This window comes from Streptomyces sp. NPDC098789, assembly GCF_044759975.1.
Classification (GTDB): Bacteria; Actinomycetota; Actinomycetes; order Streptomycetales; family Streptomycetaceae; genus Streptomyces.
This window is the reverse complement of the sequence record NZ_JBIWAJ010000015.1, coordinates 3,224-59,271: the sequence shown is the minus strand read 5'-3', so window position 1 is coordinate 59,271 and position 56,048 is coordinate 3,224. Positions and strand designations below refer to the sequence as shown.

The window sequence follows — 56,048 nt, the reverse complement described above, 5'->3', positions numbered from 1 at the left end:
ACGGCGGCTTCAAGAGCAGCAGTCGACTGCTGACTTCCAGCTTCAGGAGACATGCCCGGCCCCCTTCTGAACTCGCCGGATACCGGTAACGAGCTGGTCGATCTCCACAGCCTGACGTGCGTCAGCGTCGGTGCTGATGATGTGCGCGGAGGCGTTCCGGCGACGGGCCATCTCAGCGCCGAAGAGCGCCGCATACACATCTGTGTTGTCCTCCCCCTGTCGGAGCAGAGAGCTGAACGGAACATGGAGTGCGGCGGCGATCCGTACGAACTTGTCGACGGAAGGGACTGCTTCACCGGCCTCGTAGCGGAACGTGGAGCGTTCTGATACGCCAGCCCGCTTGGCAAGTTCAGCGACGGTCATTCCTAGCTTGATCCGTCGCGCTCGCGACTTCTCAGGGTCATACATGAGGGGCACCTCCTTGGTGCGTGGAGTGACCTGCCAGATGTGGCAGGTATGGGGCAAAAAAAGGACCCGCATGACCCCGAGGAGAGAGGTCGGGGGTACCCGCGCGGGTCGGCAGAAACCTGAATCGAGTTGGGTGCGCGTGAGCCCCATCTGTTGCCTGGTCGCGGGCCTCGGCCGGCGTAGGCTCTGGTTCAACAGATCCGCAGGTCAGCGCACCTATGCCTGACGGGGCATCGACGTGCGGATCTTTGCCGCCCTAGCGCACGAGTCCCCCAACTCGGCTCAGCGGAAGCCGTTGAGGGGAGAGGCGGCCCACTGAGAGTGGCTCCAGACGGAGCGGGTACCACCGGCATGCCCTCAGCCACTTGTGGCAGGCACTGCACTTTCCCTCACATATGTAAGTTGCAGGTTCGTGACAAGGGGCCGACAGCGGCCGGAGTGCCGCACAGTGCCGTAAGTGCCGTTTAGACCCCTCTTTCTGGTATCCCTAGGGAATCTCTAAGGAATACCAAAAACACCCCTCTAAACGGCACTTACGGCACTGTCTGGCACTGCGTCACAGGTCAGAGCGTTGCCCGTTTCGCTGTTTCACGGCCGTCGGGGCGTGTTCGCCGTCGGCCGGTCGGCGTCGGCGCGCGAAAACCCCCGCCGGGCGTCTTGTGACGTCTGACGGGGGTGGCGGAGATAACAGTCAATTGGGCCTCACGCGGCCAGCGAGGCCCGCTTACCTGCCTTGCGGCTCTTCACGTTCGACAGCTTGGCCAGGAGAGACGCGGGCACGGTGTCGCCGTGCCAATACATGGTCGCCCGCTGGTCCACGTCGACAGGCTCCCACCGGTTCGGAGGCTTGCCCTCCCACCGACGGATAACGACGAACCGCACGCCAAGTTGGAGGAGTTCGCGTCGCTCATCCGGCGTCGAGCTGTCCCACTTAGCGCGGAGGAGGTGTTCATTGCCTATCCACGGGACGACAGGGCGGCTGCCTCCGAATTTGGCGACCCTCAGCCGGTTCTCTGCCACGTTCGCCGTCGCCGTCTGCATGGATGAGGCGAACATGGCCACCGCATCGCCGTCGTACGCCCCGGCGTCGAATGCCGCTTGCAGGCGGTCACGGGCCGCCTCGGCTGCTTTCAGCGAGGCGCGGGCCTTCTTCTCCGCCTCGGTCTCTTCCGGCCGCTGGTGGGCGCTCCAGAGCTTCGTAATGGTCATCATCAGCTCTATGTCGGGCTCATCAGGATCGGACGCGTCGATGTTCTCGACCCGGGCTATAAACCGGTCGCGCGCCCACTCGTCCAAGAGCCGCGCATCGAGCCGTGCGGGCCTCGGACAGCTGCCGGGGTCGTTCTTGTGGAGGGAACATGTGTAACCGCTACCTGAGAGCGTCACGGCCCCCATGCAGCCCTCGCAGCGGGTCGCGCCGGACATCTGGTGCTTGGCGCGGCCCGCCGCCGTCTGCGCGGGCATGGCAGCGCCACTTGTCGGCGACGTGTTGCCAGTGATGCGGGCCCGTGCGCGAGCCAGCTTCTCGGGGTCGGTGACAATCGGCTCGTCGGTGACGCTGACACGTTCCCCGGCCCGGTTGAAGTATTCAAGCGGCTTGTTGCCTGTAGCGCTGGTCACCACCTGCCATCCCTCGTAGACGGGGTGGAAGATGATCCGGTGGACGGCGGCGGCGCTCCAGCGTCCTCCGCGTGCGGCTGGGATTCCGTCGCCGTTCAGCCTGGAGACGATGGCGCGGGTCGATGCGTGTTCGTGGTCGGCGGCCTCCTCGATGATGCGGTCAATGACCTCCCACCGGGGAGCCTCAGATCCCGGGAACGGGGCCGTGTTCCTGAGCAGCTTTCGACCGGGGCCCACGACGTACCCGTCAGGGGCCCGTGAAAGCCACATGCCCGCGTCGCGCTGCGTGCGCTTGGTTGCGCCGACCGAGTCAGCCAGGAAAACGGAGTATTCGCGGGCCTGCTCGGCGTAGTCGATGATCCGGCGGCGGTCGCGCTCCTCCATGGAGTCCAACCGGTCAAGCCAGAAGATCACTCGTACCTTGCCGATGACCCGCAGCAGGTCGTCTGCGCCCTTGCGGCTGAACCGGTCGAGCCGGTAGCACCACAGGACGTTGATCCGGCCGTCGGCAAGAGCGGCCAGGGCGGTTTCGAAGTCGTCGCGCTCGCGGTCCTTGAACGCTGAGCCGAGTTCCGACCACACGTATTCCTGGGGGACGACTGCGCCGTCTTGCTCGGCCTCGCGTCGGCCGGTGGTTATCTGCGCTTCCGTACTCAGTTCCCGGCGGTGGTTGCCCTCACCGTAGACCTTTGATTTACGCGCCAGAATCCCCCATATCTGACGCTTGCCCGCTATGCCCACGGGGTCCATTTTGCCCTACTCGGCGATCGTCAGGCCGTGCTTGCCAGCGTCTCGGCCGAGCACGGTGTGACTGATCTCGTCGCGTACGTCGGCCAGGACCCCGTCAGCCTTACGCAGGTCCACCACGCGCCCGGCGTCGGTGTCGAAGTACAGCGGGACGAATTCAGCCTTCGTGACCCTCCAGCGTTGCCCCTGTGCGGTCGGGGGCTCGAACCTGAAGCGGCCTAGGCTGCTCATGTTGCCCCGCAGGTCACGGGCCCCGGTGTGGTTGAACATCTCGCCCGCGACCTGGTCGCCCATCCCGTAGATGACCCATGTTCCGTTGTCGTCCACAGCGGCCCCTTTCGATACGCCGCCCCGTGTAGGAGCGACCCACGTGCCGTTGACCTTCTCGTACGGCTGCGGCACGTGGTTGTGGGTGCCGAGGATCAGGTCGAGGTCCGGCCCGCCCTCGGTCCGCGAGGCGGTCAACGCCCGCGCCAGCTCCAGCTGCTGTTCGTTGGGGGCCGTCTGCCATTCGGTGCCCCAGTGCACGCTGAGCACCACCACGTTCGCACCCGCGGCCCGCGCCGCGCGGGCGTCGGCGATGATCCGCCGCTGGTCGATGAGGTTCACGGACCAGGGCTTGCCCTCGGGGACCGGGATGCCGTTCGTGCCGTAGGTGTACGACAGCTGGGCGACCTTCGCGCCGCCCGCCTCGAACAGGACGGGCGTCGTGGCCTCCGCCGCGCCGCGGGCCGAGCCCGAGTGCTTGATGCCGACCCGGTCGAGGTGGTCCAGGGTCCGGGCGAGGCCGGGGTAACCGGCGTCCAGCGTGTGGTTCGAGGCCGTCGAGCAGCTGTCGTACCCGGTGTCCTTGAGGGCGTCGGCCAGCTCGTGCGGGGCCTTGAAGGTCGGGTAGCCGGTGTAGGGGCCGCCGGGCTCGCCGTACGGTATCTCGTGGTGGCACACCGCCATGTCCGCGGCGCTCACGACGGCCTTGACGCCCCCGAGTATCTTGCGGAAGTCGTGCCCGTCGCCGCCCGCGTCGAGGGCCGAGCGCTCGATGATCGACGGGTACGGGATGATGTCGCCCGTGGCGACCAGGGTGAAGGGCCGTCCGCCGGGCGGCGTGATCGCGCCGCTCCTGCCGGGCTCGGGCGCGCCACCGCCCAGCCGCTGCGCGGCCGCCGGGCGGCCCCCGTCGTCGAGCAGCCTCGGCACGGCGTAGACGCCCCCGGCGACGAGCGCGAGTCCGGCCACCCCCGTCGTGATCTTCGCGGACGTCCTCATCCTGGTCTTCCCCCGAACCTGCGGGCCGGCCGGTCCCGGCCACCGTGCGTGTCGGCACACTCTCGCACGGTCGTTCGTGCCGGGCGAGGGGAGACGGGAGGAGGAGGGCGCCCGGAACCGGTCAGGGCGACGTCAGCGTCAGCGCGTGGTCCAGCGCCTGGAGCAGCCGGCCCGTCGTCGCCCGGTCGCGCACCGCCAGCCGCAGCCAGGACCGGTCCAGCCCGGGGAAGGTGTCCCCGCGCCGGACGGCGAAGCCGAGGGCCCGCAGCCGGGCCCGCACCTCCGGTGCCCGGTCCACCCGGATCAGTACGAAGGGCCCGGCCGCCACCCCGGCCACCGTGACCTCGTCGAACTCGGCCAGCCCCGCCAACAGGTGGGCCCGGTCCACCTCGATCTGCCGCGCGGCGGCCTCCGCCTCGGCCAGCGCCGCCGGGGCCACGCACGCCTCGGCCGCCGCGAGCGCCGGGCTCGACACCGGCCACAGCGGCTGCGCCGCCGACAGCGCGGCGATCACGGCGGGCTCGGCCAGCACGTAGCCGATCCGCAGCCCCGCCAGTCCCCACGTCTTGGTCAGGCTCCGCAGCACCACCAGCCCGGGCACGTCCGTCCGCCCGGCCAGCGCCTCGCGTTCGCCCGGCACCGCGTCCATGAACGCCTCGTCGACCACCAGCGTCCGCCCCGGCCGGGCCAGCGCGGCCAACCCCGCCGCCGGGTGCAGCACCGAGGTCGGGTTGGTCGGATTGCCGATGACCACGAGGTCCGCGTCCTCGGGTATCGCCGCCGGGTCCAGCCGGAAACCGTCCTCCGGCCGCAGCAGCACCCGCTCCACCCGGTGCCCGGCGTCCCGCAGGGCCGCCTCCGGCTCGGTGAACTGCGGGTGCACCACCACCGGCCGTACGGCGCCCAGCGCCCGCGCGATCAGCACGAAGGCCTCCGCCGCCCCGGCCGTCAGCAGCACCCGCTCCACCGGCAGCCCGTGGCGCGCGGCCACCGCGGCCCGCGCCACCCGCCCGTCCGGATAGGCCGAAAGGGTGTCCAGCGAGGCGGCGATCCGCTCCTTGAGCCAGGCCGGGGGAGTGTCCGACCGGACGTTGACGGCCAGGTCCACCAGCCGCCCCGGCGCGTCCACCAGCTCCGCGTCCCCGTGGTGGCGCAGGTCGTGCGCCTCCGCCCGGGCCACCGCGCAGGTGGCCGCCGCCGACTTCCGCTTGGGCACGAGCAGCTCACCGCCGCCCGCCAGCGCCGCCGCCTCGGCCACCGAGGGGGTCGCCGCCGCCGCCCGGACCGCCTCGCTCGGATGCGGGACCGCGATCCGCTCCAGCTCCTGGGGCCCGTACGTCAGCAGCGGTACGCCGAAGCGTTCCGCGGCGCCGGAGATGCCCGCCTCGGCGGCCTTCGACTCGACCGTGGCCAGCGCGGTGACCGCGGCCACCGCCAGCCCGGCGCCGCGCAGGGTCTCCTCGACCAGGGAGCAGACCTCCTCCGCCGTGACCCCCGAGCGCCCGCCGACTCCGACGACCACCCGTTCGTACCCGCTGTAACCGCCCTGCTCGCCCACCCGGGGTCCTCGCTCCCTCGACATCGTCAGCCGTCAGCCGTCAACATTGCGTCGTCCGCCACCCCGCGCGTGAAGGTGCGCGCGGGCCCGGCAGTCGGTATTCAGGGGCCTATGGCCGTGATCGTGGCGTTGGGCGCGTTCCTGATGACGCTGGCGGGCGGGTGGACGGCGCAACGCGTCACCGACCGCCGCCACCTCGTGCTGGGCCTCGCCGGTGGACTGATGCTCGGCGTGGTGGGCCTGGACCTGCTGCCCGAGGCGATGAGGGCGGCCGGGCACGAGGTGTTCGGCGTCCCGCTGGCCCTGCTGCTCTTCGTGGCCGGGTTCCTCGTCGCGCACGTGGTGGAGCGGGTCCTGGCGGTCCGCCAGGCCGCGCACGGCGGCGAGAACGGCTCCGGACACGGCTCCGGCCGCGGGGAGCAGAGCGCCAGGGTCCCCCAGGTCGGCCTGACGGCCGCGGGCGCCATGGTCGGCCACAGCCTCGCCGACGGGGTGGCGCTGGGGGCGGCCTTCCAGGTCGGCGGCGGGATGGGGGTGGCCGTCGCGCTGGCCGTGATCACCCATGACTTCGCCGACGGGTTCAACACCTACACCCTGACGAGCCTGTACGGGAACGCCCGCCGCAAGGCCCTGATGATGCTCTTCGCCGACGCCGTGGCCCCGGTCGTCGGAGCCGCCTCCACCCTGCTGTTCACCCTTCCGGAGGAACCGCTCGGGGGATACCTCGGCTTCTTCGCCGGGATCCTGCTCTACCTCGCGTCGGCCGAGATCCTGCCCGAGGCGCACCACCGCCACCCCGCCCTGTCCACGCTGATGTGCACGGTGGGCGGCGTGGCGGGCATCTGGCTGGTCGTCGGCCTCGCGGACTGAGTTCACCTGACGTCGGAACCGGAACCGGAAGCGGAACCCGCCGCCCGCGCGGCGGCCACGAAGCGCCACGCCACCGACGGCTGGGCGGCCCAGTGGGTGTGCAGGTAGCTCGCGTGGACGCCGCCCCGGACGAAGCCCTCGACCCGGCGCTCGGGATGGGTGAACCCCCAGGCCGGGGCGTCGCCCGCGCTGGGGTCGATCACCGTGCGGTGGAACTCGTGCCCGCGCAGCCGGGTCCCGGCCAGCGCCAGCGGGCTGTCCGAGATCGCGACCGCCTCGCGGTAGCCGAGGGTGAGCCGGTCCGACATCCGGGCGTCGGCGTCCAGCACCCCGCACATCGGCTTCCCGTCCAGCGAACCGGCCAGGTAGAGCAGCCCGGCGCACTCGGCGGCCAGCGGGGCCCCCGACGCGGCGAACGCGGCCACCGCTGCGCGCAGCGGCGCGTTGGCCGACAGCTCCGGCGCGTACATCTCGGGGAAGCCGCCGCCGATGACCAGCCCGGCCGTGCCCGCGGGCAGGGCCTCGTCCCGCAGCGGGTCGAAGGTGACGACCCGCGCACCGGCCGCGGTCAGCAGCTCCGCGTGCTCGGCGTAGGAGAACGTGAACGCGGGGCCGCCCGCGACGGCGACGACCGGGCGCGGCCCGGCGTCCGCGGCGGGGACGTGCCACGCCTCGCCCCCGGGCACCCGCGCGGGATCCCACGCCTCGCAGTCCAGCGGAGGCGCGGTCCGCGCGAGCGCCATCAGGGCCTCCAGGTCGCACCCCGCCCGCACCTGCTCGGCCAGCGCGGCCACCGAGGCCAGCGCGTCCGCCCGGCGCTCGGCGACCGGGACCAGACCCAGGTGCCGCGAGGGCGCCGCGACCTGCGGCACCCGGCGCAGCACGCCGAGCACCGGCATCCCGGCCTCCTCCAGCGCCTCCTGCAGCATCACCTCGTGCCGGTCGGAGCCGACCTTGTTGAGGATCACGCCCCCGATCCGCACCTGCGGGTCGAAGGACGCGAAGCCGTGCGCGAGGGCCGCCACCGAGCGGGACTGCGAGGAGGCGTCCACCACGAGCACCACCGGCGCCCGCAGCAGCTTGGCGACCTGCGCGGTCGAGGCCAGCTCACCGCGCCCGGCGGCCCCGTCGTAGAGGCCCATCACCCCTTCGACCACGGCGAGGTCGCACCCCGCCGAGCCGTGCGCGAACAGCGGACCGATCAGCTCCGGCCCGGACATGAAGGAGTCCAGGTTGCGGCCCGGACGGCCGGTGGCCAGCGCGTGGTAGCCCGGGTCGATGTAATCGGGCCCGGCCTTGTGCGGGGACACGGCGAGGCCGCGCTCCGTGAAGGCCGCCATCAGGCCCGTCGCGACGGTGGTCTTGCCGCTGCCGGACGACGGAGCGGCGATCACCAGGCGCGGGACGGTCACGGACGTCACCACTCGATGCCTCTCTGGCCCTTCTGGCCGGTGTCCATGGGGTGCTTGACCTTGGTCATCTCGGTGACCAGGTCGGCGAACTCCACGAGCTTCTCGGGTGCGTTGCGGCCGGTGATGACCACGTGCTGGGTTCCGGGACGGTCCCGCAGCACCTCGATCACCTCGTCCACGTCGATCCATCCCCAGTGCAGCGCGTACGTGAACTCGTCCAGGACGTACAGGGTGTGCGTCTCGGCGGCCAGGTCGCGCTTGACCTGCTCCCAACCCTCCTTGGCCGCCTGCTCGTTGTCGAGCTGCGCGTCGCGCTGGACCCAGGACCAGCCCTCGCCCATCTTGTGCCAGACGACCGGGCCGCCCTTGCCCGTCTCGCCGAGGGCCTTGAGCGCGTTCTCCTCGCCGACCTTCCACTTCGCCGACTTGACGAACTGGAACACCCCGACCGGCCAGCCCTGGTTCCAGGCGCGCAGCGCCAGACCGAAGGCGGCCGTCGACTTGCCCTTGCCGGGGCCGGTGTGGACGAAGACCAGCGGGCGGTTGCGGCGCTGACGCGTGGTGAGTCCGTCGTCGGGGACGACGGTGGGCTGTCCCTGGGGCATTAGGCGGCCTTCCTCTGGGTGCGGGTCCGGGTCTGGGTCGGGCTCTGGTGCGCGTGCTGGTTCTGCTTCTGGTTCTGGTGCTGCGCCGACACGGCGGTACGCACGTCCTTCACGAGCCCGGCCAGCGAATCGGCCCGCAGCCCGTCGAGGGTCACGGCGGGACCGCCCAGATCGGTGGCCAGTACCCCGGCCAGACCGAGCCGGACCGGGCCCGACTCGCAGTCCACGACGACCGAGGCGACGTGCTGGCCCTGGAGCAGCAGCGCCGCCCGCCGCGCGAGCGCCCGGGCGTCGCCGCCCGCCGCTCCCGCCGAGGTGGCGCGGCCGTCGGTGACGACGACCAGCAGCGGGCGGCGCGAGGGGTCGCGGAGCCGCTCGACGCGCAGCACCTCGTGGGCCTTGAGGAGACCCGCCGCCAGCGGGGTGCGCCCGCCGGTCGGCAGCTGCTCCAGCCGGGCCGCCGCCGCGTCCACCGACGAGGTGGGCGGTAGCGCCAGCTCGGCGCCGGTCCCGCGGAAGGTGATCAGGCCGACCTTGTCGCGCCGCTGGTAGGCGTCCAGCAGCAGGGACAGGACCGCGCCCTTGACCGCGCCCATCCGCTTGCGGGCCGCCATCGATCCCGAGGCGTCGACGACGAAGAGGACGAGGTTGCCCTCGCGTCCCTCCCGGGTCGCCTGGCGCAGGTCGTCCTTGCGCACGACCAGGCCGCGGCCGCTGCGCCCGCGGGCGAGTTGGTGCGGGGCGGCCGCCTGGACGGTCGCCGCGAGGTGCAGCTTGGTCAGCTGGCCCCGGGGGCGCTGGGCGCCGGTCGTGCGCCCGTGCGCGGTACGGGCCCGCGAGCGCCGTCCGGACGCGCCCTCGCCGAGCCCCGGGACGCTGAGCATCTTGGTCCGGAAGGGGTCCGCGGCCCCCACGGCGGCCTGGGTGGGACCGTCGGCCGCGTCGGCACGGGCCGGCGCGGGCTCCGCTGCGGGCTCGGGGTCCCCCTCCGGGGCCGACTCCGGGGCCGACTCCGGCGCCGGATCGCTGCCGTGGTCCTGGGGCGGCGCCCCGCCGTCGTCGGGCCCGCCGTCGGGGCCGCCTTCGGGTCCGTCACCCGGTCCGCCGTCCGTGCCGCCTTCCGGTCCGCCGTCGTCCGGGCCCTCCGGCTCGGGCTCCGGGTCGGGTTCCGGCTCCGGCTCCTCGTCCGGGAAGGAGTCGAGGATCTCGTCGAGCTTGTCCTCGTCCAGCCCCGGCGCGTCGAAGGGGTTGCGCCGCCGCCGGTGCGGCAGCGCCAGCAGCGCGGCCTGCCGGACGTCCTCCTTGCGCACGTCCGTCCGCCCGTCCCAGGCGGCCAGCGCGGTGGCGGTGCGCGCCATCACGATGTCGGCCCGCATCCCGTCCACCTCGAAGGCGGCGCAGGTCGCGGCGATCTGCATCAGCGCGCCGTCGCCGAGCACCACGCGGCCCAGCAGGGCCCGCGCCGCGACGACCCGGGTCCGTACGTCCGCCTCGTCACCGGCCCAGCGCGCGGTGAAGGCCGCGGAGTCGTCCTCGTACGCGAGCCGGCGGCGCACCACCTCGACGCGCTGCGCGGGCTCGCGGGAGGCGGCGACCTCGACGGTCAGCCCGAAGCGGTCCAGCAGCTGCGGCCGCAGCTCGCCCTCCTCCGGGTTCATCGTGCCGACCAGCAGGAAGCGGGCGGCGTGCCGGACGGAGACGCCCTCGCGCTCCACGTAGGAGGCGCCCATCGCCGCCGCGTCGAGGAGCAGGTCGATGAGGTGGTCGTGCAGCAGGTTGACCTCGTCGACGTAGAGGATCCCGCGGTGCGCGTCGGCCAGCAGACCCGGCTCGAAGGCCTTCACGCCTTCGGACAGGGCGCGCTCGATGTCGAGGGCGCCCACCAGCCGGTCCTCGGAGGCGCCGACCGGCAGCTCCACCATCCGCGCGGGCCGTGCCGTGCCCGGACCGCCCTCGTGCGGGCCGTCGGGGCAGGCCGGGTCCGGCGCGGCGGGCGCGCAACTGAACCGGCAGCCCGCGACGACGTCGACCTGCGGCAGCAGCGCGGACAGCGCGCGGACGGCCGTGGACTTGGCCGTCCCCTTCTCGCCGCGCACGAGCACGCCGCCGACCGCGGGGCTCACGGCATTGAGCAGGAGCGCCAGGCGCAGGTCGGCCTGGCCGACCACTGCGGTGAACGGGTAGGGCGTGCTCATGCGTTGCTCACTCCTTGGGCAATTCCAGCCTCGCCGGCGTTTGAGGCGCGGGTCCGGGCGGAGCCCGGTTTCGGGAAGGGGTGGGTAGGGGACGGCCCCCGCAGGGCCCGGGCCGTCGTCACGGCGCACCCGGCGGCAGGAACGGCAGGCCCGCGGGGGCGCCCGACTCGATCAGCCGCAGCAGGGCGTCCGTATCCGCGTGCTCCTCGATCAGGTCGCCGAGCAGGTCCAACTGCTCCTCCCGCAGGGAGCCGAACGACGTGTCCGGCGCCGGCACGAACCGCCGCCCGGCCGCGCGCGCGACCTCCCGCAGGAAGGCCCGCCGGAAGCCGTCGCTCTCCAGCGACCCGTGCCAGTGGGTGCCCCACACCTCGCCGACCCGGCACCCGTCCAGGAAGGGGGTCCCGCCCCGCACGTCGGCCACGCCGTGGTGGATCTCGTACCCCTGGACGCTCTCGCCCAGGGCCCGACCGCTCGGCCGGGCGAGGGTCTTCTCGCGCGCGAAGCGCACGCGCACGGGCAGCAGCCCGAGCCCGTCGACGACCCCGGCCCGGGATTCGACCTCGTCGTCGATGGACTCGCCCAGGGCCTGGAAGCCGCCGCAGATGCCCAGCACCGGGCGCCCCTCGGCGGCCCGCCGGGCCAGCGCGTCGGCGAGCCCGCGCTCGCGCAGCCAGGCCAGCGCCTTCACGGTGCCGCGGGTGCCCGGTACGACGACCAGGTCGGCGTCGGCCAGTTCCTCGGCCCGGTCCACGAAGCGCACCACGACGCCCGGTTCGGCGGCCAGCGCGTCGACGTCCGTGAAGTTCGACATCAGGGGCACCGCGCAGACGGCGACCCGCAGCACGTCCTCGCCGACCGGCGGGGCGACCACGGATTCCCGTACGGCGCCGCGCAGGGAGACGCGCAGGCCGTCCTCCTCGTCGATGCCGAGGCCGTGCTGGAAGGGGAGCACGCCGTACGTCGCCCGCCCGGTCAGGCCCCGCAGCATCTCCATGCCCGGCTCCAGCAGGGAGACGTCGCCGCGGAACTTGTTGACGAGGTAGCCCGCGATCAGCGACTGGTCCTCGGGGGACAGCAGCGCCGTCGTGCCGAAGAACGAGGCGAAGACCCCGCCGCGGTCGATGTCGCCGACCACGACCACCGGGAAGCGCGCGGCCCGTGCGATCCCCATGTTCACGATGTCCGTGCGCCGCAGGTTGATCTCGGCCGGACTGCCCGCCCCCTCGCAGATCACGGCGTCATACGTGCCCCGCAGTTGCTCCAGGCAGTCCGTGACGATGCCGAGCAGCTGCTCCTGGCGCCCTCCGTGGTAGCCGCGCGCGCTCATCTCGCCCACCGGCTTGCCCAGCAGCACCACCTGGCTGCTGCTGTCGCTGCCGGGCTTGAGCAGCACCGGGTTCATCAGGGCGGTCGGCTCGACCCGGGCCGCCTGGGCCTGCATCGCCTGGGCGCGGCCGATCTCGGCGCCCTCCAGGGTGACGAAGGAGTTCAGCGACATGTTCTGGGCCTTGAAGGGGGCCACCTTCACGCCCTGGCGGGCCAGCCAGCGGCAGATGCCCGCCGTGACCACGCTCTTGCCCGCGTCGGAGGTGGTCCCGGCGACCAGGAGCCCCCCGCCGCGCCGTGCGCCGCTCATGCGCGTCCCTTCGCCTTCGTCGTACGGGCCGGACCGCTGCGGTCCGACGTGCAATGTGCCACCAACACCCGCAAGGACACGCAGGCCCCGAGGGAGATCCAGGTCACCCGGCGGGACAGCCGCACGGCCCGCTCGATGTCCGCGACCTCGACCGGGCGGCCCGCCGCCCCGTTCAGCACCGCCCGGTGCTCCACGCGCCCGGCGTACGCCAGGGTCCCGCCGAGGCGGACCCCGAGCGCCCCGGCGAAGGAGGCCTCCACCGGTCCGGCGTTCGGGCTGGGGTGGGCCGCGGCGTCCGCGCGCCAGGCCCGTACGGCGCCCCGCCGGTCCGGTCCGGCCAGTACGGCGGCCAGCGCGGTCAGCCGCGCGCCCGGCCAGCCCGCGACGTCGTCGAGCCGGGCCGAGGCCCAGCCGTAGCGCAGGTGGCGGGGGGACTTGTGGCCGACCATCGCGTCGAGGGTGTTCACGGCGCGGAAGCCCAGCAGCCCGGGCACTCCCGCCAGGGCGCCCCAGACCAGGGCGCCGACGACGGCGTCGGAGGTGTTCTCGGCGACCGACTCCACGACGGCGCGGGCGATCTGCTGGTCGTCCAGGGCCTGCGGGTCGCGCCCGCACAGGTGCGGCAGCCGCTCGCGGGCCACCTCGGTGTCCCCGGCGGCGAGCGCGCCCCCGATGGCGCGGGCCTCGCGACCCAGCGAGGTGCCGCCGACCACCGCCCAGGTCGCGGCGGCGGTCAGGGCGATGCGGGCGGCGGCGGGCCGGGAGCGCACGGCGCGGGCGCCGAGCGCGCCGACGGCGGCCGCGCCCCCGGCGCACACCAGGGCGTGGACCGCGCCCCGGGCGCGGCTCTTGCCCCACAGGGCTCGTTCGACGGTGGCGGCGGCCCGCCCGAAGGCGGCGACGGGATGCCCGCGGCGCGGATCACCGAGGATCCGGTCGCCGATCAGGCCGGCCGTCGCGCCGTACGCGAAAACGCGATCGGCACGCATGTGGCAGGTAGGTCCTCACTCAGGGTCCGCGCCCTGGTTCGACGTGTCCGGTGGCGAGAGTTCCTGGCTTCCGGGAGCCTTCGGCTCCTCGGTGACAGTGGCGGGACCGCGCCGGATTCGCACCGGACTTCCTCTTCATGCCGCCGTATTGGCTCGGGCAGTCCACCACGCACCGCGAACGCCCGTCAACTTGCCGTTGACCTGCGAAAGCTCCCCCCGGCCGCGGGCCGGAGGGAGCTTTCGGACGTGCTGGTGCGGGAGGGGCGCCCGGGGGTGACCGGGGTGTCAGCTGACGATCAGGTAGATCGCGTAGCCGACGGCCACCGCGCACAGTGCGAAGCAGGCGTACGCGCCGGTGCGCGCCAGGTGGGCGGTGCCGCCCTGGCCGGTCGCGGTCTCGTGCTTCGAGAGGCCCACGATGCCCAGGGTGAAGAGGGTCACGAGGGCGACGGTCGCGGAGAGGCTGACGCCGAACACGGAGCCGAGTGCTGCCCAGTCGATCTTCATACTGCCGATTCCTCTGTGGGTCAGACCGCGGCGGCGGGAGCCGCCGGTGCCGGGGGAGCGGCCGGGGCCGGGGTCGGGATGGTCGCCTTGAAGGCCTCGTCCGTGACCGCGGCGGTGGTGCCCGCGACCGGCGGGACGGCCACGGCGGCGATCGCGGTGGTGACCACGCCCGGCGCCTCGGCGGCGGTGTCCGCGGTGGTGCCGGCGGCCTCGTTCACGTTGGTGTGGTCGACGACCTGGCGGCGCGAGATCAGCCAGATGGCGACGCAGGAGCCGACGAGGAAGAGGGCGACGGCGGCGACGCCGACGTCACCGGTGCGCATGACCAGCTCGGCGCCCGCGGCCACCAGGGCGGCGGCCGGCAGGGTCAGGCCCCAGGCGATGAACATCCGGCTGGCGGTGGACCAGCGGACCACGCCGCCCTTGCGACCGAGACCCGCACCCATGACCGCACCGGAGCAGGCGTGGGTGGTGGAGAGGGAGAAGCCGAGGCTGGAGGAGGCCAGGATGACGCTCGCGGCCGAGGTCTGGGCCGCGAAGCCCTGCTGCGGCTGGAGGTCGGTCAGGCCGCTGCCCATGGTGCGGATGATGCGCCAGCCACCGAGGTAGGTGCCCATCGCGATCGCCATGCCGGCGGAGACGATCACCCAGACCGGCGGGTTGGAGCCGGGCGCGAGCGCCCCGCCCGCGACCAGCGCGAGGGTGATGATGCCCATGGTCTTCTGCGCGTCGTTGGTGCCGTGCGCGAGGGAGACCAGACCGGCCGAGGCGATCTGACCGGCCTTGTAGCCCTTGGCGGAGGTCTTCTTGTCGACGTTGGCGCCCAGCTTGTAGGTCAGCTTGGAGGCCAGCATCGCGGCCACACCGGCGACGATCGGCGCGGCGATCGCGGGGAGCAGCACCTTGGTGACGAGCGTGTCGCCGTTGACGGCGCCGAGGCCGGCGGAGGCGACGGCCGCGCCGACCAGGCCGCCCATCAGGGCGTGCGAGGAGCTGGACGGCAGGCCGACCAGCCAGGTGACGAGGTTCCAGAGGATCGCGCCGACGAGCGCGGCGAAGATCACTTCCGGCTGGATGCCTTCTTCGTTGACCAGGCCCTTGGAGATCGTCTTGGCGACCTCCACGGACATGAAAGCGCCGACGAGGTTCAGCACGGCGGACATGGCCACCGCCGTCTTGGGCTTGAGCGCGCCGGTCGAGATGGTGGTAGCCATCGCGTTGGCCGTGTCGTGAAAACCGTTCGTGAAGTCGAACACGAGAGCGGTGATGATCACGATCCCGAGGAGAAGCGTTATGTGCTCCATTTACCCAGGCTTCTGTTTGACGTCAGTGGCTAGCCGACCGTAGGCAATCTGGGTGAACGGAAGATGAACTGGAACGGGCGGAGCGGTGTACCGGTCGGGGGTCGATTTGGGGCCCTCGTCCCGGTTGATAGGTCGATCCATCGATTTACGCACGTCAGGCCGGGGTTGGCTACCGGCCGGACGGGGGCATTCCGACCCGCCCGGCCACTCGCCCGGACGCCCGGACGAGATCCAGATCACGCCCGGAGCGGCGTCGGAGCGGAGCCTGGGCGGAGGCGGGGCGGACCCCGCCCGCACCCTGGTCGGGGTCCGGGTCCGGACCCTGCGGAACGCTCGGCTCCGTCGGCCGGGACCGACCGCTCCACTGGCCGGGGCGGGCGTGCCGGTCGACACTGGAGCGGTGCGCTCCGCAACGACGACGGCAGCGGCCGTCACCACCACCCTCACCGCCGCCGCAGGCCTGGCCGCGGCGGCCACGGTCGCCGCGGTCGCGGTCGGCCGGCACGCGGCCGACGCGGCCCTGCGCAACGAGCCCGGGCGGCCACTGCCCGGCGGGCCCCGGCTCACCGTCCACTCCACCGCGGCGGACCGGGTCGCGCTGACGCTCTCCCTCGCCTCCCTGCGGTCCGGCACGTACGCGCTGGCCGCGCCCGGGGTGCACGCGGTCGTCGGGGCGGTCCTGCCCGACGCCCCGCACGACCCGGACACCGTCGTGCGCCGCCTGGTGGGGGTCACCCACGGCACGCTGGCCCCCGGCGCCCGGGTCCGCCTGACGCCCCAGATCCACGTGGGCGACCCGCGCACCGCGCTCGGTCTCGACCACGCCGACGTGGACGTGCCGGGGGAGCTGGGCGCCCTGCCCGCGTGGTTCGTGCCCGCCGCCCGCGACACCTGGGTGATCACCGTCCACGGACTCGGCGGCACCCGGGAACACCCGATGGTGGTCATGCCCTTCCTGAACCACCACCGCCTCCCCGTCCTCGACCTCGCCTACCGCGGCGACCTCGGCGCCCCCCGCCCGCCGGACGGCCTCGGGCACCTCGGCGCCTCGGAGTGGCGCGACGTGGACGCGGCCATCCGCTACGCCCTCCGCTTCGGCGCCCGCCGGGTCGTCCTGCACGGCTGGTCCACCGGCGCCACCATGGCCCTGCTCGCCGCGGAGCGCTCCGCCCTCGCCGGCAGGATCTCCGGCCTGGTCCTCGACTCCCCGGTGCTGGACTGGCGCACCACCCTGGAGCGGCTCGCCGCCGCCCGGGGCACCCCGGCCGCACTGCTCCCGCTCGCGGTGCGGGCCGCCGAGGGCCGTACCGGGCTCCGGGTCGACCGGCAGCCCCCGGGGGCCGATCCGGCGGCGCTGCGGATGCCCGTACTGATCTTCCACGGGCCGGACGACGCGCTCGCGCCCTGGGAGCCCGCGCGCCGCCTCGCCGCGGCCCGGCCCGACCTCGTCACCCTGCGGACCGTCCCGGGCGCCCCGCACGGGGCGATGTGGAACGCGGACCCCGCGGGCTACGAGGAAGCCCTGCGCAGGTTCCTCACCCCTCTTATGTAGCCACCGTGGCGGGAAGGGTGGTTTGCCCCGTTATCGACCATCACCCTCCAGTGGTAACGAACGGTTCCGTTTGGGCTTTCGGGCAGTGACGGGCGAGACTGCTTCCGTGACGTCCCGAAAGCCTGATGAGCAGTTGGCTCGCGACTCCAGACTCCGACTCGTCTCTGCGCGCTCCGTCGCCACGGCCCGCAAGGCGGTGACGGACCGGAGCACCCGGCCGGCACCCCGGCCGCCGGCGGGCACCCCCGCCGCGCCCGACCTCGCGAACCGGGCCCGCGCCTCGCTGGCGGACGCCGTGCGCCTGGCACGCTGGGCCGAACACCACCTCGGTGTCGCCGACGGGTCCCGGCCCGCCCCCGCGGGCGCGCTGCCCGCCGCCGACGTCGAACGGGCCGCCCGCCACCTGGGCCTGACGCACGGCCAGATTCAGGTCGGCTGGGACCGCGCCCGCCTCGCCGGCCTCGTCGAGGTGCACGGCGGCCACGCCCGCCCCGGCTGGCGGCTGCGCGCCTGGGACCGCGACGACACGGCGGTCCTGCGCGGCTGGGTCGCGCTCTTCGACGCCTGGTCGCTCGTCCACCCGGCACCCGCCGACATCGCCCCCTCGGCCGTCGCCGACGTGGTCGAGTCGATGCCCCAGGTCCTCTCCCTGCTCCAGCTCTCCGCGGGCCCGGTGACCGTCCCCGCGCTGCTGGACCTGCTCGGCCAGCGCGTCGTCGAACTGCGCGACGAGCGCTGCGAAGTCCCCTACGACGCCCCCGCGTCCGACCTCCAGGCGCCGGGCGCCGCCGACCGTCCCGTCCCGCTGGCCCGCCTGCTGCGCTGGGCCCTCGGCGGCCTGGCCGCCGTGGACGCCGTCACCCTGGGCCCCGCCATGGCCGCGCTCACCCCGCTCGGCAGCTGGGCGGTCTGGGTCAAGCTGGAGCAGATCTGCGTGGCCGCGCAGAGCCCCGCCGGGAACATCGAGCAGTCGGCCGCGGCCATGCTGCACGGCTGCGCCCGGCTCACCCCCGGCCCGGCCCGCGCCGAATACCAGGCCTGGCTCGCCGCCCGCCCGGTCGGCCACGCCGTCAGCGAGCTGCTGCACGCCGCCCGCGGGGAGGACGCGCTGCTGCGCGGCCTGGCCTTCGAGGCGCTGCGCGTGGTCGGCGCCCGGGCCGAGCCCGAGGTCCGGGCCGCATCGCGCGAGGCCGCGCTGCGTCCCTACGCCCTGCTCTGGCTCGCCGAGCACGACGGGGTGGACCCCGACGAGGCCCAGGAGGTGCTCACCCGCGAGGAATCGACCTGGCTGTGGGTCGACACCGCCGCGGCCATCGCCGACCACGGCGAGGCGGAGCTGCTGGCCCGCCACCTCGACTCGGCCGTGCGCACCACCGTGCCCCGGCTGCTGGACGAGGTCCGCGCGGTCGGTCACCCGCGCACCGTGCAGGTGCTCGTGGCGCTGGCGGCCGCGCACCCCGACCCGGCCCTGGCCAAGGCGATGCGCCGCGCCGCCTTCCAGGTGCACACCGGCGGGGTCTAGGGCCTGTCGTCGACGTCGGGCCGCCCTCCGGGCGACGACGCGACGTCGACGACACCCCCTGGCCGACGACGTGCGCGCCGCGGGGTCAGACCTGCGGCGCGTACGTCCCGAAGCTCCAGATGTTGCCCTCGCCGTCGCGGGCCATGTAGTCCCGGGACCCGTAGTCCTGGTCGGTCGGCGGCATGAGGATCTCCACCCCGTGCTCCGCGGCCCGCCGGTGGTGCGCGTCCACGTCCTCGACCACGATGTACACCCCGGTCGGGCCGGCGTCGGCCATGGCCGCGTCGAAGACCCCGCCCCGGCCCTTGCTGCCCAGCATCACCATGCCGTTGCCGTAGGCCAGCTCGGCGTGCATGACCGCGCCGTCCTCACCCTCGTACACGGCGGCCTGGGTGAAGCCGAAGGCCTCGGTCAGCTGTTTGATGGCGGCCTGGGCGTCGCGGTAGAGCAGCGTCGGAAAGATGGTCGGAACACCTGCCACGGCGATCACTCCCTCTCGTCGATGTGACCCGGGTCACCAGTCTCGCAGGAGGGTGCGACAGTCAGCGGAAGGTGTTGCACTGGGCCATGTCGCCCGTCCGGTAGCCCTGGTAGAACCACTGCTGGCGCTGCTCGGCGCTGCCGTGCGTCCAGGATTCCGGGGTCACCCGACCCTGGAACTTCTCCTGGATCCGGTCGTCGCCGACCGCCGCCGCCGCGTCGAGGCCGTCCCTGATGTCCTGCTCGGTCAGGCTGGTGATCAGCGGCCGCCCGGTGGTCTTGTCCGGGGTCTTGGTGGCGTTGTGCGCCCAGACCCCCGCGTAGCAGTCGGCCTGGAGCTCGACCTTGACCGCGTTGCTGTTCGCGCCCTGCCGTCCGTCCTGGGCCTTCTGCAGGGTGCCGGTCAGGTTCTGGATGTGGTGCCCGTACTCGTGGGCGATCACGTAGGCCTGGGCGAACGGGCCGCCGCTCGCGCCGAACTTGGTCCGCAGCTCGTTGAAGAACCCCAGGTCGAGGTAGACCTTCTGGTCGCCGGGGCAGTAGAACGGGCCCACCGCCGAGGTGGCCGTGCCGCAGGCGGTGCCGACCTTCCCGGTGAAGAAGACCGTCTGCGCCGGGGTGTACTGCCCGCCCCGCTTGGTGAACTCCTGCTTCCAGAAGTCCTGCGTGCTGTTGACCACGGCGACCAGCCGGCAGTCCTCCCGCGCGTTCGCGTCCCGGCCCGTCTTGCAGGTCTGCTGCACCTGGGCGGCCGAGGAGGAGGTGGCGGCGGGCTCCGGGCTGCCGTCGGAGAGCCCGAGCTGTTCGGGCCCCACCCCGAAGAGCAGCCCCATCACCAGCGCGATGAAGCCCACGATGCCGCCACCGATGGTGGCCCTACCTCCGGGGATGCGGCTGTTCCGGACGTCCTTGACCTCGGATGTGTCCAGATTGGCGTCGTCGTCGAACTGCATCCCGCACGCCCTCTCATCGTGAAGTGGGGGAGGTCACGTGTCCGCCCCTGCGGCGAGTACCGATCCCTTCATCCTGGTACGCCCGGCCCCGCGGCGGCGCCGTACGGGGGCCGAACGGGGGACGCGGGTCGGCGCCCGCCCCCCGCCGGGCGCCCCGCAAAGTAGTTGCGCGCCCCCGGTAGAATGGCTCCCATGGCAAATCTCCTCGCGGATTAGCGGCGTCGAAGACTCGCGTCCCTGCCCCCCTTCCGCCGTCCCCACCGCTCTGGAGTATTTCCGTGATCACCGCCACCGGCATCGAGCTGCGCGCCGGCGCCCGCATCCTCATCGAGAACGCGTCCTTCCGTATCGCCAAGGGCGACCGCATCGGCCTCGTCGGCCGCAACGGAGCGGGCAAGACCACACTGACCAAGTGCCTCGCGGGGGAGGGGACGCCCGCCGCGGGCTCCATCGCGCGCTCCGGCGAGGTCGGCTACCTCCCGCAGGACCCGCGCACCGGCGACCTCGACGTCCTGGCCAGCGACCGGATCCTCTCCGCGCGCGGCCTGGACGTCCTGCTCAAGAAGATGCGCATGAACGAGGAGCGCATCTCCTCCGGCTCCGGCGCCACCCGCGAGAAGGCGATGCGGCAGTACGAGCGCCAGGAGACGGAGTTCCTCACCAAGGGCGGGTACGCCGCCGAGTCCGAGGCCGCGACGATCTCCGCCGCCCTCGGCCTGCCCGACCGGGTGCTCGGCCAGCCCCTGCACACCCTCTCCGGTGGTCAGCGCCGCCGCGTCGAGCTCGCCCGCATCCTCTTCTCGGACGCCGACACGCTCCTCCTCGACGAGCCGACCAACCACCTCGACGCCGACTCGATCGTGTGGCTGCGCGACTACCTGAAGAACTACCGCGGTGGCTTCATCGTGATCTCCCACGACGTCGACCTGGTCGAGACCGTCGTCAACAAGGTCTTCTACCTGGACGCCAACCGCGCTCAGATCGATGTCTACAACATGGGCTGGAAGCTCTACCAGCAGCAGCGCGAGGCCGACGAGAAGCGCCGCAAGCGCGAGCGCCAGAACGCGGAGAAGAAGGCCGCGGCCCTCAACTCCCAGGCCGACAAGATGCGCGCCAAGGCGACCAAGACCGTCGCCGCGCAGAACATGGCCAAGCGCGCCGACCGGCTGCTCGCCGGACTGGACGCCGTCCGCGTCTCCGACAAGGTCGCCAAGCTGCGCTTCCCGGACCCGGCGCCCTGCGGCAAGACCCCGCTGACCGCCGAGGGCCTGTCCAAGTCGTACGGCTCGCTGGAGATCTTCACCGACGTCGACCTGGCCATCGACAAGGGTTCGCGCGTGGTCATCCTCGGCCTCAACGGCGCGGGCAAGACCACCCTGCTGCGCCTGCTGTCGGGCACCGAGAAGCCCGACACCGGCGAGGTCACCCCCGGCCACGGCCTCAAGCTCGGGTACTACGCCCAGGAGCACGAGACCCTGGACCCGGAGCGGACGGTCCTGGAGAACATGCGCTCCTCCGCGCCCGACCTGGACCTGGTCGCCGTCCGCAAGACGCTCGGCTCCTTCCTGTTCTCCGGCGACGACGTCGACAAGCCCGCCGGGGTCCTCTCCGGTGGCGAGAAGACCCGCCTCGCCCTGGCCACCCTGGTCGTGTCCTCGGCGAACGTGCTGCTCCTCGACGAGCCCACCAACAACCTCGACCCGGCCAGCCGCGAGGAGATCCTCGGCGCACTGCGCACGTACAAGGGCGCCGTCATCCTCGTGACGCACGACGAGGGCGCGGTCGAGGCGCTGGAGCCGGAGCGGATCATCCTGCTCCCCGACGGCGTCGAGGACCTGTGGGGCCCGGACTACCGGGACCTGGTGTCGCTGGCCTGACGCGCCCCGCCGGGGCCGTTGATCCAGTTCCTTATGGATCATTCGGCCCACCAGTGATCCATCATCTGAGTGAGAACGTCTCGTATTCCCGCACCCTGTACAACGGCCCCGGCCGCGCGCTCACCGTCGCGCGGCCGGGGCCCGCTGTTTTTCCCGCGCGGGTCCTGACCTGGAGATTCCTACCCTGGGTCGCCGAGCGTGACGGAGGGCAAGGGGTGGAAGAGGAGATTCCGCTCTGCTCGGGTGTCCACTCCTCGGGAAAAGCGCTCGCGCGGACCTTGCTGAATGGGTGGCCAGGAAGCCCGAGAGGGGTGATCATGAGAAGTCCAGAGCGCACTTCCCATGAGGAGGCACGGGTGGCCGAGACTCTGAAGAAGGGCAGCCGGGTAACCGGCGCCGCGCGCGACAAGCTCGCGGCAGACCTGAAGAAGAAGTACGACTCCGGTGCGAGCATCCGGGCGCTGGCCGAAGAAACAGGCCGGTCCTACGGGTTCGTCCACCGGATGCTCAGCGAGTCCGGAGTCACGCTGCGTGGTCGCGGTGGCGCGACGCGCGGAAAGAAGGCGACTTCGGCTGCCTGAGGCACAGGCCGCAGGCTTCGCTCCTACAGTTCCTTCGGTGACCCCCGGTCGGCCGTGCGGCCGGCTGGGTGGTTACTGTGCAGTCACTTAAGGCCGAGTCCGCGGCCGACTGCACACCGGAGGCACACAGATGGCTCTGCTCGACAAGGACGGCGTACGGCTCACCGTCGACGACACGGTCGCCTCGGTGACACTGACCAATCCGGCCAAGCGAAACGCTCAGTCCCCCGCGCTCTGGCGGGCGTTGGCAGAGGCCGGTCGGTCGTTGCCGGGCACCGTCCGGGTCGTCGTGCTGCGCGGCGAAGGCAAGTCCTTCTCCGCCGGACTCGACCGACAGGCGTTCACGCCTGAAGGCTTCGAGGGCGAGCCGTCCTTCCTGGACCTGGCGCGTGGTTCCGACGAACTGTTGGACGCCACCATCGCCGAGTACCAGGAGGCCTTCACCTGGTGGAGGCGCAACGACATCATTTCCGTCGCCGCGGTGCAAGGTCATGCCATCGGTGCCGGCTTCCAGCTCGCGCTCGGTTGTGACCTGCGCGTCGTCGCCGACGACGTGCAGTTCGCCATGCGCGAGACCAGCCTGGGGCTGGTTCCCGACCTGGCCGGCACGCGGCCGCTGACCGACCTGGTCGGCTACGCCCGCGCCCTGGAGATCTGCGCCACCGGGCGCTCCGTCCACGCGGAGGAGGCCGAGCGGATCGGCCTGGCCAACCTCGTGGTGCCCGGGGCCGAGCTGGACGCCGCCGTGCAGGACCTGGTGGCGGCGCTGCTCGCGCCGCCGCGGGATGCGGTGATCGAGACGAAGGCGCTGCTGCGGGGGGCGTCGGGGCGTACCTACGACGACCAGCGCGTCGCCGAGCGCGCGGCCCAGTCCCGCCGCCTGCGCGACCTCGCCGGTCTCTCGGACTGACCCCGGCCGCGCCCTCGATCACCGGGCGGGGCAAATCCAGCCTGCCCGGCGTTTGAGGGCCCGCCGGAGGCGTGGTCGGCGGACGGATGGACGGCGGCGTTGCGCTCGCTCGTGCCTCCGGCGGGCCCTCAAACGCCGGGCAGGCTGGGCTCGGCCCGGGTCACGGGATCAGGAGGGCCTTGCCCGGGATGGTGCGGGATTCCATGGCGCGGTGGGCTTCGGCCGCCGCGGACAGGGGGAAGGTACGGGCGATCACCGGCCGCAGCCGGCCCGCCGCGGCCAGCGCCAGCGCCCCCGCGGCCAACCGCACGACCTCCGCCGCCCCGAACTGCACCTCGGCGATCCCCCGCAGCGCGATCCCCCGCGCCGCCACCTCCGCCGGGTCCAGCTCGGTGAAGCCCCCGCTCGGCGCCCCGTGCGCGGACACCCGGCCGCCGTCCTTGACCAGCCCGAAGCCCGCCAGGCCCAACTCGCCCCCGACCCCGTCGAGCAGCACGTCCACCGGCCCCCCGACCCGTTCGGTCCAGCCCGGTTCCGTGTAGTCGACCACCACGTCCGCGCCCAGTTCCCGTACCAGGGCCAGCTTCGCCCCGCCCCGGGCCGCGCCCACCACGTGCGCCCCGGCGGCCTTCGCGAGCTGGACCAGCAGGGTCCCCATGCCGCCCGCCGCGCCCAGGATCAGCACCCGCTCGCCCGGCCCGACGGCGACCCCCTCGGCGATGCCCGTCCCCGTCACCCCGTCGTGCGCCAGTGCCGCGGCCTCCCGCAGGCCCAGCCCGTTCGGGACCGGGACCAGGAGCTCCACCGGTACCCGGACCAGCTCCGCGTACGTGCCCTTCGTGCCGGGGGCGGCGACCACCCGGCGGCCCAGCCAGCCCGGGTCCACCCCCTCGCCCACCGCCGCGACCCGCCCGGCGGCCGCGCCGCCCGGAACGTACGGCGGGTGCACCCCGAAGGCCTCGCCCCAGCCGCCCCGGATCTGGGTCTCGACGTAGATGGTGTCGACGGCCTCGGCCCGCACCACGACCTCGCCCGCACCCGGCACCGGGTCCGGCGCCTCGACCTCGACCAGGACCTCCGGGCCGCCGTAGCCGTCCACCCGTACCGCTCGCATGACATCCCCCTCGTTCGACGAACCTTTCGCCGTTCAGTCTCGAACCTCGACCGCGCTTGAGGTCAAGCATGATCAACAAATCTCTTCCGGGCCGTCCGGCGTAGTGCCCGGGCACCGGCCGTGGAGCGCGCATACCGTGGTCGCAAGTCCGTACGCGCGAAAGGACACGGCGATGAGCGAATCGGGATCCGGATCCGCATCCGCATCGGGAGGCCCCACCAGGCCCCCGGCCGACCGGGGCCGCACCACCATCGCCGACGGGGTGGTCGAGAAGATCGCGGGGCTGGCCGCCCGCGAGGTGCTCGGCGTCCACGCGATGGGCAGCGGCAGCGGCCTCTCCCGCACCTTCGGCGCGGTCCGCGACCGGGTCCCGGGCGGGGCGAAGTCCTCGGTCAGTCGGGGCGTCAAGGCCGAGGTCGGCGAGGTGCAGACCGCCCTCGACGTGGAGATCGTCGTGGACTACGGCGTGTCGATCCGCGAGGTGGCCCGGGCGGTGCGGGAGAACGTGATCTCGGCGGTGGAGCGGATGACCGGCCTGGAGGTCGTCGAGGTCAACGTCGCCGTGAGCGACGTCAAACTGCCCGACGACGAGGACGAGGAGCCGGAATCCCGGCTCCAGTAGCGCCGAGAGGAACCAGCATGAGCATGGCGGTGGTCGGCCTGATGGCCGGCATGGCACTGGGGTTCGCCGGGTACTTCGGCGGCTTCGGGGCCTTCTTGCTGGTGGCGGCGCTCGGCGCCGTCGGATTCTTCGCGGGCCGGTTCCTGGACGGCGACCTGGACCCCGGGGACTTCTTCCGGCCCCGCGACCGGGGCTCCCCGAGCGACGGCGACCACGGTGGCGGTCGCCGCGACGACCGGCGTCGGTGAGGCCGCGATGAGCCTCCCGCGCGACGACGGCGTCCCCCGTGCCTGCGGCACCCCGCGGAGCACCCCGCCCAAGGTGGCCCCCGCCGACCGCGGTGCCACCCGGATCGCCGATCGGGTCGTCGCCAAGATCGCGGCGCAAGCGGCCCGGGAGGCCCTGACGGCGCTGCCCGCCGCACCGCCCGCCGACGCCGCGCCCCCGCACGCCACGGTCACCGTGCACCACGACATCGCGCGCGTGCGGATCAGCCTGGAACTCGGCTACCCCGCCGATCTCGCCACCGAGTGCTCCGCCGTGCGCCGCCGGGTCGCCCAGCGGGTCGAGGACTGCGCCGGGATGTCGGTGCCGGAAGTGGACATCGACGTGGAGCGGCTGCACCCCGCCCAGGTCGGCCCCGCCCGGCGGGACCGGCTGAGGTGAGCGCCCCCGCCGGACTCGACGAGCGGCGCGCCGACCCGGGCCGCGGCGCCGCCCCGCGCTTCCGCTCGGCCCGCCGGGTCCCCGCCGCGCTGACCGCGCTCGTGGTGCTCGGCGGCGCCGGGCTCTTCCTCTACGACCTCGCCGCCGTGCGCGCGCGGCGCCCCGGCATGCGCTGGCGCCACGAGCTGGCCCGGCTGCTGGAGCGGCACGCCCCCGCGGACACCGGGGTGGTCGTCGCCGGCGCGGTGCTGGTGCTGGCCGGGGCGGCGCTGCTGTTCCTCGCACTGGCCCCCGGGCTGCGCTCGGTCCTGCCGCTGCGCTCCCCGGGACCCCCTCGCCCCGCCGGCGGGGCCCCCGAGGTGCGTGCCGGGATCGGGCGCAAGGCCGCCGCGCTGGTGCTGCGGGACCGTGCGATGGAGGTGTCCGGGGTCCGCTCGGCCCGGGTCACGGTGGCCCGTTCGCACGTGACCGTGCGCGCGGCCTCCCACTTCCGCGAACTGGACGACGTACGGGCGGACCTGGAGGCGGTCCTCGCCGTCGGGCTCGCCGAGCTGGGCCTGGCCCACGAGCCGCGGCCGCGGGTCCGGGTCGACCCGGCCGGAAAGGGATGAACGCACGGATGCACGGACAGCGGCTCGGGACGGTCAACCGGATCCTGCTCGCCCTCGTGGCCCTGGCGCTGCTGGCGGGCGGCGCCGTCCTGCTCACCGGCCGCCCGCTGCTGGAGGGCCGTCGCGCGCCCCTGCTGAGCGCCGCCCGGCGGCGGCACTGGCACGCGGAGGGCTGGTGGTGGTGGGCGGTGGTCGCGGTCCTCGGCCTGTGCGTGCTGCTCGCCCTGTGGTGGCTGTCGGCCCAGCTGCGCCGCTCCCGGCTCCCGGCCGTCCTGGTCGACACCGGGGACGGCGCCTTCGCCCTGCTGCGCGGCCGGGCGCTGGAGGAGGCGGTGGCGGTCGAGGCGGGCGCGCTGGACGGGGTCGCCCACTGCCGGGTCGCCCTGCGCGGCCGTCGCACGGCCCCCGCGCTGCGGCTCGATCTGCGACTGGAGCCGCACGCCGTGCCCGCGGACGTCCTCGCCGCGCTGGCCGGCCCGGTCCTGGACCACGCCCGCGCCTCGGCGGGCCTGGCCGAACTCCCCACCGAGATCCGCTTCCAGGTCGCCGATCACCGGGCCCAGCGCGTCAGCTGAGCCCGGGGAGCGCCGGGGAGCGCCGGGGCGCACGGGGGACTCGCGGGGTCAGAAGCCGTGGCGGGCGCCGCCGTCGACGGGGAGCATGATGCCCGTCAGGTACGAGGCCGCCGGCGAGAGCAGGAAGGCGGCCGCGCGGCCGAACTCCCGGTCCGTGCCGTAACGGCGCAGCGGGATGCGGGACTCGTTGGCCGCCCGGGAGGCCGCCGCGTCCCCGGAGAGCGCGTCCAGCTCCCGCACCCGGTCGGTGTCGATCCGCGCGGGCAGCAGGCTGACCACCCGGATCCCGCGCGGGCCGAGGTCGTCCGCGAGGGACTTGGCGAAGCCCGCCAGCCCGGGGCGCAGCCCGTTGGAGATCGTCAGCCCGGAGATCGGTTCGTGCACCGAGCCGGAGAGCACGAAGCCGATGACCCCGCCCTCGCCCAGCTCGGCGGCGGCCGTGCGGGCCAGCCGGACCGCGCCCAGGAAGACCGACTCGAAGGCCGAGCGCCACTGCTCGTCGGTGTTGTCCGCGCCCGCGCCCGGGGCGGGTCCGCCGACGCTGATGAGGACGCCGTCGAAGCGGCCGAACCGCTCGCGGGCGGTGGCGACGAGGCGGGCGGCGGCGTCCGGGTCGGCGTTGTCGGCGACGACGCCGACCGCGTTCGGGCCGAGTGCGGCGGCGGCGTCCGCGACCCGCCGCTCGTCCCGGCCGGTGAGGACGACCCGTGCGCCGTCCGCGGTCAGTTCGCGGGCGCTGGCGAAGCCCAGGCCGCGGGTGGCCCCGGTGACGACGTAGACGCGGTCCTTCAGTCCAAGATCCATACCGGTACGCTACGCCGTCGCGGGCTCGGCCTCGGCGCCTTCCGCGGCGGCGGCCTTCGCGGCCGCCTCCTCGCGGTCGCGCTTCTCGCGCCGGACCAGGACCACCCAGCCCACCGGCACGGCCGCGGTGAACAGCCACCACTGCACGGCGTAGGCCATGTGCGGGCCGATCGATTCGTGGTCGGGTTCGGCGACCGGCTCGGGGCTGCCGCCGGGCGGGACCGGAGCGGTCAGCTCCAGGTAGCCGCCGAGCACCGGCCTGCCCAGGTACTTCGCCTGCCGGCCGCTGTTGATGAGCATCACCTGGCGCTCCGGCAGGCCCTTGCGGTCCCGGATGCCGCCGTCGCCGTTGACCTCGTCGGCCTTGAGCCGGCCGGTCACGGTCACCTCGCCCGGGGGCGCGGCGGGCACCGGGGGGAAGGCGGTCGGATCGCCGCCGCCCGGCACCCAGCCCCGGTTGACCAGGACCACCCGGCCGTCGCCCAGCACCAGCGGGGTGACCACCTGGAAGCCGACCTTGTCGCCGTTGGAGGTCCGCATCCGCACGACGACCTCGTGCGCGGTGTCGTAGGTGCCGGTGGCGGTGACCGCGCGCCAGAAGTCGGCGCGCGGGACCTCGTGCCCGGGCGAGGTCAGCTCGGTCATCGGAGCCGGCTGCGCGGCCAGATTCCGCGCGATCAGCTCGTTCTGGGCGACCCGGTGCTCATGGCGGTGGAACTGCCAGAACCCCAGCTGGATCATCGAGGGGATCAGGACGAGGGCCAGGAGGTGCAGGCCCAGCCACTGCCGGGTCAGTACGAAGCGGTACACGCCCAAGACGGTACCCCTCGGCGCGCGGGGGCCGGCGGGCGGGTGACCCGCCCGCTCGGTCGGGGTCGCCCGGGTGCGCTCGCTCAGGTGCGGTCGACGACGCCCACCTTCCCCTCCGCACGGGCGCAGTGCGCCCCGCAGAACCACTGCTGGTCGACCTCGACGCCCTGGCCGATGATCTGGACCCGGCAGTGCTCGCAGATGGGTGCCATGCGGTGGATGGCGCAGGAGAAGCAGTCGAAGACGTGAATCGCGCCCTGCGCGTGCACCTCGAAGGACATGCCGTAGTCGTTTCCGCAAACCTCACAACGTGCCATGCGCCACAGAGTGGGACCGGACGGGCCGACCGGGAAAGCGGTCACCGGGCGAGTCGCCCGATGCTCACCCGTCTGCCGCAGCCACGTCCCGCAGCAGCTGGGTGAAGGCGGCCTCGTCGACGACCGGGGTCCCGAAGGACTTCGCCTTGACCGTCTTCGAGGTCGCCGAGTCCGGGTCGTTGGTCACCAGCAGGCTGGTGAGCCGCGACACGCTGGTCGCGATGTGCAACCCCGCCTCGACCGCGCGGTCCTCCAGCAGCTCCCGGTCCACCGAGGTGTCGCCCGAGAAGGCGATGCGCATGCCCTGCTTGAGCGTGCCGCCGTCCGTGTAGCGGCCCGGGTTCGGGTGCGGGCACGGCGGCCGCTTGCGCGACTGGCGCCAGCTGCCCGTGCCCGCGCTCCGGTAGGAGGCCTGGTGGCCGATGCGCGGCGTCGCCGGGGTGTCGGACCACTCGGTCAGCGGGCGGCACTCCAACAGCGGCAGCCGCACCCCGTCGCGCGCGGCCGCGTGCAGGGAGGGCCGGAAGGCCTCGGCCAGCACCCGGGCGTCGTCGAGCGCGTGGTGGGCGCGCTGCTGGACCACGCCGAAGTGCGCGGCGAGCGACTCCAGCTTGTGGTTGGGCAGCGGGAGGTTCAGTTCCTTCGACAGGGCGATGGTGCACAGCCGCTGACGGACCGGCGCGCTCGACGCGGCCCGCGCGTACTCGCGGGCGATCATCTGCCAGTCGAAGATGGCGTTGTGCGCGACGAGCACCCGGTCCGCGAGCCGCCCGGCGAACTCCTCGGCGATCTCGCCGAAGAGCGGCGCGTCCCGCAGTACGTCGCTGGTCAGTCCGTGGATCCAGACCGGGCCGGGGTCGCGCTGCGGGTTGACCAGGGTGTACCAGTGGTCCTCCACGTTGCCCCGCGCGTCCAGCCGGTAGACGGCCGCGGAGATTATCCGGTCGTCGCGCGCGAGCCCGGTGGTCTCCACGTCGACGACCGCGTACCCCTGCGGGTACGCGGTCGGCCAGGTCGTCTCTGCGGTGCTGCGGTCGTCGAGCATGGTCACAGAGGATATCGGCCCGGACCGACAGCCGTGGCCCGTCCGCCTCAGCCCAGCTCGGCGACGAGGTCGCCGGCGCTCACCCGGGCGAAGCCCGCGGGCACTTCGGCGGGGCCGGGGAAGAGCCGGTACGCCGTACCCGAACCCCCCTGCGGGGCCACGCTCGCGCGGGTGAGCGCGAGGAACGCGTGCTTCCCGGCGGCCAGTTCGGCGGCCGCGCCGTCGGCGTCCGCGTGCGGACGGCGCTCCTGCGGCGCGTCCAGGGCGGCGATCCGGGCGGCGAAGGCGGCCGGTTCCTCGCCGGCGGCGGCCCGGTAGAGCCACAGCTCGTCGAGCGCACCGGGCAGCGGCGCTCGCCAGAGCACGGCCACCTCCCGGGTGCGGGCGGCGGAGCGCCACACCGCGAGGTCCCACAGCGTGGTGCGGGTGCCGGAGGCGAAGTGCGCGCGGAGGTCGCGGGCCGCCGCTCCCAGCTGTGCGCCGCCCGAGGCGTCGACGCTCTGGAACGACGTGGAGGGCGGCAGGTGGACGTCCGCCCACAGCGCCTCGCGCGCGCCCAGGTCCACCACCATCGGCAGGTACGCCCGGGAGCGGCCCGCGAGGTCGAAGCGCTGGCGCACGGTCCGCGGGTCGTAGCGGGCGTCGCGCGGGCCGTCCGCCGCCAGGGTCATGAACCCCGCGAAGGCGTCGGGCAGCTCGTCGAAGGGCACGTTGTTGTAGCTGAAGACCAGGGGGACGGCGTACGCGTCCCCGTGCGCGGCGAGCTTCGTCAGGTCCAGGTCGACGTACTCGGTCGCGCCGTCCGGGGCGGGGGCCGAGGTGAGGTCGCCGGAGTGGACGGCGGCGCCGGCGGGCCCGTGCGCGAGGCGGGTGTAGTCGCACTGACCGGTGAACCGCCAGTCGGCGTCGAAGAAGGCCACCGACAGGTCGAGGTCGGTGCGGTGGCCCGTCGGCTCCGTCCAGTGCAGGAACAGCCGCAGCACCTCGCCGGGCGGCAGGGCCGCCGTGCTGCCCCGCGGCACCGCGACCAGGGTCCGGGCCGAGTCGCGCTCCGCGAAGGGGACGGCGAGGTCGCCGAGCCCGGAGTCGATGACGGCCAGTTCGTACGGGCGCTCCTCGGACCGGGCGAACCGGCGCAGCACCTCGTCCTCCAGCAGCCCGACGACGTCGCGCACCAGCGGTCCGGACAGCGGCGGGCGCGCCTCCGTCACCGAGAGGGCGCGGGTGACCTCGCCGCGGGGGAAGAAGACCCTGCGGGTACCGAGCCGGTCCTCGGCGCGCACCCGCAGCGCTCCCAGCGCCGACAGCAGGGGGCCGGGGCCCACCGCGGGCAGCCCGCGCTCCAGCGCCCGGGCGAGTTCCGGCACCGGGTGGTCCCCGTCGTGCAGGCGCATCAGGTGGTCGAGCCGGCGCACCAGTTCGCCGGGGCGCGCCCCGGCCACCGCGGCGGCGGCCCCGGGGGCGCCCTGGGCCAGGGCCCCTTCCATCCGGTGGCCCCAGGTCGCGGGCCGGATCCGGGAACCGTCGGGGTCGATCCGCACGGCGTCCGGGTGCGCGGCGGCGCTCTCCCGCAGGCTCGCGCCCAGCGGCCCGGTCAGCGGGGTGCCGCGCAGGGCGGCGAAGGCGAGGGCGGCGCGCGGGTGCCGGGCGTGCTGCTCGAAGGGGTGCAGGACCTCGGCCGCGCGCTTCCACGCGGTGGGGTGGCGCAGCAGGTCCTCGACGACGTAGGGGGTCGGCAGGGCGTCCAGTACGGCCAACAGGGCGCGCCGCAGCGGCCGCCCGACGGAGACGAACCGGGTCGGCAGCGGCAGCAGCCCCGGGTCCCCCGAGGACAGCACGGCCAGCAGCCGCAGCACGTCGGTGGCGGTGGTCAGCCGCTCGGCGAGCAGCGCCCGCGCGGCCTCCCGCGTCCCGGATCCGGCGAGGAGCGTGCCCAGGACCAGCGCCTTGGTCTCCCGCACGGGGATCTCCGCGGGCAGGTCGCCGCGGGCGGCCGGGCTCAGCGGCAGCAGGACGAGCAGGTCCTCGCGGTCCTGCGGGGAGAGCGGGGTGCGCCGGGCGAGCAGCGCCGCCACGATGCGGCCCGCGTCGGCGGCCCGGTCGGTGCCGAGCTCCAGCAGCCGCAGCGGGCCCCGTCGGACGGGCTCCGCGCCGGCGGCGGCGCCGGCGGCGGGGCGGACGGGACGCAGGAAGGGGTCGGCGGGGTCGATCCGCCGGTGGCACAGGGGGCAGCCGGAGTAGTTCGCGCCGTCCCAGCACAGCCGGCACACGAGGTGGGCGCAGGGGGACACGGGGAAGACGGTGCGCTGCTCGCCGCACAGCACGCAGGGGTGGTCCGCCTGCTGGAGGAGGTGTGCGAAGACCCGGTCCACGTAGAGCCGGTCGGTGTCGCGCACCACGCCCCGCACGATCGAGGGGAAGCGCCGCAGCAGCGGGGTGTGGGTCCGGTCCGCGCCGAGCAGGTCGTCGATCAGGGCGACGAGGTCGCGCCGGATGTCGGCCAGTGCCCCGGCCGGGAGCGCGGCCAGCGCCGCGTACAGCTCCGGGCGCAGGAGGTGGCCCCGCTCCAGGAGCGCGGCTTCGAGCCGGCGCAGGGCGGGCCCGCCGTCGGGGGCCCATACGGGCACCGGGTCGACGTAGACGGTCTGGATCCGGCGCAGCAGTACGGACTCGACGGTGGTGATGGGTGCCCCTCCTGGACGTGAAGAACGGGGGCGGAGAGTGGGCGCGCGGGATCTTTGCAGGAAGGTGAGAAGGATGCGCGCCGGGGAGCCGCCCCCGTGTCCAGGAATCCCATCACGGAACGGGCGCGCGGCGCAAAGCGATTAGCGAGGTGATTCTCCGGCGCGTCCGTCTGGTCCGTCCGGTGCCAGCAGGGCCGCCACCAGGGTCCTGACCGACAACAGGAAGAGCCGCTCCGGGTCCGCCGGGCGGGCCAGGGCGCGGGCGAGGGCCGGATCGTCGGGGGCCGCGGCCGGGTCCCAGAGCTCGCCCTCGGCGGGGGACTGGGCGGGGGAGCGTTCGCGGTTGCGCTCGATGAGGACGAAGCCGACGATCTGGAACTGGACCACGCGCACGGCGTCGGCCGCGCGGGCCCCGCGCAGCCCCGCCGCGTGCACCTCGTGCACGAGGGCCTGCTGCGCGGGCAGGAACATCCGCTCGGTCAGCCCGCGCTCGTGCACCATCGCGATCAGGTGCGGGCGCCGGCGCAGCTCGCGGCGCAGGGTCCGGGCCACCGAGACGATCCGGTCGAGCGGGGTGCGGCCGGTGGGGCGCACCGCGCCCATGTCCCGGACGGTCCGTTCGACGAGCGCGTCGAGCAGGGATTCCCGGTTGCCGACGTGCCAGTAGATCGAGGTCACCGCGGTGCCGAGTTCGGCGGCCAGCTTGCGCATGGTGAGGGCGGCCGGGCCGTGCTGTGTGACCAGGGACGCGGCCGTCTCCAGCACCTCCTCGCGGGTGAGCGCACTTCTGGCCATCACGGCCCCCAACTCTGTCCGGTGGAGCAACAATTCATCTGGCGGTCCGTCAGTTCTTGTACGTGCAGCCCTCTTTACCCTTCATCGGTGGCGGTGTAACTGTGTTACAGAACCTCCCCCGGCTGCCGCCGGGGGACCCCGTGAAGGGTGGTGCTTCCCATGGCACGCGTACGGTACGGCGCGCGGACCGAAGCCGAGATCTCGGCCTCGCGCGAGAAGAGCTCCAAGCTTCCCGACATCTGGTCCACCGGTGTGGTGGCCGTCTGGGAGAGCGATCCGGACGTGGTGGCCGCGGTCCTCCCGCCGCCGCTCAAGCCCGCCGAACGGCCGCTCGTACGGGCCAACATCAGCAAGGTCGACCTGCCCGGCTACCCGCTCGGCGCGGGCTCCGTGGCCGTCGCCGCCCGGCACGGCGCGGTCGAGGGCTGGTACCCGCTCGTCATGCCGATGACCCACGAGCGCGCCCTGGTCGGCGGCCGCGAGGTGTTCGGCGAGCCGAAGAAGCTGGGCGAGGTCGCCGTCGAACGCGACGGCCTCGTCGTACGGGCCTCCCTCGCCCGGCACGGGATCGCCTTCGTCGAGGTGCGCGGCGCGGTGGACCGCGTGCTGCCGCTGCCCGAGCCCACCACGAAGACCGACTTCTACTTCAAGTTCCTGCCCGCCGTGGACGGCGACGGCTTCGACGCCGACCCCGTCCTGGTGCACTGCACCCGCAACGAGAAGGTCCGCAAGCTGGAGCACATCACGGGCGACGTCGTCCTGCGGGAGTCGATGTTCGACCCGATCGCGGACCTGCCGGTGCGCCGGATCGTCGAGATCACCATCGGCGAGAAGACCACCGACCAGAAGGGCAAGGTGGTCGAACGGGTCAGCGCCCGGGCGCTGCTGCCCTACATCCACCAGCGCTACGACGACCCGATGCAGATCCTCGACGCGCCCCCCGAGGGCTCGTCGGCGGGGAGCGTCTGAGATGCGACTCGAACCGGGACAGGTGGCCGTCGTCACGGGCGCGGCCAGCGGCATCGGGCTCGCCATGGCCCGCCGCTTCGCCGCGGAGGGACTGAAGGTGGTCCTCGCCGACGTCGAGGAGGGCGCCCTGCGCAAGGCCGCCGAGGAACTCGCCGCCGACGGGGCCGAAGTGCTCGCCCGCACCGTCGACGTCAGCGACCGCGACTCCGTGCGCTCCCTCGCCGACGCGGCCTACGACACCTTCGGCGCGGTCCACGTGCTCTGCAACAACGCGGGCGTCGGATCGGGCGCCGAGGGCCGCATGTGGGAGCACGAGCCCAACGACTGGAAGTGGGCCTTCTCCGTCAACGTCTGGGGCGTCTTCCACGGCATCCAGGCCTTCGTCCCGCGCATGATCGCGAGCGGCGTCCCCGGCCACGTCGTCAACACCTCCTCCGGCGACGGCGGCATCGCCCCGCTGCCCACCGCCTCGGTCTACGCCGTCACCAAGGCGGCCGTGGTCACCATGACCGAATCGCTCTACGCCCACCTCAAGGCCGAGGACGCGCAGGTCGGTGCCTCCGTCCTCTTCCCCGGACCGCACATGCTGCGCACCGGACTGTGGGAGTCCCACCGCAACCGGCCCGACCGCTACGCCAAGGAACGCCCGCGCAAAGCGCCGTACCGCACCCTCGACCAGTACGAGACGGCGATGAAGCAGGCCGGCCACGAGGTGAACTTCACGCCGGTCGAGGAGGTCGCCGAGCACGTGGTCGACGGCATCCGGGCCGACCGCTTCTGGATGCTCCCGGCGAGCGAGCACAGCGACCGGCAGATCCGCGCCCGGTCGCAGTCGATGCTCGACCGGGCCAACCCCGCCTACCTGGAAAGCTTCATCCTCGACTGAGGGGCCTCGCAGTGAACGCGTACGAAGACCCGTACCTGATCATCTCCTCCGACTGCCACGCCGGGCTGCCCACCGAGCGGTACCGCCCCTACCTGGACCGCCGCTTCCACCCCCAGTTCGACGAGTTCCTCGGCCAGCGCGACGCCCGCCGCGAGGAGGCCACCCGGCTCGGCGTGCGCAACGAAGCCTTCGCCGAGAAGTGGTTCCACGACCACGAAGAGGGCCTCAAGGGCGGGTGGGACGCCACCCAGCGCCTCAAGGAACTCGACGGCGACGGCGTGGCCGCCGAAGTCGTCTTCCCCGACGCCGACGCGGTCGACAGCCAGACCGCCGCGCCCTTCGGCGTCGGCCTCGGCCTCTCCGGCGACCAGGACCCCGAGCTGGGCATGGCGGGCGCGCAGGCGCACAACCGCTGGCTCGCCGAGTTCGTGTCGCAGAATCCCGAGCGGCACTGCGGGGTGGCCCTGCTCCCCATCACGGGCGAGCCGGACCGGGTCGTCGCCGAGATCCACCGGGCCAAGGAGTCCGGGCTCGGCGCCCTGATGATCCCGTCCATGTGGGTGGACAAGGCGCCCTACCACGACCGCCGTTACGACCCCGTGTGGGCGGCCGCCGCCGAGACGGCGATGCCGATCGTCACCCACTCGGGCGCCGCGCCGCGCCACGAGTACGGCGACCACCTCGGGATCTACGTCTCCGAGGTCACCTGGTGGCCCGCCCGACCCCTGTGGTTCCTGCTGTGGTCGGGGGTCTTCGAGCGCCACCCCGGCCTGAAGTTCGGGGTCGCCGAGTCCGGCTGCTGGTGGTTGCCCAACCAACTGTGGTTCATGGACCGGCTCTACCTCGGCGCGCACGGCGGCAAGAAGCTCTCGCCGTTCGCGGAGCTGAAGCGGCCGCCCAGCGAGTACCTGGACCGTCAGGTCTTCGTCTGCGCGACCAACACCAAGCGCCGGGAACTGGCGCAGCGCTACGAGATCGGCGTGGACAACATCCTGTGGGGCTCGGACTTCCCGCACCCCGAGGGCACCTGGCCGAACACCCGCGGCTGGTTGAAGAAGACCTTCCACGACATCCCGGTCGAGGAGACCCGCCGCATGCTGGGCCTGGCCGCCGCCGAGGTCTTCGGCTTCGACACCGAGGCGCTCGCCCCGCTGGCCCGCCGGATCGGACCGACCCCGGCCGAGCTCGGCCAGTCGGCCGACCAGGCGGCCGTGACGGCCTCCTGGTCCCGCTCCCGCGAGGTCGGCCGGCACTGGCTGACCGACCACGACTTCCCGGTGCTGGGGGTGGACGGATGACCTCCGACCGGCCGACGACCGCGGCGGACCGCTACACGGTCATCTCGGCGGACTGCCACGCGGGCGCCGACCTCCTGGACTACAAGCCGTACCTGGAGAAGCGGTACCACGAGGAGTTCGACGCCTGGGCCGCCGGCTACGTCAACCCCTACGAGGACCTCCTCGCCGACACCGCCGACCGCAACTGGAACTCCCCGCGCCGCCTGGCCGAACTGGAGGCGGACGGCATCGTGGCGGAGGTGCTCTTCCCCAACACGATCCCGCCCTTCTTCCCCAAGGCCTCGCTGATGGCGCAGCCGCCCACCGCCGCCGAGTACGCGCTGCGCTGGGCCGGGCTCCAGGCCCACAACCGCTGGCTGGCCGACTTCTGCGCGGACGCGCCGGGGCGGCGGGCCGGGGTGGTCCAGATCCTGCTCAACGACGTGGACGCGGCGGTCGCGGAGATCCGGCGGACCAAGGAGGCGGGGCTGACCGGCGGGATCCTGCTGCCGGGCGTCCCGCCGGGCTCGCCCGTCCCGGAGCTGTACTCGGCGGCGTACGACCCGATCTGGGCGGTCTGCGACGAGCTGGACGTCCCGGTCAACCACCACGGCGGCTCGGCCTCGCCCCCGCTCGGCGACGAACCCGCGGCCCGCGCCGTCTTCATGGTGGAGACCACCTGGTTCTCGCACCGCGCCCTGTGGCACCTCATGTTCGGCGGCGCCTTCCGACGCCACCCGGGCCTCAAACTGGTGCTGACCGAGCAGGGGTCCGGCTGGATCCCGGGCGTGCTGGAGATGCTCGACTACTACCACGGCCGACTGGTGAACGCGGCGGCGAGAGCCGCCACCGCGGAGTCCAAGTTCGGCGCGGGCCTGGCGGAATCGATGGGCAAGGGCCCCACCGAGGTCTGGCGGGACAACTGCTTCGTGGGCGCGAGCTTCATGCGCCCCCACGAGGTGCCGCTGCGGGACCGGATCGGCCTCGACAAGATCATGTGGGGCAGCGACTACCCCCACGACGAGGGCACCACCCCCTTCTCCCGCGAAGGCCTCCGCATCGCCTACGCGGGCCTGCCGCGCGCCGAGGTCGCCGCCATGGTCGGCGGCAACGCGGCCCGCGTGTACGGGTTCGACCTGCCGCTCCTGGACGCGCTCGCCGCCAAGCACGGCCCGCTCGTCACGGAGGTCGCCGAGCCCCTGACCGAGATCCCGCCGCAGGCCACCAGCCCGGCCTTCGCCCGGGGCGCCTCGGTCCGGGTCTGGTAGCACCGCCTTCCCGCCGGGCGGCCCGGTTCCGGCACCGACCGGACCCGGGCCGCCCGGCGGGGGCTCAGTTCCCCACGTACGTCAGCCGCTCGGGCGGGATCCGCTCCGCCCCCGTGAAGGCGGTGCGCCGGTCCAGCTCCACCATCAGCCCGTCCAGGGCCGCGAGCGGGGACAGGTCGACCGGGCCGACGCACTCGGTCAGCGTCAGGCGCCGCAGCGCGGGGAAGGCGGCGAACGCCTCCAGCGTCCCCTCGATCCCGCAGCGGCGCAGGTGCAGCGCGGTCAGCCACCGGTACGGCGTGAGGGCGCCGATCGACACCGGCGCGGTGTGCCGGACCTCCAGGCTCCGCAGCCCGCCCAGCAGCAGCCGGGAGACCAACTGCCGGTACTGCCAGGGCCCGGCGATCGTCAGGGTCTCCACCCCGGGCCAGCGGTCGATCCCGTCCAGGGTCAGCCCGCGCGCGCCCTGCCACAGCGACAGCGAGGTCAGGGTCCCGGCGGCGGGGACGTCCCCGATCCGGCGCTCCAGCGGCTCGTACCCGATGACGAGCGAACGCAGCCCGGGGACCTCGGCCAGCGGGGCCAGCGAGAGCCCGTCCCGCAGGTACCCGAAGGCGAGGCTGTCCGCCGCGAGTTCGGCGACCGCCTCGATGCCGTCGAGGTTCGGGCAGTCGTACACCCCCAGGTGGCGCAGCGCGCGCAGGTCCGTCAGCTCCGCCAGGCCGGTCAGCCCGGGGTTGCGCTGGAGGACCAGCCACTCCAGGTCCCGGCGGGCGGTGACGGCCGGCGGCACCCCCTGGTCCCAGGTGAGGTGGAGCCGCCGGATGTGCGGGAGCCGTTCGAGGGCGGCCAGTTGTTCGGGGGTGCTGACGTGCAGGTGCGCGCTGCGCACGGGGGCGTCGGCCAGCACCGCGTCCGCGAAGTCCTCGGTGGGGAACAGGCCCCACGAGCCGCAGATCTCGTGGCTCACCTCGTAGCGGTCGTCCCGCCGGAAGCCGGCGATGACCTGGAGCGCCCGGTCCCCGCCCACCAGGGCCGCGGTGCGGATGGTCGCGGCCGCCTCGGCCTCGGTGAGGTCCGCGGGCTCCGGCAGCAGCTCCAGGACCAGTTCGCCCGCCTTCGCCAACTCCTCGGCCTGCCCCACCGAATGCGGGGGCAGCAGGTGCGCGGTGCGGGTCTCCACCTCCCGCCACACCTCGGGGTCCAGCTCGGGGGCGTGCTCCAGGCAGGCGGCCGCGAGCAGCACCAGCCGGCTGCTGTCCCGCTTGACCCGCTCGGCCCGGCGCAGCAACTGCCGCAGCAGCCGGGCCCGTTCGTCGGGGCGGGCGTGACCGACGGCCATCCGGATGACGTCGTACCAGTCGTCCTCGTGGGCGTTGCGCACCAGGACCCCGAAGTCCCGGGCCTCGACGGCCGCCTTGGCGCCCAGGTAGTCGCGGAAGGTGCGGTGGACGAAGTGCACCGAGCCCGGGACCGGCTCGCGGAGCAGCCCGCTGCGGATCAGCAGGTGCCGGAAGACCTGCCGGGCGCTGCCCTGGGCCCGGGCCTGCGGCATGGCGTCCAGCCACTCGTCGACCATCTCCACGGCCTCGTCGCAGTCCGCCTCGACCTGTCCGTTGCGGATCAGCCAGTAGGCGAGCCGCTGGAGCAGCAGGGTCTGTTCGTCGCGGGTGAGGTAGACCCCCTCGACGCCGATGATCTCCCGCTCGCTGTCCCGGCGCACGAGCAGCATGTCGAGGGCGGCGTCGTACAACTCCTTGCGGGCGCGCGGCAGGTGCATGTGCCGGTCCCGGTTCAGCGCGCACAGCAGCGCGCACATCAGGGGGTTGGTGGCGAGCCTGCCGAGGTCCCGGCGCAGCCGGACCGCCTGGCCGAGGGAGTTCTCGTAGCGGTCCAGTTCGGCCCGGTCCTCGGCGGATCCGCACTCCGCGCGCGCCGCGTCGTGCCAGTGCGCCAGGAACGCCTGGACGTCCTTGCGTTCCATCGGCAGCAGGGACACCGGCGCGAAGGCGTGGCCCGAGAGCCAGTCGTCACGCACCGCGGAGGGCCTGGTGGTGACGATGTAGCGGGCGTCGGGGTAGGCGTCGACCAGCGACGAGATCCACGCCTCGGTCCGGTTGCGCAGCCGCTGCGGCACCTCGTCGACCCCGTCGATCAGGACCAGGGCCCGTCCGGCGCGCAGCACCGAGCTGACCCAGCCGGGCGGCGCCTCCCCGTGGAGCGGTATCCCGCAGGCGCGCAGGAACTCCTCCGGCATCGGCAGCGCGTCGCGCTGGGTGAAGGAGCGCAGCCGCAGCACGAACGGCACGTAGGAGTCCAGCTCGCGCAGCTCCGGGCCGAAGCTGCGGCGGGCCGAGTTCAGCGCCAGCCACTGGACCAGGGTGCTCTTGCCCGAGCCGGCGGGCCCGCGCAGCAGGACGCGCCCGGAGCCGCCGAGCGCCGTCTCGACCGCGGTCACCGCCTGGCGCCCCAGCTCCTCGTACGGCTGCTCGCCGCTGACCGAGAGGCTGATGTAGGCGAGGTCCAGCGGCCATTCCTGGGGGGAGTGGCTGAAGGTCAGCCCGTACAGCTCCAGGCGCCCGTGGGTCGCGGCGATGTAGGTCGCGTACCGCTCCTCGAAGTCCGCGGCCGCCGATCCGGGCGCGGGACCCAGCCGTTCCCGTACGACTTCCAGGGCGCGCCCGAGGTCCCCGGTGCGCCGGATCACCTCCAGGTCCGCGCGGGCGCCGAAGGCCGGCAGCGTGGTGACGTGCTCGACGGCGTGGCGGCAGCACAGCTCCAGCAGCTCCCCGTAGAGCGCCCGCGCCGCGTCGCCCAGGCCCGGCGGCGGGCCCGGCAGGGCCCGGGCGAGCCGGTCCGGGTCGAGGTCCAGGGCGAAGAGGGCGTCCGGGTCCAGCGCGCCGAGCCCGGCGAAGGCGTCCTGTACGGCGTCCAGCGCGGCGAGGCGCTCGTGCTCGGGGAGCCGGGACAGGGGGGTGTGCAGGCGCCCGGCGAGGGTGGCGGCGAGGTGGGCCAGCTCCGCCTCGCCCAGTTCCACCGGGCGGCGCCAGCGCGGGGCCGGGCGGGCCGGGTCGGCGGTGGTGCCCGCCCCCGGAGCCCGTGCCAAGAGTGCTTTGACGAGCGCGCCCAGCGCCGTTCCCGCCACTTTCAAGACAACCGGCTCTAACCCGCTCACATGGCCTCCCCGCCCCGGTCGGACAGTATCGCCGGTACCGTCGGTAACACCGATGGATACCGATCGGTAACAACATCTAGCGGGCCGGTGGAACGCGCCTCTATGGTGCGGGCATGCCGAACCTGCCCGATGTCGTGCTGTGGTCCATACCTGCCTTCGTGCTGCTCACCGTGGTGGAGCTGGTGAGCTACCGCTTCCATCCCGACGAGGACGCCGCCGGGTACGCGACCAAGGACGCCGTCACCAGCCTCGGCATGGGGATCGGCAGCCTCGCCTTCGACTTCGTCTGGAAGATCCCGATCGCCCTGATCTACGCGGCGGTCTACGAGTTGACCCCGCTGCGCGTGCCCGTCCTGTGGTGGACCGTGCCGCTCATGCTGCTCGTGCAGGACTTCCTCTACTACTGGCAGCACCGCGGCCACCACGTCATCCGCGTCCTGTGGGCCTGCCACGTGGTGCACCACAGCAGCCGCAAGTTCAACCTCACCACCGCACTGCGCCAGCCCTGGACCAGCTGGACCTCCTGGCCGTTCTACCTGCCGATGATCGTGCTCGGCGTGCACCCGGCGGCCGTCGCCTTCTGCTATTCGATCAACCTCGTCTACCAGTTCTGGATCCACACCGAGCGCATCGACAAGCTGCCCCGGCCGATCGAGTACGTCTTCAACACCCCCTCCCACCACCGCGTCCACCACGCCTCCCAGGGCGGCTACCTGGACCGCAACTTCGCCGGCATCCTGATCCTCTGGGACCGGATCTTCGGCTCGTGGGTGGGGGAGACCGAGCGGCCCGAGTTCGGCCTGACCAAGAACATCGCGACCTACAACCCGCTGCGCGTGGCCACGCACGAGTACGCCGCCATCGCCCGGGACGTACGGGCCGCCACCAGCTGGCGCGAGCGCGCGGGGCGGGTCTTCCGCGGCCCGGGCTGGCAGCCCGCCCCGACCGCCGCCCCGGCCCCCGCGCCGGCCGCCGCCCAGGCCCCCGCCCCCGCCGGGCCCGCCGCGTGAGCGCCCCCCGCGTGAGCGCCCCCCGCACCGGAGCCGCCGCCGGGCCCACCGCCCTCGGATCCGCCGCGCTCGTCGGCTTCGGCGTCGCCACCGCCGCCGACCTCGCCTCCCTGCTCGCGGGCTGGGACACCGGGCACCTGGTCTTCAAGCCCCTGCTGATGCCCCTGCTCATCGGCTACGCGCTCACCCGCGGCGCGCCCCGGGCGCTGGTCGCCGCGCTGTTCTTCGGGTGGGGCGGGGACCTCGCCCTGCTCTCCGACGCGGACCCCGCCTTCCTCGTCGGCATGGGCTCCTTCGCCGTCGGGCACCTGTGCTACCTGGCGCTCTTCGGGCGGCGCCCGGCCTCCCCGCTCGCCGGGGCCGCGTACGCGGGCGCGCTCCTGGGGACCGTGTCCCTGCTCTGGGGGGACCTCCCGGCCGACCTGCGGATCCCGGTCGCCGGATACAGCCTGCTGCTGACCGCGATGGCCTGGCGGTCCGGGGCGCTGGGGTGGCGGGCCGGGCTCGGCGGGGCGCTGTTCCTGCTCTCCGACACGCTCATCGCGACCGGGGTCGCGGACTGGCCGCAGCTGCCCCGGCCCGACTTCTGGGTCATGGCGACCTACGCGGCGGCCCAGTACCTGCTGGCCGCGGGAGCCCTCGCGGACGACCGGGCGTACCGTAGGGAAGTCGTACCAGTCTGACCGCCTCGGCCACTCTGATCCCCTGAAGTCACCGAAGGACCGCACCATGCGCGCCACCGTCATCCATGCCCCGCACGACATCCGCGTGGAGGAGGTGCCCGACGCCGCGGTCCAGCGGCCCGAAGACGCCGTCGTGCGTGTGCTGCGCGCCTGCATCTGCGGCAGCGACCTGTGGGCCTACCGCGGCGAGGCCAAGCGCCAGCCGGGCCAGCGCATCGGGCACGAGTTCCTCGGCATCGTCGAGGAGACCGGCTCCGCGGTCTCCGGGCTGCGCGCGGGCGACCTGGTCGTGGCCCCCTTCATGTGGTCCGACGGCACCTGCGACTACTGCGTCGAGGGCCTGCACACCTCCTGCGTGCACGGCGGCTTCTGGGGCTCGGTCGGCTTCGACGGCGGCCAGGGCGAGGCCGTCCGCGTCCCGCACGCCGACGGCACCCTGGTGAAGCTGCCCGCCGAGGCCGCCTCCGACGAGCACCTCCTGACCGGGCTGCTCGCCCTCTCCGACGTCATGGGCACCGGACACCACGCGGCCCTCGGCGCCGGCGTCCGCAAGGGCTCCACGGTCGCCGTCGTCGGCGACGGCGCGGTCGGCCTGTGCGGCGTGCTGGCCGCCAAGCGCCTCGGCGCCGACCGGATCATCGCGCTCGGCCGCCACACCGCCCGCACCGACATAGCGAAGCTCTTCGGGGCCACCGACGTGGTGGCCGAGCGCGGCGAGGCCGCCGAGGCGGCCGTGCGCGAGCTCACGGGCGGGCAGGGCGCGCACGCGGTCATCGAGGCCGTCGGCACCGAGCAGTCCATGCGCACCGCCGTGAACATCACCCGCGACGGCGGGGCCATCGGCTACGTCGGCGTGCCGCACGGCAGTGGGACGGGCCTGGACCTCGGGGTCATGTTCGACCGGAACATCACCCTGCGCGGCGGCGTCGCCCCGGTCCGCGCCTACATCCCGGAGCTGCTCACCGACGTGCTGAACGGCACCATCGACCCGGCGCCCGTCTTCGACCGGACCGTGGCCCTGGACGAGGTGCCGGACGGCTACCGCGCGATGGACGACCGCAGCGCCCTCAAGGTCATGATCAAGGCCTGATCGGGGGCCTGCTGACGGCCTGACGGCCTGACGGCCTGACGGCCTGACGGCCTGACGTGTCGCGGGGGCCGGGCGGGAACTTCCCCGCCCGGCCCCCGCGTCGTACCCGGCTCCTGCCCGGTTGCTACGCGTACTCCGCCTACTCGGCCTACTTCACCGCGTCGAGGGCGTCGACCTGGCCCGCGCCGTAGTAGCTCGTCTGGCCCCACTTGCTCGTGCAGGTGGCCGCGTCCACGAGGGCGCCGGTCGCGTCGTAGATCTTGTCCGGGCAGCCCTTCTTGTCGGCCTGGAGCTTCAGCAGCGCCTGGAGCTGCGCGGGCGCGGCCCACGGGTGCGCGCTCTTGAGCAGCGCCAGGACGCCCACGACGTGCGGGGCGGCCATCGAGGTGCCCTGCTTGTAGCCGTAGCCGCCGCCCGGCAGGGTCGACAGGACCCGCCCGTTGGCGTCCGGGGTGGCCGGGAGCTGCCACTTGTCGCCGCCCGGCGCGCTCACGTCGGCCACGCCCAGCCCGTAGCTGGAGTAGTACGAGCGCAGGCCCTGGTCACCGGTGGCCGTCACCGTGACCACGCCCGGCAGCTGCGCGGGCAGGGACGGGCAGACCTTGGGGTCGACGGTGCGCGGCACGGGGGTCGCGTCGTCGGGGCTGGTGCCGTCCAGGATCGAGGGCGCGGCCAGGTCCCAGTTCTCGTTGCCCGCCGCGGCCACCGTCAGGGTGCCCTTGCGCTCGGCGTAGCGGCTCGCCCGGGTGAGGGACTCGACGAGGGCCTTCTGGTCGTCGTCCGTCTTGCAGTTGAAGTACCAGGGGTCCATGTAATAGCTGTTGTTCGTCACCGCGATGTGGTGTTCGGCGGCGAAGACGAACCCGCAGACCACCGCCTCGGCGAAGAACAGGTTGGTGCCGGGCTCGGCCACCTTGATCGCGGCGACCTTCACGCCGGGCGCCACCCCGCTGATGCCGATGCCGTTGCGCGCGGCCGCGATCGTTCCGGCCACGTGGGTGCCGTGGTCGCTGCCGTCGACGTACGGGCGCCAGGCGCCGTCGGTGGTGTCGGCGATCCCGCCGACGCAGTTGGCCGACTGCGACTTCGAGAAGTTGGCCGCCAGATCGGGGTGGGTGTCGTCGACACCCGTGTCGATGACGCCCACGGTCACGTCCGGGCTGCCATCGTTGATCTTGTGAGCCTGGTCGGCCTTGATCGCCCGCAGGTCCCACTGGTTGGGCTCCAGCGGCTCCTCGCCCGGCGCTGCCTGCGCCGCCGCCTTGGCGGCGTCCGCCGCGCTGAGCTTCTGGGTGGTGCCCTCCTCGTCCGTCTGGACCGCCTTGAGCGGGGCCGTACGGGTGGCGCCCACCGAGACCACGAGAGCGCGCTGCGTCCGCAGCGTCTTGGCGAAGTCGGGGTTCGAGGAGTGCGCGATGACCACCCCGATCTGCTCATAGGCCGTCACCACCGTGCCGCCGGCCCGCTCGACGGCCTTCTTCGCCTCCTTGGCCGACGCGTAGGTGGTCAGGTTCACCACGTACGACAGCTCCGGTCCCGTGGCGGCGGACTTGGCCGCCGACACCGACACCGACAGCGGCTCCAGCGGCGCGGCGGAGGCCGTGACCGAGGGGAGGAGGGCGAGCGAGGCCGTGAGCAGCAGGCCGACCGGCACGGCGAGCGCACGCCTGCGGGCGGATCCCAGATGAGCCATGGGTTCTCCACATCATCCGTGAAAAAGCCGTCGTGACGCGGGTCGCGTTACGACGGGTTCATGACAGGTGAAGCTAGCGCCGGTGTTCGTGTCCGCGCCATCAGTTCGAGAAATCAGTCCCCCGCGAAACCGATCCGGAAGCCCACTCTCCGAAGATTCAGCGGCTGTTGAACCGTCCCGACGCGCCGACCGTGCCGTTGACAGGGGGGCTCAGCACCACCGCCCCCCTCATGGAGGTCGTCTTGTCCATCGTCCCCACCGCGCCCACGTCGCAAGGAGAGCCGCCCGTGACCTCGAAAGCAGCGCCGCCCCCCGACGCCGCGGATCCCGGGGCGCTCTCCCCGGGCCCCACGCCCGAAGCGTTCGTCCAGGTGCAGCAGAGCGCCGAGTTCGCGGCCCTGCGCCGCTCCCACCACTCCTTCGCGTTCCCGCTCACCATCGCCTTCATCACCTGGTACCTGCTGTTCGTGTTCCTCTCGAACTACGCGGGCGGCTTCATGGGGACCAAGCTCTTCGGCAACATCAACGTCGCCCTGGTCTTCGGCCTCGCCCAGTTCCTCAGCACCTTCCTCATCGCCTGGTTCTACTCCCGGCACGCCTCGACGAAGCTCGACCCCCAGGCCGAGGCCATCAAGTCCCGCATGGAGGCCGACGCATGAGCAGCCCCACCGTGATCCAGCTCGCCGCCGCCTCGACCGCCGAGCACCGGCCGCTGATCATCACCCTCTTCGCGCTCTTCGTCGTCGCGACGCTGGGCATCACCGTCTGGGCCGGCCGCCAGACCAACAGCGCCGCCGACTTCTACGCGGGCGGCCGCCAGTTCACCGCCTTCCAGAACGGACTCGCGGTCTCCGGCGACTACATGTCCGCCGCGTCCTTCCTCGGCATCGCCGGAGCCATCGCGCTCTACGGCTACGACGGCTTCCTCTACTCCATCGGCTTCCTGGTCGCCTGGCTGGTCGCCCTGCTGCTCGTCGCCGAGCCGCTGCGCAACGCCGGCCGCTACACGATGGGCGACGTGCTCGCCTTCCGGATGCGCCAGCGCCCGGTGCGCACCGCCGCCGGTGTCTCCACCATCGTCGTCTCGATCTTCTACCTGCTCGCGCAGATGGCGGGCGCGGGCGTCCTGGTCTCACTGCTCCTCGGCATCACCGGCGACGCCGGCAAGATCCTCATCGTCGGCCTGGTCGGCGTCCTGATGATCGTGTACGTCACCATCGGCGGCATGAAGGGCACCACCTGGGTGCAGATGGTCAAGGCCGTGCTGCTCATCGCGGGCGCGCTGCTGATGACCGTCATGGTGCTGTGGAAGTTCCACTTCAACGTCTCCGACCTGCTCGGGACGGCCGCGGAGAAGAGCGGCAAGGGCGCGAAGTTCCTGGAGCCCGGGCTGAAGTACGGTGCGAACGGCACCTCCAAGCTGGACTTCATCTCGCTCGGCCTCGCCCTGGTCCTCGGCACCGCGGGCCTGCCGCACATCCTGATCCGCTTCTACACCGTGCCCACCGCGAAGGCCGCCCGTAAGTCCGTGAACTGGGCCATCGGTATCATCGGCGCCTTCTACCTGATGACGATCGCGCTCGGCTTCGGCGCCGCGGCCCTCATCGGCCCCAAGGAGGTCAAGGCGGCGAACCCGGCGGGCAACGCGGCCGCCCCGCAGCTCGCCGAGCACCTGGGCGGCGGCGTCGGCACCACCGGCGGCGCGGTCCTGCTCGCCGTGATCTCGGCGGTCGCCTTCGCCACCATCCTCGCCGTGGTCGCGGGCCTCACCCTCGCCTCGTCCTCCTCGTTCGCGCACGACATCTACGCGAACGTGATCCGCAAGGGGAAGGCCACCGAGGAGGAGGAGATGCGGGCCGCGCGCTGGTCCACCGTCTTCATCGGAGCGGCCGCCATCCTGCTCGGCGCCCTCGCCCGCGACATGAACGTCGCCGGTCTGGTCGCCCTCGCCTTCGCGGTCGCCGCCTCCGCGAACCTCCCGACGATCCTCTACAGCCTCTTCTGGAAGCGCTTCACCACCCAGGGCGCGCTGTGGTCCATCTACGGTGGCCTGATCTCGTCGGTCGTCCTGGTGCTGTTCTCCCCGGTCGTGTCCGGAAACCCCAAGACCTCGATGTTCAAGAGCGTGGACTTCCACTGGTTCCCGCTGGAGAACCCGGGCCTCATCTCCATCCCGCTCGGCTTCCTCCTCGGCTGGCTCGGCACCGTGCTGTCCAAGGAGCCCGCAGACCCGCAGAAGTTCGCGGAGCTGGAGGTACGGTCCCTCACCGGCACCGGCGCGCACTGACGCCGTACCCCGGGGGCACCCCACCCGTGAGCACCCCGCCCCTGAACACCCCGCTCATGTGAGAGGGGCCGAGGAACCGAACCGGCCGTGTCGTAGTTCCCTACGACACGGCCGGGTCACGTCTCGTTCCTTTGGGCACCCCTACGCGGCACACGGGTCGCGTAGGCTCGAATAAGACGCCCGCACCATCGAAAGTGGCGTCGACCTCTACTAGGACCGGACAGGGGAGGGGGCCCACAGTGCTCATCGACACCTTCGGCCGCGTGGCCACTGACCTGCGCGTCTCGCTCACCGACCGGTGCAACCTGCGCTGCACGTACTGCATGCCCGAAGAGGGACTGCAGTGGCTGGGCAAGCCGGACCTGCTCACCGACGACGAGATCGTCCGGCTGGTCCGCATCGCCGTCACCAGCCTCGGCATCACCGAGGTCCGCTTCACCGGCGGCGAACCGCTGCTCCGCCCCGGCCTCGTCGGGATCGTCGAGCAGTGCGCGGCCCTGGAGCCGCGCCCCAAGATGTCCCTCACCACCAACGGCATCGGCCTCAAGCGCACGGCCGCCGCCCTCAAGGCCGCCGGCCTGGACCGGGTGAACGTCTCCCTGGACACCCTGCGGCCCGAGGTCTTCAAGACCCTCACCCGCCGCGACCGGCACAAGGACGTCATCGAGGGCATGGCCGCGGCCCGCGAGGCCGGCCTCACCCCGGTGAAGGTCAACGCCGTCCTGATGCCCGGGCTCAATGACGACGAGGCTCCCGACCTGCTGGCCTGGGCCGTCGAGAACGAGTACGAGATGCGCTTCATCGAGCAGATGCCGCTCGATGCCCAGCACGGCTGGAAGCGCGACGGAATGATCACCGCCGGTGACATCCTCCAGTCCCTGCGCACCCGGTTCACGCTCACCGAGGAGGGCGCCGACGAACGCGGCTCCGCCCCGGCCGAGCGCTGGGTGGTCGACGGCGGCCCGGCCACCGTCGGCGTCATCGCCTCCGTGACCCGGCCGTTCTGCGGCGCCTGCGACCGCACCCGGCTCACCGCCGACGGCCAGGTCCGTACGTGCCTGTTCGCCACCGAGGAGTCGGACCTGCGCGCCGCCCTGCGCTCGGGCGCCCCGGACGAGGAGATCGCCCGGCTCTGGAAGGTCGCGATGTGGGGCAAGAAGGCCGGATCCGGCCTGGACGACCCCACCTTCCTCCAGCCCGACCGCCCCATGTCGGCCATCGGCGGCTGACCGGAGCGGGAGCGGGCCGGAGCGCGCGGGAAGATCGACGGAGGGCTCGGAGCGAGGTCGTCAGGACTGCCGCTCCGAGCCCTCCGGCTGTACCCACTCCTCGAACTTCACGACGTCCTTGAGGAAACCGCGGACCCCCAGGAACTGGCTCAGGTGTTCTCGGTGCGCCTCGCAGGAGAGCCAGGTCTTGAGCCGCTCCGGCGCGTGCAGCTTCGGGTTGTTCCACGCCAGGACCCACACGGCGGCGTCGCGGCAGCCCTTGCCGGAACAGGTGGGGATTTCGTTCGCATCAGGGGAGTTCACAGCCTCAACCCTACAAACCACACGAACGGAAGGGCGACGCCGAGCAGCCACGGGGGGAGCTGCCCGGCGTCGGTCCGTCGCTCCGACGGGGGATGCGGAGCGCGTAGGCAGTATGTCACGCAGGACCCGGTGCGGTGCACCGGAACTTCATGATTGATCTGAGCTTTTATTGAGGTTTCCCGGCTCCAGTGCGGGGTGCACAGGCGCGGGCATGAAGTGCGAGGGCAGCGAGGGCGTCGACTCGCGCCCCGCATTGGCGATGACCACGGCGACGTACGGCAGCAGTGCGCCCAGCACCAGCGTCACGATCGCCACAGGCCGTTCCACGTCCCACAGGAGCACGGTCAGGATCACCGACAGCGTCCTGATCCCCATCGAAATCACGTACCGGCGCTGGCGCCCCCGCACGTCCTCCGCGAGACCCTTGCGCGCCCCGGTGATCCGGAAGACCTCGGCCCCGTTCCGCTTCTTCCGCTGCACGTTCCACCACCCGATCCACCCGCCGGACACTCCCCGGTCCGGACCCTTCCACCGTACGCCGCGCCCCGAGCGCGGGGGAGGGCGGGTGTCGCCCGAACGGAGTCACCCGACATGCGGACCCGAGGGGCCGGCCCGAGACTGGGCTGACATGCGCACATCGCGCCACGAGGAGGCGACATGCATTGGTTGTGGGCGATCATCGTCGGGTTCGTACTGGGCCTCATAGCCCGGGCGATCCTGCCCGGCAAGCAGCACCAGCCCCTCTGGCTGACCACCGTCTTCGGCATCATCGGCGGCGTCCTGGGCAACGCCGTCGCCGGCTGGATCGGTGTGCACGACACCCGGGGCATCGACTGGATCCGCCACCTGCTGCAACTGGCCGGAGCCGTCGCGGTCGTCGGTCTCGGCGACATGGTCTACATGATGTTCCGTGGCAACAAGCGGCAGATGACCTGAGCGGCGCGGCCACCGGGACGCGTCCACAGGACACGTGACCGGAACATGACGCGGGGGCCGGTACGGACGATCGTGTCCGTACCGGCCCCCGCGCCGTGCCGTCGTGCCCGGTGCCTAGCCCGTGACCTCGACCGCGGCCAGGTTCTTCTTGCCGCGGCGCAGCACGAGCCAGCGCCCGTGCAGCAGGTCGGACGCGGCGGGCACCGCGTCCTCGGCGGTGACCTTGACGTTGTTCACGTAGGCCCCGCCCTCCTTGATCGTGCGCCGACCGGCCGACCTGCTCGCGACCAGACCGCTCTCCACGAGCAGGTCGACGACCTGCGGGAGCTCGGCCACCTGGGCGTGCGGCAGCTCGGACAGGGCCGCGGCCAACGTGGCCCCGTCCAGGTCCGTCAGCTCGCCCTGGCCGAACAGCGCCTTCGACGCCGCGATCACGCCGGCGCACTGGTCCGCGCCGTGCACCAGGGTCGTCAGCTCCTCGGCCAGCGCCCGCTGAGCGGCGCGCGCCTGCGGCCGCTCGGCGGTCTGCGCCTCCAGCTCCTCCAGCTCCGCGCGGGTCTTGAAGGAGAGGATCCGCATGTAGGTGGAGATGTCGCGGTCGTCCACGTTCAGCCAGAACTGGTAGAACGCGTACGGCGTGGTCATCTCCGGGTCGAGCCAGACGGCGCCGCTCTCGGACTTGCCGAACTTGGTCCCGTCCGCCTTCACCATCAGCGGCGTGGCCAGCGCGTGGACGTGCGCCTGCGGCTCCAGCCGGTGGATCAGGTCGAGCCCGGCCGTCAGGTTGCCCCACTGGTCGGAGCCGCCCTGCTGGAGGGTGCAGCCGTAGCGCCGGTACAGCTCCAGGAAGTCCATGCCCTGGAGCAGCTGGTAGCTGAACTCGGTGTAGCTGATGCCCTGGTCGGACTCCAGCCGCCGGGCGACCGAGTCCTTCGTCAGCATCTTGTTGACGCGGAAGTGCTTGCCGATGTCCCGCAGGAACTCGATGGCGGACAGGCCCGCCGTCCAGTCCAGGTTGTTCACCATGACCGCGGCGTTCTCGCCCTCGAAGGACAGGAACGGCTCGATCTGCGTCCGCAGCCGGCCCACCCAGTTCGCGACCGTCTCCGGGTCGTTCAGCGTGCGCTCGGCCGTGGGCCGCGGGTCGCCGATCTGCCCGGTCGCCCCGCCGACCAGCGCCAGCGGCCGGTGACCGGCCTGCTGGAGCCGGCGTACGGTCAGCACCTGCACCAGGTGTCCCACGTGCAGGGAGGCCGCGGTCGGGTCGAAACCGCAATAGAAGGTGACGGGACCGTCCGCGAACGCCTTGCTCAGCGCTTCTTCGTCGGTGGACTGGGCGAAGAGCCCGCGCCACTTCAGTTCGTCGACGATGTCCGTCACGGTCTCTCGACTCCTTCTGTGTCCGAAAATTCCTTGGTCAGTCTAGGTGGGTCAGACGCCCTGGCTGACCGAGCTCATGTTGAAGTCCGGGATCCGCAGCGCGGGCATCGCGGTCCGGGTGAAGTAGTCGTTCCACTCGCGCGGCAGGGTCTTCTCGGTCCGCCCCGCCTCGCTGGCCCGCGAGAGCAGGTCCACCGGCGACTCGTTGAAGCGGAAGTTGTTGACCTCGCCCACGACCTGGCCGTCCTCCACCAGGTAGACCCCGTCCCGGGTCAGCCCGGTGAGCAGCAGCGTCGCCGGGTCCACCTCGCGGATGTACCAGAGGCAGGTCAGCAGCAGGCCCCGCTCGGTGGCCGCCACCATCTCCTCCAGGGACTTCTCGCCGCCCGCGTCCAGGATCAGGTTCCCGAAGCCCGGGGCCGTCGGCTGCCCGGTCAGGGCCGCGCTGTGCCGGGTCGTGGTCAGCCGCGCCAGCTCGCCGCCGCTGATCCACTCGGTGGGCGGCACCGGGAGGCCGTTGTCGAAGACCGAGGCGTCGTCGCCCGAGCTGTGCGCGATCACGAACGGCGCGGACTCCAGGCCCGGCGCGTTCGGGTCGCTGCGCAGCGTCAGCGGCAGCCCGGAGAGCCGCTCGCCGACCCGGGTGCCGCCGCCGGGCTTGGAGAAGACGGTCCGGCCCTCCGCCGCGTCCCGGGCCGCCGCCGACCACATCTGGTAGATCAGCAGGTCGGCCACGGCGGTCGGCGGGAGCAGCGTCTCGTACCGCCCCGCGGGCAGGTCGATCTTCCGCTCGGCCCAGCCGAGGCGCACGGCGAGCTCGGCGTCCAGCGCCGTCGGGTCGACGTCCTTGAAGTCCCGGGTGTAGCGGCCGGCCCAGGCCGAGCGCGGCCGGCCGTCGGCGCCCGCGGTGGACTTCGCGTTCACCTCCAGGGTGCCGTTGGGCTGGTCGTGCCGCAGCCGCAGCCCCGTCGAGGTGCCCACGTAGGTGGAGACCATCGTGTGGTGGGCGAAGCCGTACAGGGCGCGGCCGCCCGCGCGGGCCCGCGCGAAGGCCTCGCCCAGCGCCGGCGCGAAGTCCGCGAAGACCGCCGAGGAGGTCTCGGCCGGCCCGTCGGTGAAGTCCGGCGAGGCCGGGGTGCCGCTCACCAGCGGCTGGGCGTCCTCGGCCGGACCCGCGCCACGGGCCGCGGCCTCGGCCGCCCGCACCAGCGGTTCCAGCTCGTCGGCGGTGACGGCGGAGCGCGAGACGACCCCCGAGGCCGTGCCCTCCTTGCCGTCGACCGTGGCGATGACCGTGAGGGTGCGGCCCCGGGTGACGCCGTTCGTGGTCAGGGCGTTGCCCGCCCAGCGCAGGTTCGCGCTCGATTCCTCGTCGGCGATGACGACGCAGCCGTCGGCGGTGGACAGGTCCAGCGCGCGCTCGACGATCTCGTGGGGCTTGGTACGGATCGACATCAGCGTCCGGCCTCCTGCGTGGTGTTGAGGATGTTCACGTCGCGGAACAGCGCGGAGGGGCAGCCGTGCGAGACGGACGCTGCCTGGCCCGGCTGGGCCTTGCCGCAGTTGAAGGCGCCGCCCAGGACGTAGGTCTGCGGGCCGCCGACCTTCTCCATGGAGCCCCAGAAGTCGGTGGTCGTGGCCTGGTAGGCGACGTCGCGCAGCTGACCGGCCAGCTTGCCGTTCTCGATCCGGAAGAACCGCTGTCCGGTGAACTGGAAGTTGTACCGCTGCATGTCGATCGACCAGGACCGGTCGCCGACCACGTAGATCCCGCGCTCCACCCCGCCGATCAGGTCCTCGGTGGAGAGCCCGCCCGGATCCGGCTGGAGCGAGACGTTCGCCATCCGCTGCACCGGCACGTGCCCGGGGGAGTCCGCGTAGGCGCAGCCGTTGGAGCGACCGAGCCCGGTCAGCTTCGCGATCCGCCGGTCCAGCTGGTAGCCGACCAGGGTGCCGCCCTTGACCAGGTCCCAGCTCTGCGCCGCGACGCCCTCGTCGTCGTAGCCGATCGTGGCCAGCCCGTGGGGTGCGGTGCGGTCGCCCGTCACGTTCATGATCGAGGAGCCGTAGGCCAGCTTGTTCAGCTGGTCGAAGGTGGCGAAGGAGGTCCCCGCGTACGCCGCCTCGTAGCCCAGCGCCCGGTCCAGCTCGGTGGCGTGCCCGATGGACTCGTGGATGGTGAGCCACAGGTTCGACGGGTCGACCACCAGGTCGTAGCGTCCGGCGCGCACGCTCGGCGCCCGCATCTTCTCGGCCAGCAGCTCCGGGATCTGCTCCAGCTCGGAGTCCCAGTCCCAGCCGGTGCCCGTCAGGTACTCCCAGCCGCGCCCGACGGGCGGGGCGATGGTCCGCATGGAGTCGAACTCGCCGGTCTCGCCGTCCACGGCCACCGCCGTGAGCTCCGGGTGGATGCGGACCCGCTGCTGCGTGGTGACCGTCCCGGACGTATCGGCGTAGAACTTGTTCTCGTGCACCGCGAGCAGCGAGGCGTCCACGTGCGCCACGCCCTTGGCGCGCAGCAGCCGGGCGCTGAAGTCGGCGAGCAGCGCCGCCTTCTCCTCGTCGGGGACCTCGAAGGGGTTCACCTCGTAGGCCGAGATCCAGGTGCGGTCCGCGTGCACGGGCTCGTCCGCGAGCTCCACGCGCTCGTCGGAACCGGCCGCCTTGATCACCTTGGCCGACAGCTGCGCCATGGCCACGGCCTGCGAGGCCACCTTGGCGGCGCCGTCCATCGTGAGGTCCACCCCGGAGGCGAAGCCCCAGCTGCCCCCGTGCACGACCCGGACCGCGTAGCCGAGGTCCGTGGTGTCGGATCCGCCCGACGGTTTGGCGTCCCGCTGGCGCCAGGAGGCGCTGCGGATCCGCTCCAGCCGGAAGTCGGCGTGGTCCGAGCCCAGCGCGCGGGCCCGGGCGAGGGCCGCGTCGGCCAGCGCCCGCAAGGGCAGAGCGGCGAATGCCGCGTCGATGGAATGGGGCACGGATGTCCTCCCGTGGTGTGGATCGGTCCCCTCGATCATGTCGCGCCGGGGGCCCTGGTGCCTACCGCTTTCTGTAGGGACTCGACAGAGGGCGTCCCAAGGCCCTGTCGGAGCCCGATTCTTTGGAAACCATCTGCGAGCGATAGGTTTTCAGGTATCCAGACTGCTAGCGAAAGGGTGATCCGTTGAGCCGCTCGGTTCTCGTCACCGGAGGAAACCGGGGCATCGGCCTCGCCATCGCCCGAGCCTTCGCCGAAGCCGGCGACAAGGTCGCGATCACGTACCGCTCCGGCGAGCCGCCGGAGGTCCTGGCCGAGCTGGGCGTGTTGGCGGTCCGCTGCGACATCACCGACTCGGAGCAGGTGGAGCAGGCCTACAAGGAGATCGAGGAGAAGCACGGCGCCGTCGAGGTGCTCGTGGCCAACGCGGGCATCACTAAGGACACGCTGCTGATGCGCATGTCCGAGGAGGACTTCGCCTCGGTCGTGGACACCAACCTCACCGGCACCTTCCGCGTGGTGAAGCGGTCCAACCGCGGCATGCTGCGCGCCAAGAAGGGCCGCGTCGTCCTGATCTCCTCGGTCGTCGGCCTGCTGGGCTCCGCGGGCCAGTCCAACTACGCCGCCTCCAAGGCGGCCCTGGTCGGCTTCGCCCGCTCCCTCGCCCGCGAGCTGGGCTCCCGCAACATCACCTTCAACGTGGTGGCCCCCGGCTTCGTGGACACCGACATGACGAAGGTGCTCACCGACGAGCAGCGCGCGGGCATCGTCGGACAGGTCCCCCTGGGCCGCTACGCGCAGCCCGAGGAGATCGCGGCCGCCGTGAGCTTCCTGGCGTCCGACGCCGCCGCGTACATCACTGGAGCCGTCATTCCCGTTGACGGCGGATTGGGCATGGGTCACTGATCACCATGAGTGGAATTCTCGACGGCAAGCGCATTCTGATCACGGGTGTGCTGATGGAGTCGTCCATCGCCTTCCACACCGCGAAGCTCGCGCAGGAGCAGGGCGCCGAGGTCATCCTCACCGCCTTCCCGCGGCCGACGCTGACCGAGCGCATCGCCCGCAAGCTGCCCAAGCCCGTCAAGGTGATCGAGCTCGACGTCACCAACGAGGAGCACCTGGCCCGCCTCGCGGACCTGGTCCGCGAGGAGCTCGGCGGCCTCGACGGGGTCGTGCACTCCATCGGCTTCGCGCCGCAGGACGCCCTCGGCGGCAACTTCCTGAACACCCCCTTCGAGTCGGTCGCGACCGCCATGCACGTCTCGGCGTTCTCGCTGAAGTCGCTGACCATGGCCTGCCTGCCGCTCTTCCCGGAGGGCGAGAACGGCGGCGGCGCCGTCGTGGGCCTGACCTTCGACGCGCAGTACGCCTGGCCGCAGTACGACTGGATGGGCCCGGCCAAGGCCGCGCTGGAGGCCACCAGCCGCTACATGGCCCGCGACCTGGGCAAGCGGAACATCCGCTGCAACCTGGTCTCGGCCGGCCCGATCGGCTCGATGGCCGCGAAGTCCATCCCGGGCTTCTCGGAGCTGGCCGACGTCTGGAACCACCGCTCCCCGATGGAGTGGAACATGGCGGACCCGGAGCCCGCGGGCAAGGGCGTCGTGGCCCTGCTCTCGGACTGGTTCCCGAAGACCACCGGCGAGATCGTCCACGTGGACGGCGGCCTGCACGCGATGGGTGCCTGACCCTTCCGGTCCCACCCGCACCGCGTCCGTACGGCGGCGGGGGGGGGCCCCCCCCCCCGGGGGGGGGGCCCCCCCCCGGGGGGGGGGGGGGGGCCCCCGCCCCCCGGGCGGGGGGGGGGGGGTAGGCCATGACGATGGCGGCCCCCCCGCGGCGTC

Annotated in this window: 51 protein-coding genes, 1 pseudogene and 1 riboswitch (1 of these 53 cut by a window edge); of the genes and pseudogenes, 24 read left to right on the top strand and 28 right to left on the bottom strand. The window is 73.0% G+C overall.

Translation table 11 applies throughout. The annotated features are described in order from the left end of the window. The 5 genes from ACIQWR_RS27360 to cobC all read right to left on the bottom strand — a co-directional run. Positions 1 to 53 carry the beginning of a hypothetical protein gene (locus ACIQWR_RS27360; protein WP_404014671.1) on the bottom strand. The gene continues 340 nt to the left of window position 1, outside the view, so the window shows 53 of its 393 coding nt (coding positions 1–53); it begins with the start codon at positions 51 to 53; its stop codon lies beyond the left edge, outside the window. Further along, positions 43 to 408, bottom strand: a complete 366-nt coding sequence (locus tag ACIQWR_RS27355; RefSeq protein ID WP_404014668.1) for a helix-turn-helix domain-containing protein — start codon at positions 406 to 408, stop codon at positions 43 to 45. Before ACIQWR_RS27355 ends, ACIQWR_RS27360 begins: the two co-directional genes overlap by 11 nt. Before the next feature lie 702 nt (positions 409 to 1,110). Continuing rightward, entirely contained in the window at positions 1,111 to 2,778 is a 1,668-nt protein-coding gene (locus ACIQWR_RS27350; RefSeq protein ID WP_404014665.1) for a recombinase family protein, read from the bottom strand. A gap of 6 nt (positions 2,779 to 2,784) precedes the next feature. Next, positions 2,785 to 4,041: a CapA family protein gene (locus ACIQWR_RS27345; RefSeq protein ID WP_404014663.1), complete on the bottom strand. Its 1,257-nt coding sequence runs from the start codon at positions 4,039 to 4,041 to the stop codon at positions 2,785 to 2,787. A gap of 121 nt (positions 4,042 to 4,162) precedes the next feature. Then, complete coding sequence (gene cobC / locus ACIQWR_RS27340; RefSeq protein WP_404014660.1) at positions 4,163 to 5,623, bottom strand: Rv2231c family pyridoxal phosphate-dependent protein CobC; 1,461 nt, start codon at positions 5,621 to 5,623, stop codon at positions 4,163 to 4,165. A gap of 87 nt (positions 5,624 to 5,710) precedes the next feature. Here cobC and ACIQWR_RS27335 point away from each other — a divergent pair, with 87 nt between their 5' ends. Then, a complete protein-coding gene (locus tag ACIQWR_RS27335; RefSeq protein ID WP_404014657.1) occupies positions 5,711 to 6,469 on the top strand; it encodes a ZIP family metal transporter in 759 nt (252 codons plus the stop codon). Between the two features lie 2 nt (positions 6,470 to 6,471). Here the strand turns inward: ACIQWR_RS27335 and ACIQWR_RS27330 are convergent, their stop codons facing one another. From ACIQWR_RS27330 to ACIQWR_RS27300, 7 genes and pseudogenes are all read right to left on the bottom strand, one after another. After that, positions 6,472 to 7,881 carry a cobyrinate a,c-diamide synthase gene (locus ACIQWR_RS27330; protein WP_404014654.1) on the bottom strand — a complete coding sequence of 470 codons (1,410 nt, stop codon included), beginning with the start codon at positions 7,879 to 7,881 and terminating at the stop codon, positions 6,472 to 6,474. A 5-nt stretch (positions 7,882 to 7,886) separates the two neighbouring features. After that, on the bottom strand, positions 7,887 to 8,486 hold the full coding sequence (gene cobO, locus ACIQWR_RS27325; protein WP_399259136.1) for a cob(I)yrinic acid a,c-diamide adenosyltransferase: 600 nt from the start codon (positions 8,484 to 8,486) through the stop codon (positions 7,887 to 7,889). Beyond that, positions 8,486 to 10,681: a putative cobaltochelatase gene (locus ACIQWR_RS27320; RefSeq protein ID WP_404014652.1), complete on the bottom strand. Its 2,196-nt coding sequence runs from the start codon at positions 10,679 to 10,681 to the stop codon at positions 8,486 to 8,488. The genes cobO and ACIQWR_RS27320 overlap by 1 nt, the downstream gene beginning before the upstream one ends. A 22-nt stretch (positions 10,682 to 10,703) precedes the next feature. Next, positions 10,704 to 12,320, bottom strand: a pseudogene (locus ACIQWR_RS27315) (cobyric acid synthase); the annotation flags it as partial. Beyond that, entirely contained in the window at positions 12,317 to 13,309 is a 993-nt protein-coding gene (locus ACIQWR_RS27310; protein ID WP_404014649.1) for a cobalamin biosynthesis protein, read from the bottom strand. The pseudogene ACIQWR_RS27315 and the gene ACIQWR_RS27310, both read right to left, overlap by 4 nt. A gap of 34 nt (positions 13,310 to 13,343) precedes the next feature. Continuing rightward, positions 13,344 to 13,491, bottom strand: a riboswitch (cobalamin riboswitch). 103 nt (positions 13,492 to 13,594) lie between these two features. Beyond that, positions 13,595 to 13,816: a hypothetical protein gene (locus ACIQWR_RS27305; RefSeq protein WP_354382247.1), complete on the bottom strand. Its 222-nt coding sequence runs from the start codon at positions 13,814 to 13,816 to the stop codon at positions 13,595 to 13,597. Positions 13,817 to 13,836: 20 nt separating this feature from the next. Further along, positions 13,837 to 15,120, bottom strand: coding sequence for an anion permease (locus tag ACIQWR_RS27300; protein ID WP_404014647.1), 1,284 nt, complete (start codon positions 15,118 to 15,120; stop codon positions 13,837 to 13,839). A gap of 400 nt (positions 15,121 to 15,520) precedes the next feature. Here ACIQWR_RS27300 and ACIQWR_RS27295 point away from each other — a divergent pair, with 400 nt between their 5' ends. Continuing rightward, entirely contained in the window at positions 15,521 to 16,672 is a 1,152-nt protein-coding gene (locus ACIQWR_RS27295; protein WP_404014644.1) for an alpha/beta hydrolase, read from the top strand. Between the two features lie 106 nt (positions 16,673 to 16,778). Next, on the top strand, positions 16,779 to 18,194 hold the full coding sequence (locus ACIQWR_RS27290) for a hypothetical protein (protein ID WP_404014641.1): 1,416 nt from the start codon (positions 16,779 to 16,781) through the stop codon (positions 18,192 to 18,194). Positions 18,195 to 18,279: 85 nt separating this feature from the next. On the opposite strand, the gene ACIQWR_RS27285 is transcribed toward ACIQWR_RS27290, so the two are convergent. Both ACIQWR_RS27285 and ACIQWR_RS27280 read right to left on the bottom strand, forming a co-directional pair. Beyond that, a complete protein-coding gene (locus ACIQWR_RS27285) occupies positions 18,280 to 18,675 on the bottom strand; it encodes a VOC family protein (RefSeq protein WP_399259130.1) in 396 nt (131 codons plus the stop codon). 61 nt (positions 18,676 to 18,736) lie between these two features. Further along, a complete protein-coding gene (locus tag ACIQWR_RS27280; RefSeq protein ID WP_404014637.1) occupies positions 18,737 to 19,627 on the bottom strand; it encodes a neutral zinc metallopeptidase in 891 nt (296 codons plus the stop codon). Between the two features lie 278 nt (positions 19,628 to 19,905). Between ACIQWR_RS27280 and ACIQWR_RS27275 the strand changes: the two genes are divergently transcribed. From ACIQWR_RS27275 to ACIQWR_RS27265, 3 genes are all read left to right on the top strand, one after another. After that, complete coding sequence (locus tag ACIQWR_RS27275; protein WP_404014635.1) at positions 19,906 to 21,504, top strand: ABC-F family ATP-binding cassette domain-containing protein; 1,599 nt, start codon at positions 19,906 to 19,908, stop codon at positions 21,502 to 21,504. A 356-nt stretch (positions 21,505 to 21,860) separates the two neighbouring features. Next, positions 21,861 to 22,085: a helix-turn-helix domain-containing protein gene (locus ACIQWR_RS27270; RefSeq protein ID WP_354382253.1), complete on the top strand. Its 225-nt coding sequence runs from the start codon at positions 21,861 to 21,863 to the stop codon at positions 22,083 to 22,085. Positions 22,086 to 22,215: 130 nt separating this feature from the next. Then, positions 22,216 to 22,995 carry an enoyl-CoA hydratase/isomerase family protein gene (locus tag ACIQWR_RS27265; RefSeq protein ID WP_404014633.1) on the top strand — a complete coding sequence of 260 codons (780 nt, stop codon included), beginning with the start codon at positions 22,216 to 22,218 and terminating at the stop codon, positions 22,993 to 22,995. Positions 22,996 to 23,155: 160 nt separating this feature from the next. On the opposite strand, the gene ACIQWR_RS27260 is transcribed toward ACIQWR_RS27265, so the two are convergent. Beyond that, the gene (locus ACIQWR_RS27260; RefSeq protein ID WP_404014630.1) at positions 23,156 to 24,109 is read right to left on the bottom strand and encodes a zinc-binding dehydrogenase; all 954 of its coding nucleotides are present in this window, start codon (positions 24,107 to 24,109) and stop codon (positions 23,156 to 23,158) included. 172 nt (positions 24,110 to 24,281) lie between these two features. Between ACIQWR_RS27260 and ACIQWR_RS27255 the strand changes: the two genes are divergently transcribed. Genes ACIQWR_RS27255 through amaP form a run of 5 tightly spaced genes read left to right on the top strand, consistent with a single transcriptional unit; the run spans position 24,282 to position 26,583 of the window. Next, entirely contained in the window at positions 24,282 to 24,731 is a 450-nt protein-coding gene (locus tag ACIQWR_RS27255; protein ID WP_404014628.1) for an Asp23/Gls24 family envelope stress response protein, read from the top strand. A 17-nt stretch (positions 24,732 to 24,748) separates the two neighbouring features. Further along, entirely contained in the window at positions 24,749 to 24,979 is a 231-nt protein-coding gene (locus ACIQWR_RS27250) for a hypothetical protein (RefSeq protein WP_399259126.1), read from the top strand. A gap of 7 nt (positions 24,980 to 24,986) precedes the next feature. Next, complete coding sequence (locus ACIQWR_RS27245; protein ID WP_404014626.1) at positions 24,987 to 25,397, top strand: hypothetical protein; 411 nt, start codon at positions 24,987 to 24,989, stop codon at positions 25,395 to 25,397. Continuing rightward, on the top strand, positions 25,394 to 26,008 hold the full coding sequence (locus ACIQWR_RS27240; RefSeq protein ID WP_404014623.1) for a DUF6286 domain-containing protein: 615 nt from the start codon (positions 25,394 to 25,396) through the stop codon (positions 26,006 to 26,008). Before ACIQWR_RS27245 ends, ACIQWR_RS27240 begins: the two co-directional genes overlap by 4 nt. A gap of 8 nt (positions 26,009 to 26,016) precedes the next feature. Next, complete coding sequence (gene amaP, locus ACIQWR_RS27235; RefSeq protein WP_404014620.1) at positions 26,017 to 26,583, top strand: alkaline shock response membrane anchor protein AmaP; 567 nt, start codon at positions 26,017 to 26,019, stop codon at positions 26,581 to 26,583. Between the two features lie 48 nt (positions 26,584 to 26,631). Here the strand turns inward: amaP and ACIQWR_RS27230 are convergent, their stop codons facing one another. The 6 genes from ACIQWR_RS27230 to ACIQWR_RS27205 all read right to left on the bottom strand — a co-directional run bounded on the left by ACIQWR_RS27230 (position 26,632) and on the right by ACIQWR_RS27205 (position 33,038). Next, positions 26,632 to 27,387, bottom strand: coding sequence for an SDR family oxidoreductase (locus ACIQWR_RS27230; protein WP_404014618.1), 756 nt, complete (start codon positions 27,385 to 27,387; stop codon positions 26,632 to 26,634). Positions 27,388 to 27,396: 9 nt separating this feature from the next. Further along, positions 27,397 to 28,197 carry an SURF1 family protein gene (locus ACIQWR_RS27225; protein ID WP_404014615.1) on the bottom strand — a complete coding sequence of 267 codons (801 nt, stop codon included), beginning with the start codon at positions 28,195 to 28,197 and terminating at the stop codon, positions 27,397 to 27,399. Between the two features lie 83 nt (positions 28,198 to 28,280). After that, positions 28,281 to 28,514 (bottom strand): hypothetical protein, encoded by a 234-nt coding sequence (locus ACIQWR_RS27220; protein ID WP_404014612.1) that lies wholly within the window; start codon positions 28,512 to 28,514, stop codon positions 28,281 to 28,283. Positions 28,515 to 28,578: 64 nt separating this feature from the next. Next, complete coding sequence (locus ACIQWR_RS27215; RefSeq protein ID WP_404014610.1) at positions 28,579 to 29,565, bottom strand: DEDDh family exonuclease; 987 nt, start codon at positions 29,563 to 29,565, stop codon at positions 28,579 to 28,581. 41 nt (positions 29,566 to 29,606) lie between these two features. Then, positions 29,607 to 32,243, bottom strand: coding sequence for an MXAN_6230/SCO0854 family RING domain-containing protein (locus tag ACIQWR_RS27210; RefSeq protein WP_404015043.1), 2,637 nt, complete (start codon positions 32,241 to 32,243; stop codon positions 29,607 to 29,609). A gap of 141 nt (positions 32,244 to 32,384) precedes the next feature. Beyond that, positions 32,385 to 33,038 carry a TetR/AcrR family transcriptional regulator gene (locus ACIQWR_RS27205; protein WP_404014607.1) on the bottom strand — a complete coding sequence of 218 codons (654 nt, stop codon included), beginning with the start codon at positions 33,036 to 33,038 and terminating at the stop codon, positions 32,385 to 32,387. Positions 33,039 to 33,197: 159 nt separating this feature from the next. Between ACIQWR_RS27205 and ACIQWR_RS27200 the strand changes: the two genes are divergently transcribed. From ACIQWR_RS27200 to ACIQWR_RS27185, 4 genes are read left to right on the top strand one after another with little or no spacing between them, the layout of a single operon-like run. Beyond that, positions 33,198 to 34,007 carry an acetoacetate decarboxylase family protein gene (locus ACIQWR_RS27200; protein ID WP_404014604.1) on the top strand — a complete coding sequence of 270 codons (810 nt, stop codon included), beginning with the start codon at positions 33,198 to 33,200 and terminating at the stop codon, positions 34,005 to 34,007. 1 nt (position 34,008) lies between these two features. Then, on the top strand, positions 34,009 to 34,893 hold the full coding sequence (locus ACIQWR_RS27195; RefSeq protein WP_404014602.1) for an SDR family NAD(P)-dependent oxidoreductase: 885 nt from the start codon (positions 34,009 to 34,011) through the stop codon (positions 34,891 to 34,893). Between the two features lie 11 nt (positions 34,894 to 34,904). Further along, the gene (locus ACIQWR_RS27190) at positions 34,905 to 36,191 is read left to right on the top strand and encodes an amidohydrolase family protein (protein WP_404014599.1); all 1,287 of its coding nucleotides are present in this window, start codon (positions 34,905 to 34,907) and stop codon (positions 36,189 to 36,191) included. Further along, positions 36,188 to 37,438: an amidohydrolase family protein gene (locus tag ACIQWR_RS27185; protein ID WP_404014596.1), complete on the top strand. Its 1,251-nt coding sequence runs from the start codon at positions 36,188 to 36,190 to the stop codon at positions 37,436 to 37,438. Before ACIQWR_RS27190 ends, ACIQWR_RS27185 begins: the two co-directional genes overlap by 4 nt. A 64-nt stretch (positions 37,439 to 37,502) precedes the next feature. On the opposite strand, the gene ACIQWR_RS27180 is transcribed toward ACIQWR_RS27185, so the two are convergent. Continuing rightward, entirely contained in the window at positions 37,503 to 40,583 is a 3,081-nt protein-coding gene (locus ACIQWR_RS27180; protein WP_404015040.1) for an NACHT domain-containing protein, read from the bottom strand. Positions 40,584 to 40,726: 143 nt separating this feature from the next. On the opposite strand from ACIQWR_RS27180, the gene ACIQWR_RS27175 reads away from it, so the two are divergent. The 3 genes from ACIQWR_RS27175 to ACIQWR_RS27165 are packed head-to-tail and all read left to right on the top strand — an operon-like array spanning position 40,727 to position 43,396. Next, positions 40,727 to 41,623 (top strand): sterol desaturase family protein, encoded by an 897-nt coding sequence (locus ACIQWR_RS27175; protein ID WP_404014594.1) that lies wholly within the window; start codon positions 40,727 to 40,729, stop codon positions 41,621 to 41,623. 11 nt (positions 41,624 to 41,634) lie between these two features. Continuing rightward, positions 41,635 to 42,306, top strand: coding sequence for a lysoplasmalogenase (locus ACIQWR_RS27170; RefSeq protein WP_404014591.1), 672 nt, complete (start codon positions 41,635 to 41,637; stop codon positions 42,304 to 42,306). Positions 42,307 to 42,352: 46 nt separating this feature from the next. Next, the gene (locus tag ACIQWR_RS27165) at positions 42,353 to 43,396 is read left to right on the top strand and encodes a zinc-dependent alcohol dehydrogenase family protein (protein ID WP_404014588.1); all 1,044 of its coding nucleotides are present in this window, start codon (positions 42,353 to 42,355) and stop codon (positions 43,394 to 43,396) included. Between the two features lie 148 nt (positions 43,397 to 43,544). Here the strand turns inward: ACIQWR_RS27165 and ACIQWR_RS27160 are convergent, their stop codons facing one another. Beyond that, positions 43,545 to 45,089, bottom strand: coding sequence for a S8 family peptidase (locus ACIQWR_RS27160; RefSeq protein ID WP_404014586.1), 1,545 nt, complete (start codon positions 45,087 to 45,089; stop codon positions 43,545 to 43,547). A 287-nt stretch (positions 45,090 to 45,376) separates the two neighbouring features. Here ACIQWR_RS27160 and ACIQWR_RS27155 point away from each other — a divergent pair, with 287 nt between their 5' ends. The 3 genes from ACIQWR_RS27155 to moaA all read left to right on the top strand — a co-directional run bounded on the left by ACIQWR_RS27155 (position 45,377) and on the right by moaA (position 48,605). Then, positions 45,377 to 45,748, top strand: coding sequence for a DUF485 domain-containing protein (locus tag ACIQWR_RS27155; RefSeq protein WP_404014583.1), 372 nt, complete (start codon positions 45,377 to 45,379; stop codon positions 45,746 to 45,748). Beyond that, positions 45,745 to 47,376, top strand: coding sequence for a cation acetate symporter (locus ACIQWR_RS27150; RefSeq protein WP_404014581.1), 1,632 nt, complete (start codon positions 45,745 to 45,747; stop codon positions 47,374 to 47,376). The genes ACIQWR_RS27155 and ACIQWR_RS27150 overlap by 4 nt, the downstream gene beginning before the upstream one ends. Before the next feature lie 239 nt (positions 47,377 to 47,615). Continuing rightward, positions 47,616 to 48,605: a GTP 3',8-cyclase MoaA gene (moaA, locus tag ACIQWR_RS27145; protein ID WP_399259108.1), complete on the top strand. Its 990-nt coding sequence runs from the start codon at positions 47,616 to 47,618 to the stop codon at positions 48,603 to 48,605. Positions 48,606 to 48,665: 60 nt separating this feature from the next. Here the strand turns inward: moaA and ACIQWR_RS27140 are convergent, their stop codons facing one another. Next, positions 48,666 to 48,908: a hypothetical protein gene (locus ACIQWR_RS27140; protein WP_404014579.1), complete on the bottom strand. Its 243-nt coding sequence runs from the start codon at positions 48,906 to 48,908 to the stop codon at positions 48,666 to 48,668. Positions 48,909 to 49,055: 147 nt separating this feature from the next. Then, positions 49,056 to 49,388: a DUF3099 domain-containing protein gene (locus tag ACIQWR_RS27135; protein WP_404014576.1), complete on the bottom strand. Its 333-nt coding sequence runs from the start codon at positions 49,386 to 49,388 to the stop codon at positions 49,056 to 49,058. 177 nt (positions 49,389 to 49,565) lie between these two features. Here ACIQWR_RS27135 and ACIQWR_RS27130 point away from each other — a divergent pair, with 177 nt between their 5' ends. Then, positions 49,566 to 49,844, top strand: a complete 279-nt coding sequence (locus ACIQWR_RS27130) for a GlsB/YeaQ/YmgE family stress response membrane protein (RefSeq protein WP_404014572.1) — start codon at positions 49,566 to 49,568, stop codon at positions 49,842 to 49,844. 114 nt (positions 49,845 to 49,958) lie between these two features. Here the strand turns inward: ACIQWR_RS27130 and tyrS are convergent, their stop codons facing one another. Genes tyrS through ACIQWR_RS27115 form a run of 3 tightly spaced genes read right to left on the bottom strand, consistent with a single transcriptional unit; the run spans position 49,959 to position 54,241 of the window. Further along, on the bottom strand, positions 49,959 to 51,224 hold the full coding sequence (gene tyrS / locus ACIQWR_RS27125) for a tyrosine--tRNA ligase (RefSeq protein WP_404014569.1): 1,266 nt from the start codon (positions 51,222 to 51,224) through the stop codon (positions 49,959 to 49,961). A gap of 51 nt (positions 51,225 to 51,275) precedes the next feature. Further along, entirely contained in the window at positions 51,276 to 52,679 is a 1,404-nt protein-coding gene (locus ACIQWR_RS27120; protein ID WP_404014566.1) for a metallopeptidase TldD-related protein, read from the bottom strand. Then, positions 52,679 to 54,241 carry a TldD/PmbA family protein gene (locus ACIQWR_RS27115; RefSeq protein ID WP_404014564.1) on the bottom strand — a complete coding sequence of 521 codons (1,563 nt, stop codon included), beginning with the start codon at positions 54,239 to 54,241 and terminating at the stop codon, positions 52,679 to 52,681. The genes ACIQWR_RS27120 and ACIQWR_RS27115 overlap by 1 nt, the downstream gene beginning before the upstream one ends. A 146-nt stretch (positions 54,242 to 54,387) precedes the next feature. Between ACIQWR_RS27115 and fabG the strand changes: the two genes are divergently transcribed. Both fabG and fabI read left to right on the top strand, forming a co-directional pair. Next, positions 54,388 to 55,107 carry a 3-oxoacyl-[acyl-carrier-protein] reductase gene (fabG, locus tag ACIQWR_RS27110; RefSeq protein ID WP_404014562.1) on the top strand — a complete coding sequence of 240 codons (720 nt, stop codon included), beginning with the start codon at positions 54,388 to 54,390 and terminating at the stop codon, positions 55,105 to 55,107. Between the two features lie 5 nt (positions 55,108 to 55,112). After that, positions 55,113 to 55,892, top strand: a complete 780-nt coding sequence (gene fabI / locus ACIQWR_RS27105) for an enoyl-ACP reductase FabI (protein ID WP_399259101.1) — start codon at positions 55,113 to 55,115, stop codon at positions 55,890 to 55,892. The last annotated feature ends 156 nt before the right edge of the window (positions 55,893 to 56,048 follow it).

Bases quoted from the DNA above. Each gene is read 5' to 3' on its own strand.
- ACIQWR_RS27350 (WP_404014665.1), bottom strand. From the start codon at position 2,778: ATGGACCCCGTGGGCATAGCGGGCAAGCGTCAGATATGGGGGATTCTG.
- ACIQWR_RS27300 (WP_404014647.1), bottom strand. From the start codon at position 15,120: ATGGAGCACATAACGCTTCTCCTCGGGATCGTGATCATCACCGCTCTC.
- ACIQWR_RS27195 (WP_404014602.1), top strand. From the start codon at position 34,009: ATGCGACTCGAACCGGGACAGGTGGCCGTCGTCACGGGCGCGGCCAGC.
- ACIQWR_RS27310 (WP_404014649.1), bottom strand. From the start codon at position 13,309: ATGCGTGCCGATCGCGTTTTCGCGTACGGCGCGACGGCCGGCCTGATC.
- ACIQWR_RS27220 (WP_404014612.1), bottom strand. From the start codon at position 28,514: ATGGCACGTTGTGAGGTTTGCGGAAACGACTACGGCATGTCCTTCGAG.
- cobO (WP_399259136.1), bottom strand. From the start codon at position 8,486: ATGCCCCAGGGACAGCCCACCGTCGTCCCCGACGACGGACTCACCACG.
- ACIQWR_RS27160 (WP_404014586.1), bottom strand. From the start codon at position 45,089: ATGGCTCATCTGGGATCCGCCCGCAGGCGTGCGCTCGCCGTGCCGGTC.
- ACIQWR_RS27230 (WP_404014618.1), bottom strand. From the start codon at position 27,387: ATGGATCTTGGACTGAAGGACCGCGTCTACGTCGTCACCGGGGCCACC.
- ACIQWR_RS27320 (WP_404014652.1), bottom strand. From the start codon at position 10,681: ATGAGCACGCCCTACCCGTTCACCGCAGTGGTCGGCCAGGCCGACCTG.
- ACIQWR_RS27265 (WP_404014633.1), top strand. From the start codon at position 22,216: ATGGCTCTGCTCGACAAGGACGGCGTACGGCTCACCGTCGACGACACG.
- ACIQWR_RS27130 (WP_404014572.1), top strand. From the start codon at position 49,566: ATGCATTGGTTGTGGGCGATCATCGTCGGGTTCGTACTGGGCCTCATA.
- ACIQWR_RS27150 (WP_404014581.1), top strand. From the start codon at position 45,745: ATGAGCAGCCCCACCGTGATCCAGCTCGCCGCCGCCTCGACCGCCGAG.
- ACIQWR_RS27165 (WP_404014588.1), top strand. From the start codon at position 42,353: ATGCGCGCCACCGTCATCCATGCCCCGCACGACATCCGCGTGGAGGAG.
- ACIQWR_RS27345 (WP_404014663.1), bottom strand. From the start codon at position 4,041: ATGAGGACGTCCGCGAAGATCACGACGGGGGTGGCCGGACTCGCGCTC.
- ACIQWR_RS27260 (WP_404014630.1), bottom strand. From the start codon at position 24,109: ATGCGAGCGGTACGGGTGGACGGCTACGGCGGCCCGGAGGTCCTGGTC.
- ACIQWR_RS27250 (WP_399259126.1), top strand. From the start codon at position 24,749: ATGAGCATGGCGGTGGTCGGCCTGATGGCCGGCATGGCACTGGGGTTC.
- ACIQWR_RS27200 (WP_404014604.1), top strand. From the start codon at position 33,198: ATGGCACGCGTACGGTACGGCGCGCGGACCGAAGCCGAGATCTCGGCC.
- ACIQWR_RS27175 (WP_404014594.1), top strand. From the start codon at position 40,727: ATGCCGAACCTGCCCGATGTCGTGCTGTGGTCCATACCTGCCTTCGTG.
- amaP (WP_404014620.1), top strand. From the start codon at position 26,017: ATGCACGGACAGCGGCTCGGGACGGTCAACCGGATCCTGCTCGCCCTC.
- ACIQWR_RS27255 (WP_404014628.1), top strand. From the start codon at position 24,282: ATGAGCGAATCGGGATCCGGATCCGCATCCGCATCGGGAGGCCCCACC.
- fabI (WP_399259101.1), top strand. From the start codon at position 55,113: ATGAGTGGAATTCTCGACGGCAAGCGCATTCTGATCACGGGTGTGCTG.
- ACIQWR_RS27355 (WP_404014668.1), bottom strand. From the start codon at position 408: ATGTATGACCCTGAGAAGTCGCGAGCGCGACGGATCAAGCTAGGAATG.
- ACIQWR_RS27305 (WP_354382247.1), bottom strand. From the start codon at position 13,816: ATGAAGATCGACTGGGCAGCACTCGGCTCCGTGTTCGGCGTCAGCCTC.
- ACIQWR_RS27120 (WP_404014566.1), bottom strand. From the start codon at position 52,679: ATGTCGATCCGTACCAAGCCCCACGAGATCGTCGAGCGCGCGCTGGAC.
- ACIQWR_RS27335 (WP_404014657.1), top strand. From the start codon at position 5,711: ATGGCCGTGATCGTGGCGTTGGGCGCGTTCCTGATGACGCTGGCGGGC.
- ACIQWR_RS27185 (WP_404014596.1), top strand. From the start codon at position 36,188: ATGACCTCCGACCGGCCGACGACCGCGGCGGACCGCTACACGGTCATC.
- ACIQWR_RS27245 (WP_404014626.1), top strand. From the start codon at position 24,987: ATGAGCCTCCCGCGCGACGACGGCGTCCCCCGTGCCTGCGGCACCCCG.
- ACIQWR_RS27115 (WP_404014564.1), bottom strand. From the start codon at position 54,241: ATGATCGAGGGGACCGATCCACACCACGGGAGGACATCCGTGCCCCAT.
- ACIQWR_RS27280 (WP_404014637.1), bottom strand. From the start codon at position 19,627: ATGCAGTTCGACGACGACGCCAATCTGGACACATCCGAGGTCAAGGAC.
- ACIQWR_RS27205 (WP_404014607.1), bottom strand. From the start codon at position 33,038: ATGGCCAGAAGTGCGCTCACCCGCGAGGAGGTGCTGGAGACGGCCGCG.
- cobC (WP_404014660.1), bottom strand. From the start codon at position 5,623: ATGTCGAGGGAGCGAGGACCCCGGGTGGGCGAGCAGGGCGGTTACAGC.